Annotated in this window: 58 protein-coding genes (1 of these 58 running past the window's edge); 24 read left to right on the top strand and 34 right to left on the bottom strand. The window is 60.8% G+C overall.

Going from position 1 to position 55,328, the window contains the following annotated elements; translation table 11 throughout:
* Positions 1-68 carry the final stretch of a Grx4 family monothiol glutaredoxin gene (grxD, locus tag J3361_RS12855; protein WP_003204956.1) on the top strand. The gene continues 274 nt to the left of window position 1, outside the view, so 68 of the gene's 342 nt are visible here — the last part of the coding sequence; the start codon falls outside the window, past its left edge; the stop codon is at positions 66-68.
* Between the two features lie 226 nt (positions 69-294).
* On the opposite strand, the gene bfr is transcribed toward grxD, so the two are convergent.
* Together bfr and J3361_RS12845 are read right to left on the bottom strand one after the other, a co-directional pair.
* Positions 295-768 carry a bacterioferritin gene (gene bfr / locus J3361_RS12850; protein WP_207964909.1) on the bottom strand — a complete coding sequence of 158 codons (474 nt, stop codon included), beginning with the start codon at positions 766-768 and terminating at the stop codon, positions 295-297.
* Positions 769-966: 198 nt separating this feature from the next.
* On the bottom strand, positions 967-1,185 hold the full coding sequence (locus tag J3361_RS12845) for a bacterioferritin-associated ferredoxin (RefSeq protein WP_207964908.1): 219 nt from the start codon (positions 1,183-1,185) through the stop codon (positions 967-969).
* 315 nt (positions 1,186-1,500) lie between these two features.
* Here J3361_RS12845 and J3361_RS12840 point away from each other — a divergent pair, with 315 nt between their 5' ends.
* Positions 1,501-2,103, top strand: coding sequence for a peroxiredoxin (locus tag J3361_RS12840; RefSeq protein ID WP_207964907.1), 603 nt, complete (start codon positions 1,501-1,503; stop codon positions 2,101-2,103).
* Between the two features lie 247 nt (positions 2,104-2,350).
* Here J3361_RS12840 and rnt read toward each other — a convergent pair whose 3' ends face one another.
* Positions 2,351-3,028, bottom strand: coding sequence for a ribonuclease T (gene rnt, locus J3361_RS12835; protein ID WP_003204947.1), 678 nt, complete (start codon positions 3,026-3,028; stop codon positions 2,351-2,353).
* A complete protein-coding gene (gene pyrC, locus J3361_RS12830) occupies positions 3,025-4,071 on the bottom strand; it encodes a dihydroorotase (protein ID WP_207964906.1) in 1,047 nt (348 codons plus the stop codon). Before pyrC ends, rnt begins: the two co-directional genes overlap by 4 nt.
* Positions 4,072-4,263: 192 nt before the next feature.
* Here pyrC and J3361_RS12825 point away from each other — a divergent pair, with 192 nt between their 5' ends.
* Both J3361_RS12825 and J3361_RS12820 read left to right on the top strand, forming a co-directional pair.
* Positions 4,264-5,265, top strand: coding sequence for an OmpA family protein (locus tag J3361_RS12825; RefSeq protein WP_207964905.1), 1,002 nt, complete (start codon positions 4,264-4,266; stop codon positions 5,263-5,265).
* Positions 5,266-5,393: 128 nt separating this feature from the next.
* The gene (locus J3361_RS12820; protein WP_053124536.1) at positions 5,394-6,611 is read left to right on the top strand and encodes an argininosuccinate synthase; all 1,218 of its coding nucleotides are present in this window, start codon (positions 5,394-5,396) and stop codon (positions 6,609-6,611) included.
* Positions 6,612-6,700: 89 nt separating this feature from the next.
* Here the strand turns inward: J3361_RS12820 and J3361_RS29800 are convergent, their stop codons facing one another.
* Entirely contained in the window at positions 6,701-7,180 is a 480-nt protein-coding gene (locus tag J3361_RS29800; protein ID WP_347709628.1) for a hypothetical protein, read from the bottom strand.
* A gap of 464 nt (positions 7,181-7,644) precedes the next feature.
* Here J3361_RS29800 and J3361_RS12810 point away from each other — a divergent pair, with 464 nt between their 5' ends.
* Entirely contained in the window at positions 7,645-8,271 is a 627-nt protein-coding gene (locus tag J3361_RS12810) for a response regulator transcription factor (protein ID WP_109753848.1), read from the top strand.
* A 55-nt stretch (positions 8,272-8,326) separates the two neighbouring features.
* On the opposite strand, the gene J3361_RS12805 is transcribed toward J3361_RS12810, so the two are convergent.
* From J3361_RS12805 to metG, 8 genes are all read right to left on the bottom strand, one after another.
* Positions 8,327-8,512, bottom strand: a complete 186-nt coding sequence (locus tag J3361_RS12805) for a hypothetical protein (protein ID WP_207964904.1) — start codon at positions 8,510-8,512, stop codon at positions 8,327-8,329.
* 107 nt (positions 8,513-8,619) lie between these two features.
* Positions 8,620-9,258 carry an endonuclease III gene (nth, locus tag J3361_RS12800; protein ID WP_186706318.1) on the bottom strand — a complete coding sequence of 213 codons (639 nt, stop codon included), beginning with the start codon at positions 9,256-9,258 and terminating at the stop codon, positions 8,620-8,622.
* Entirely contained in the window at positions 9,255-9,788 is a 534-nt protein-coding gene (locus J3361_RS12795) for an Rnf-Nqr domain containing protein (RefSeq protein WP_207964903.1), read from the bottom strand. The genes nth and J3361_RS12795 overlap by 4 nt, the downstream gene beginning before the upstream one ends.
* The gene (locus tag J3361_RS12790) at positions 9,781-10,392 is read right to left on the bottom strand and encodes an RnfABCDGE type electron transport complex subunit G (RefSeq protein ID WP_207964902.1); all 612 of its coding nucleotides are present in this window, start codon (positions 10,390-10,392) and stop codon (positions 9,781-9,783) included. Before J3361_RS12790 ends, J3361_RS12795 begins: the two co-directional genes overlap by 8 nt.
* Positions 10,389-11,375: an RnfABCDGE type electron transport complex subunit D gene (locus tag J3361_RS12785; RefSeq protein ID WP_207964901.1), complete on the bottom strand. Its 987-nt coding sequence runs from the start codon at positions 11,373-11,375 to the stop codon at positions 10,389-10,391. The genes J3361_RS12790 and J3361_RS12785 overlap by 4 nt, the downstream gene beginning before the upstream one ends.
* Positions 11,362-12,375: an electron transport complex subunit RsxB gene (rsxB, locus tag J3361_RS12780; RefSeq protein ID WP_207964900.1), complete on the bottom strand. Its 1,014-nt coding sequence runs from the start codon at positions 12,373-12,375 to the stop codon at positions 11,362-11,364. Before rsxB ends, J3361_RS12785 begins: the two co-directional genes overlap by 14 nt.
* Positions 12,372-12,944, bottom strand: coding sequence for an Rnf-Nqr domain containing protein (locus tag J3361_RS12775; RefSeq protein ID WP_207964899.1), 573 nt, complete (start codon positions 12,942-12,944; stop codon positions 12,372-12,374). Before J3361_RS12775 ends, rsxB begins: the two co-directional genes overlap by 4 nt.
* A gap of 129 nt (positions 12,945-13,073) precedes the next feature.
* Positions 13,074-15,119: a methionine--tRNA ligase gene (gene metG / locus J3361_RS12770; protein ID WP_207964898.1), complete on the bottom strand. Its 2,046-nt coding sequence runs from the start codon at positions 15,117-15,119 to the stop codon at positions 13,074-13,076.
* A gap of 333 nt (positions 15,120-15,452) precedes the next feature.
* Between metG and apbC the strand changes: the two genes are divergently transcribed.
* Positions 15,453-16,547, top strand: coding sequence for an iron-sulfur cluster carrier protein ApbC (gene apbC / locus J3361_RS12765; RefSeq protein ID WP_207964897.1), 1,095 nt, complete (start codon positions 15,453-15,455; stop codon positions 16,545-16,547).
* Between the two features lie 143 nt (positions 16,548-16,690).
* On the opposite strand, the gene J3361_RS12760 is transcribed toward apbC, so the two are convergent.
* On the bottom strand, positions 16,691-17,449 hold the full coding sequence (locus J3361_RS12760) for an SDR family oxidoreductase (RefSeq protein WP_092201573.1): 759 nt from the start codon (positions 17,447-17,449) through the stop codon (positions 16,691-16,693).
* Positions 17,450-17,613: 164 nt separating this feature from the next.
* Between J3361_RS12760 and J3361_RS12755 the strand changes: the two genes are divergently transcribed.
* The 4 genes from J3361_RS12755 to groL all read left to right on the top strand — a co-directional run bounded on the left by J3361_RS12755 (position 17,614) and on the right by groL (position 21,121).
* Positions 17,614-18,345, top strand: coding sequence for a HugZ family protein (locus tag J3361_RS12755; protein WP_207964896.1), 732 nt, complete (start codon positions 17,614-17,616; stop codon positions 18,343-18,345).
* Between the two features lie 66 nt (positions 18,346-18,411).
* Positions 18,412-18,888 carry an FxsA family protein gene (locus J3361_RS12750; RefSeq protein WP_014339863.1) on the top strand — a complete coding sequence of 159 codons (477 nt, stop codon included), beginning with the start codon at positions 18,412-18,414 and terminating at the stop codon, positions 18,886-18,888.
* Positions 18,889-19,133: 245 nt separating this feature from the next.
* Positions 19,134-19,427 carry a co-chaperone GroES gene (locus tag J3361_RS12745; RefSeq protein ID WP_003204913.1) on the top strand — a complete coding sequence of 98 codons (294 nt, stop codon included), beginning with the start codon at positions 19,134-19,136 and terminating at the stop codon, positions 19,425-19,427.
* Between the two features lie 50 nt (positions 19,428-19,477).
* On the top strand, positions 19,478-21,121 hold the full coding sequence (gene groL, locus J3361_RS12740) for a chaperonin GroEL (RefSeq protein WP_053124505.1): 1,644 nt from the start codon (positions 19,478-19,480) through the stop codon (positions 21,119-21,121).
* 213 nt (positions 21,122-21,334) lie between these two features.
* Here the strand turns inward: groL and J3361_RS12735 are convergent, their stop codons facing one another.
* Positions 21,335-22,078: a phosphatase PAP2 family protein gene (locus tag J3361_RS12735; protein WP_207964895.1), complete on the bottom strand. Its 744-nt coding sequence runs from the start codon at positions 22,076-22,078 to the stop codon at positions 21,335-21,337.
* A 312-nt stretch (positions 22,079-22,390) separates the two neighbouring features.
* On the opposite strand from J3361_RS12735, the gene colR reads away from it, so the two are divergent.
* The 5 genes from colR to J3361_RS12710 all read left to right on the top strand — a co-directional run bounded on the left by colR (position 22,391) and on the right by J3361_RS12710 (position 26,069).
* Positions 22,391-23,074, top strand: a complete 684-nt coding sequence (colR, locus tag J3361_RS12730) for a two-component system response regulator ColR (RefSeq protein ID WP_024779529.1) — start codon at positions 22,391-22,393, stop codon at positions 23,072-23,074.
* On the top strand, positions 23,064-24,341 hold the full coding sequence (locus tag J3361_RS12725) for a HAMP domain-containing sensor histidine kinase (RefSeq protein ID WP_207964894.1): 1,278 nt from the start codon (positions 23,064-23,066) through the stop codon (positions 24,339-24,341). Before colR ends, J3361_RS12725 begins: the two co-directional genes overlap by 11 nt.
* A 114-nt stretch (positions 24,342-24,455) precedes the next feature.
* Entirely contained in the window at positions 24,456-25,124 is a 669-nt protein-coding gene (locus J3361_RS12720) for a class I SAM-dependent methyltransferase (protein ID WP_207964893.1), read from the top strand.
* Between the two features lie 4 nt (positions 25,125-25,128).
* Entirely contained in the window at positions 25,129-25,839 is a 711-nt protein-coding gene (locus J3361_RS12715; RefSeq protein ID WP_207964892.1) for a lipopolysaccharide kinase InaA family protein, read from the top strand.
* 2 nt (positions 25,840-25,841) lie between these two features.
* Positions 25,842-26,069, top strand: a complete 228-nt coding sequence (locus tag J3361_RS12710) for a hypothetical protein (protein WP_207964891.1) — start codon at positions 25,842-25,844, stop codon at positions 26,067-26,069.
* 86 nt (positions 26,070-26,155) lie between these two features.
* On the opposite strand, the gene J3361_RS12705 is transcribed toward J3361_RS12710, so the two are convergent.
* From J3361_RS12705 to J3361_RS12655, 11 genes are all read right to left on the bottom strand, one after another.
* Positions 26,156-29,182 (bottom strand): multidrug efflux RND transporter permease subunit, encoded by a 3,027-nt coding sequence (locus J3361_RS12705; RefSeq protein ID WP_207964890.1) that lies wholly within the window; start codon positions 29,180-29,182, stop codon positions 26,156-26,158.
* A 13-nt stretch (positions 29,183-29,195) separates the two neighbouring features.
* Positions 29,196-30,344, bottom strand: coding sequence for an efflux RND transporter periplasmic adaptor subunit (locus J3361_RS12700; RefSeq protein WP_207964889.1), 1,149 nt, complete (start codon positions 30,342-30,344; stop codon positions 29,196-29,198).
* 156 nt (positions 30,345-30,500) lie between these two features.
* Positions 30,501-31,598 carry a DUF1513 domain-containing protein gene (locus tag J3361_RS12695; protein WP_207964888.1) on the bottom strand — a complete coding sequence of 366 codons (1,098 nt, stop codon included), beginning with the start codon at positions 31,596-31,598 and terminating at the stop codon, positions 30,501-30,503.
* A 2-nt stretch (positions 31,599-31,600) separates the two neighbouring features.
* Positions 31,601-32,665, bottom strand: a complete 1,065-nt coding sequence (locus J3361_RS12690) for an imelysin family protein (RefSeq protein WP_207964887.1) — start codon at positions 32,663-32,665, stop codon at positions 31,601-31,603.
* Positions 32,666-32,693: 28 nt separating this feature from the next.
* Positions 32,694-34,121: a di-heme oxidoredictase family protein gene (locus J3361_RS12685; RefSeq protein WP_207964886.1), complete on the bottom strand. Its 1,428-nt coding sequence runs from the start codon at positions 34,119-34,121 to the stop codon at positions 32,694-32,696.
* 216 nt (positions 34,122-34,337) lie between these two features.
* Positions 34,338-35,678: a HAMP domain-containing sensor histidine kinase gene (locus tag J3361_RS12680; RefSeq protein WP_207964885.1), complete on the bottom strand. Its 1,341-nt coding sequence runs from the start codon at positions 35,676-35,678 to the stop codon at positions 34,338-34,340.
* A gap of 66 nt (positions 35,679-35,744) precedes the next feature.
* Entirely contained in the window at positions 35,745-36,182 is a 438-nt protein-coding gene (locus J3361_RS12675) for a Spy/CpxP family protein refolding chaperone (protein WP_207964884.1), read from the bottom strand.
* A gap of 267 nt (positions 36,183-36,449) precedes the next feature.
* Positions 36,450-37,127, bottom strand: coding sequence for a response regulator transcription factor (locus J3361_RS12670; RefSeq protein WP_207964883.1), 678 nt, complete (start codon positions 37,125-37,127; stop codon positions 36,450-36,452).
* Positions 37,128-37,134: 7 nt separating this feature from the next.
* Positions 37,135-37,545 carry a translation initiation factor 2 gene (locus tag J3361_RS12665; protein WP_186706295.1) on the bottom strand — a complete coding sequence of 137 codons (411 nt, stop codon included), beginning with the start codon at positions 37,543-37,545 and terminating at the stop codon, positions 37,135-37,137.
* A gap of 120 nt (positions 37,546-37,665) precedes the next feature.
* Positions 37,666-37,965: a YciI family protein gene (locus J3361_RS12660; RefSeq protein WP_207964882.1), complete on the bottom strand. Its 300-nt coding sequence runs from the start codon at positions 37,963-37,965 to the stop codon at positions 37,666-37,668.
* A gap of 1 nt (position 37,966) precedes the next feature.
* Positions 37,967-38,563, bottom strand: a complete 597-nt coding sequence (locus J3361_RS12655) for a septation protein A (RefSeq protein ID WP_207964881.1) — start codon at positions 38,561-38,563, stop codon at positions 37,967-37,969.
* A gap of 87 nt (positions 38,564-38,650) precedes the next feature.
* On the opposite strand from J3361_RS12655, the gene J3361_RS12650 reads away from it, so the two are divergent.
* From J3361_RS12650 to rluB, 5 genes are all read left to right on the top strand, one after another.
* Positions 38,651-39,514: a PHP domain-containing protein gene (locus tag J3361_RS12650; RefSeq protein ID WP_207964880.1), complete on the top strand. Its 864-nt coding sequence runs from the start codon at positions 38,651-38,653 to the stop codon at positions 39,512-39,514.
* A gap of 13 nt (positions 39,515-39,527) precedes the next feature.
* Positions 39,528-40,157 carry an L-threonylcarbamoyladenylate synthase gene (locus J3361_RS12645; RefSeq protein WP_186706291.1) on the top strand — a complete coding sequence of 210 codons (630 nt, stop codon included), beginning with the start codon at positions 39,528-39,530 and terminating at the stop codon, positions 40,155-40,157.
* A gap of 132 nt (positions 40,158-40,289) precedes the next feature.
* Positions 40,290-40,988 carry a ScpA family protein gene (locus J3361_RS12640; protein WP_207964979.1) on the top strand — a complete coding sequence of 233 codons (699 nt, stop codon included), beginning with the start codon at positions 40,290-40,292 and terminating at the stop codon, positions 40,986-40,988.
* Between the two features lie 11 nt (positions 40,989-40,999).
* The gene (gene scpB, locus J3361_RS12635; RefSeq protein ID WP_207964879.1) at positions 41,000-41,953 is read left to right on the top strand and encodes an SMC-Scp complex subunit ScpB; all 954 of its coding nucleotides are present in this window, start codon (positions 41,000-41,002) and stop codon (positions 41,951-41,953) included.
* 309 nt (positions 41,954-42,262) lie between these two features.
* Positions 42,263-43,498 carry a 23S rRNA pseudouridine(2605) synthase RluB gene (gene rluB / locus J3361_RS12630; RefSeq protein WP_072408639.1) on the top strand — a complete coding sequence of 412 codons (1,236 nt, stop codon included), beginning with the start codon at positions 42,263-42,265 and terminating at the stop codon, positions 43,496-43,498.
* A 276-nt stretch (positions 43,499-43,774) separates the two neighbouring features.
* On the opposite strand, the gene J3361_RS12625 is transcribed toward rluB, so the two are convergent.
* Entirely contained in the window at positions 43,775-44,740 is a 966-nt protein-coding gene (locus J3361_RS12625; protein ID WP_207964878.1) for a leucyl aminopeptidase, read from the bottom strand.
* Between the two features lie 94 nt (positions 44,741-44,834).
* Positions 44,835-44,972, bottom strand: coding sequence for a hypothetical protein (locus J3361_RS12620; RefSeq protein WP_207964877.1), 138 nt, complete (start codon positions 44,970-44,972; stop codon positions 44,835-44,837).
* 937 nt (positions 44,973-45,909) lie between these two features.
* Between J3361_RS12620 and J3361_RS12615 the strand changes: the two genes are divergently transcribed.
* Entirely contained in the window at positions 45,910-47,325 is a 1,416-nt protein-coding gene (locus J3361_RS12615) for an amino acid permease (RefSeq protein WP_207964876.1), read from the top strand.
* 284 nt (positions 47,326-47,609) lie between these two features.
* Positions 47,610-48,023 (top strand): alternative ribosome rescue aminoacyl-tRNA hydrolase ArfB, encoded by a 414-nt coding sequence (gene arfB / locus J3361_RS12610; protein WP_018604539.1) that lies wholly within the window; start codon positions 47,610-47,612, stop codon positions 48,021-48,023.
* Here arfB and J3361_RS12605 read toward each other — a convergent pair.
* The 3 genes from J3361_RS12605 to J3361_RS12595 form a co-directional block, all read right to left on the bottom strand.
* Positions 48,020-49,219: an MFS transporter gene (locus J3361_RS12605; protein ID WP_207964875.1), complete on the bottom strand. Its 1,200-nt coding sequence runs from the start codon at positions 49,217-49,219 to the stop codon at positions 48,020-48,022. The two genes, arfB and J3361_RS12605, sit on opposite strands and share 4 nt — an antisense overlap.
* A gap of 102 nt (positions 49,220-49,321) precedes the next feature.
* On the bottom strand, positions 49,322-49,516 hold the full coding sequence (locus tag J3361_RS12600) for a hypothetical protein (protein ID WP_207964874.1): 195 nt from the start codon (positions 49,514-49,516) through the stop codon (positions 49,322-49,324).
* A gap of 72 nt (positions 49,517-49,588) precedes the next feature.
* Positions 49,589-49,732, bottom strand: coding sequence for a hypothetical protein (locus J3361_RS12595; RefSeq protein ID WP_162893862.1), 144 nt, complete (start codon positions 49,730-49,732; stop codon positions 49,589-49,591).
* A gap of 288 nt (positions 49,733-50,020) precedes the next feature.
* Here J3361_RS12595 and J3361_RS12590 point away from each other — a divergent pair, with 288 nt between their 5' ends.
* Positions 50,021-51,646, top strand: coding sequence for a methyl-accepting chemotaxis protein (locus J3361_RS12590; protein ID WP_207964873.1), 1,626 nt, complete (start codon positions 50,021-50,023; stop codon positions 51,644-51,646).
* Positions 51,647-51,862: 216 nt separating this feature from the next.
* On the opposite strand, the gene J3361_RS12585 is transcribed toward J3361_RS12590, so the two are convergent.
* The 3 genes from J3361_RS12585 to J3361_RS12575 all read right to left on the bottom strand — a co-directional run bounded on the left by J3361_RS12585 (position 51,863) and on the right by J3361_RS12575 (position 54,631).
* Positions 51,863-52,885: a transporter gene (locus J3361_RS12585; protein WP_207964872.1), complete on the bottom strand. Its 1,023-nt coding sequence runs from the start codon at positions 52,883-52,885 to the stop codon at positions 51,863-51,865.
* 187 nt (positions 52,886-53,072) lie between these two features.
* A complete protein-coding gene (locus J3361_RS12580) occupies positions 53,073-53,378 on the bottom strand; it encodes a PepSY domain-containing protein (protein ID WP_207964871.1) in 306 nt (101 codons plus the stop codon).
* A gap of 125 nt (positions 53,379-53,503) precedes the next feature.
* A complete protein-coding gene (locus J3361_RS12575) occupies positions 53,504-54,631 on the bottom strand; it encodes a glycerophosphodiester phosphodiesterase (RefSeq protein ID WP_207964870.1) in 1,128 nt (375 codons plus the stop codon).
* Positions 54,632-54,873: 242 nt separating this feature from the next.
* Here J3361_RS12575 and J3361_RS12570 point away from each other — a divergent pair, with 242 nt between their 5' ends.
* Positions 54,874-55,200 (top strand): DUF2025 family protein, encoded by a 327-nt coding sequence (locus tag J3361_RS12570; protein ID WP_207964869.1) that lies wholly within the window; start codon positions 54,874-54,876, stop codon positions 55,198-55,200.
* The last annotated feature ends 128 nt before the right edge of the window (positions 55,201-55,328 follow it).

Raw genomic sequence — 55,328 nt, 5'->3', positions numbered from 1 at the left:
ACGGCTCTTTGCAGGCCACGATCAAGGAAGCGGTAGAAAAAGCGGCGGCGAACAAGACCGAAGCCTGATCCATGGAAATCTGTTCACCACACTGGTTGTGGTGAACATTAGACATTGTGGGAGCGAGCCTGCTCGCGAAAGCGGTGTGTCAGTCTCTGTTGATGTTTCTGATACAACGCTATCGCGAGCAGGCTCGCTCCCACAATGGATTTCAGTGGTTTGAAATCCAGGCAATAAAAAGCCCCGCCTCTCGAAAGAGGGCGGGGCTTTTTAGTGGCTTGCTGCTGGGAAAACTTACTCTTCACCCATCTGCGATTGCAGGTAGTTCTCCAGACCGATCTTGTCGATCAGGCCCAGTTGGGTTTCCAGCCAATCGATATGCTCTTCCTCGGATTCGAGGATGTCTTCCAGCAGTTCACGGCTACCGAAGTCGCCAACGCTTTCGCAATGGGCGATGGCGGCCTTCAGGTCGGCGTGGCCGGTTTTCTCGATACGCAGGTCGCACTCGAGCATTTCCCGGGTGTGTTCGCCGATGTGCAGCTTGCCCAGGTCCTGGACGTTCGGTAGGCCTTCAAGGAACAGGATGCGCTTGATCAGCTTGTCCGCGTGCTTCATCTCGTCGATGGACTCGTGGTACTCGTGCTTGCCCAGCTTGTTCAGGCCCCAATCCTCGTACATGCGCGCATGCAGGAAATATTGGTTGATCGCGACCAGCTCATTGGCAAGGATCTTGTTGAGATGCTGGATGACTGTAATGTCGCCTTTCATGATGAGGCCTGCCCTTTAATAGCTGTGTATAGGGCGGAGTTTGAGCCGCGTATTTATCAGTGTCAAACCTAAGTTATTGAATAATAAATGAAAATTAATCGGAATAAGAATGTTTGTGTTCCGCGTCTGGACGCTAACTATTTGATTTACAGGCATAAAAAAACCGGACATTAAGTCCGGTTCCTTGAAAAGCTGTGATTACGCGGCAGTAAATTCTACCGGGTAAGGGATCGAGGCCTGTGCCGTCTGCACCTGGGCGAGGGTTTCACGCACCACTTCCTTGGCCAGGCAGGCACATTTGCCGCATTGGCTGGCTACGCCGGTGGCCTGGCGGACTTCGCGATAGCTGCAGCAACCTTCATAGATCGCTTCGCGGATTTGCCCGTCGGTGACGCCAGTGCAGAGGCATACATACATAAGTGAGAACCGTCGCTGGTTGTGACTCAATTGAGACGGATCTTAATGTTAACGAGAATGATTGTCAAAGTGGTTTCTCAAGGTCTTTGCGTCATGGCGACGTCGGGCTGACGAACGGTTTTGTCCAGCGTGGCGAAAGCGGCACGCAGCGGGGCGGCGATTTTTCGATACCGCCGAAAAACCGTTGAAGACAGGCCAAATGCCCGGTGTATGATGGTCGGCCCTTGCAAGCGGGTTCGTGTCACAGGGCTGTCGCCTGAGGGTGGCAGGCTGGCCCGGACCTTGTTTTCACGCTATTACATCAGGAGATATCCAATGAGCGTACTCGTAGGCAAACAAGCCCCAGACTTTACCGTTCCAGCCGTCCTCGGCAACGGCGAAATCGTCGACAGCTTCACCCTGTCCTCGGCCATCAAAGGCAAATACGGCCTGGTGTTCTTCTATCCGCTGGACTTCACCTTCGTCTGCCCATCCGAGCTGATCGCACTGGATCACCGCATGGACGATTTCAAGGCGCGCAACGTTGAAGTGGTCGCGGTTTCGATCGACTCGCACTTCACCCACAACGCCTGGCGCAACACCCCGATCAACAATGGCGGTATCGGCGAGGTGAAATACACCATGGCTGCCGACATGAAGCACGAAATCGCCAAGGCCTACGACGTTGAGTCCGAAGGCGGCGTGGCTTTCCGTGGCGCGTTCCTGATCGACGATAAAGGCGTTGTCCGTTCGCAGATCATCAACGACCTGCCGCTGGGCCGTAACATGGAAGAGCTGATCCGTCTGGTCGACGCGCTGCAATTCCACGAAGAGCACGGCGAAGTCTGCCCGGCCAACTGGAAAAAAGGCGACAAGGGCATGACCGCATCGCCTGAAGGCGTTGCCGCTTACCTGGGCGAGCACGGCGAAAACCTGTAAGCGCACCCAGTCATAAAAAAACCGGCCCTCGATGGGCCGGTTTTTTTATGGGCAGTGCAAGCCGAATGATTGGCAGAGACGCAGAATCTTTGGCTCTGGACCCTGTGGCGAGGGAGCTTGCTCCCGCTGGGTGGCGTAGCCGCCCCAAATATTTTGTGAGCGCTTCGCGCTCAAGCGGGAGCAAGCTCCCTCGCCACAAGAGCCACAAGAGCCACAAGAGCCACAACAGTCGGATCTGGCGCCGATGTCAGTCGTCGAAATCCTGCCAGCCACCCATCTCTTTCCAGCGGTTGACGATGCCGCAGAACAGCTCGGCGGTCTTCTCGGTGTCGTAGCGGGCCGAGTGGGCCTCGCGGCCATCGAAGTCGATGTCGGCTGCCTGGCAGGCCTTGGCCAAGACAGTCTGGCCATACGCCAGCCCCGCCAAGGTCGCGGTGTCGAAGCTGGAGAACGGGTGGAACGGGTTGCGCTTCATGTCCAGGCGCGCGACGGCGGCGTTGAGGAAGCCCAGGTCGAAGCTGCTGTTGTGGCCGACCAGGATCGCTCGCTTGCAACCGTTGGCTTTCAGCGCCTTGCGCACGCCACGGAAAATGTCGGTCAGGGCCGTTTCTTCGCTGACCGCCATGCGCAACGGGTGATCGAGCTTGATCCCGGTGAATTCCAGGGCCGCCGCTTCGACGTTGGCGCCTTCGAACGGTTCGACACGGAAGAAGTAGGTGTGATCAGGGAACACAAAGCCTTTTTCGTCCATGCCGATGGTGGTCGCGGCGATTTCCAGCAGGGCGTCGGTGGCGGAATTGAAACCACCGGTTTCGACATCGACGACGACCGGCAGATAACCACGGAACCGCGCGGCCATGGGGTGACGGGCGCCGCCCGAACCACCGTTGCCGTCCAGTTCGTCGTCGAAATGATCTTCACTCACGCGTTTTCCTCCAGCAGGCGCCAGCGCAGTTTTTCACCGGCGCGCAGCGGGATGACGGTCTGCTCGCCGAAGGGCAGGCTGACAGGGGCGGTCCACTCGTCACGGACCAGGGTAATACGATCGGTGTTCACCGGCAGGCCATAGAAACGTGGGCCATGCAGGCTGGCGAAGCCTTCGAGCTTGTCCAGCGCGTTGCGCTGTTCGAACGCCTCGGCGTACATCTCGATGGCGGCATAGGCGGTGTAGCAGCCGGCGCAACCGCAGGCCGCTTCCTTGGCGTGCAGGGCGTGGGGGGCCGAGTCGGTGCCGAGGAAAAACTTGGCGCTGCCGCTGGTGGCGGCGTCCAGCAAGGCTTCCTGATGGGTATTGCGCTTGAGGATCGGCAGGCAATAGAAGTGCGGCCGGATCCCGCCCACCAGCATGTGGTTGCGGTTGTACAGCAGGTGATGGGCGGTAATGGTCGCGCCGACGTTGGCCGGGGCCTCGTTGACGAACTGCACGGCATCGCCGGTGGTGATGTGTTCGAACACCACCTTGAGGGTCGGGAAGCGCTCCACGACGCGGCGCATGTGCTCGTCGATGAAGATCTTCTCGCGGTCGAACACGTCGACGTCGCCCCGGGTGACTTCACCATGGATCAACAACGGCATGCCGACTTCGGCCATGGCCTCCAGCGCGGGGAAGATCTTGTCGATGCTGGTGACGCCGGAATCGGAGTTGGTGGTCGCGCCGGCGGGGTACAGCTTGGCGGCGTGGACAAAACCGCAGGCCTTGGCGTCGCGAATCTCTTCGGGCTGGGTGCGGTCGGTGAGGTAAAGCACCATCAGCGGTTCGAAGCGGCTGCCAGCCGGGCGCGCGGCGAGGATACGCTGGCGATAGCCATCGGCCTCGGCAGCGTTGCGCACGGGCGGAACCAGGTTAGGCATGATGATTGCGCGCCCGAAGGTGCGCGCGACATCGGCGACGGTATGGGTCAACACAGCACCATCGCGAAGATGAATATGCCAGTCGTCGGGACGCAGCAGGGTCAGGCGGTCGGACATTGGGGGGCTTCCAGGCGGGTCAAACTCTGGGGAATGCTACCGGAAAAGACCGATTCAGGCACCCGCTATCAAGTTCTGCCACAACTTACCGATAGCTCCTACAGGTGTGCCACGAATCCGTGCAGTGCCCCGGACAGGCGTCATGCCCTCAAGCGTGCGTCGATCTTTGTATAAAAGTCAGTGGAGCCTCCCGTGCGCCAGCGTTATCTAGCCTTGCTCAGTGTGTTTGCCAGCCTTCCCGCCATGGCGCTCACTTTCCAGACCCGTCTGGAGAGCATCGAGTGGACGGTCGAAGGCGACAAGTTCGAGTGTCGGCTGAGCCAGCCGATCACCGATTTCGGCAGTGGCGAATTCGTGCGCAAGGCGGGCGAGCAGGCCACGTTCCGCCTCAAGGCTTATAACCCGATGCTCGGTGGCGGCTCCGCAACCTTGCTCGCGGCCGCGGCGCCCTGGCAGCCAGGACGGGGCGATATCAACCTGGGCTCGGTCAGGATCGGCAGCGGCGATGTGCTGTTCGACAGTTCCCAGGTCCAGGCAGGCCGACTGATCAGCGGATTGATGGAAGGCCGCAGCCCCGTGGTTCGACGCAACACCGAGGATGGGCGTGTTTCTGAAGTTCGGCTGCTGCCCGTGCGCTTCAACAAGGCGTTCAACGATTACCAGGGCTGCGTGGCGAAACTGTTGCCGAAAAACTTCGAACAGATCAAGCAAACCCAGATCGGCTTCCCCGGCGAGGGGATTGAGCTGGATGCTCGGGCCAAGGCTCAGTTGCAGGTCATGCTCGACTTCATCAAGGCAGACCCGAGCGTCAATCATGTGCAACTTGATGGTCATTCCGACAACAGTGGCAACCGCCTGACCAACCGTGAGCTTTCGCGTCGCCGGGCCCTGGCGGTTCAGGACTTCTTCAAGGCCAACGGCTTCCAGGAGTCCCAGTTCACCGTGCGCTTCCACGGCGAGCGTTATCCGCTGGTCGCCAATACCAACGCCGCCAATCGGGCCAAGAATCGTCGTGTCGTGGTAAAACTGGAGCGGGTGGCGGCTGCCCAGGCCCCGGCGCCACAGCCGCCAACACCAGCGGCAACGCCTGCACCGCCGGCCGTGGCGCCTGCGGCTGCGCCGGGCAAGACAACGGCGCCAGTTGCTCCGGCCAAGACGGCTGCGCCTGCTGCTACGGCTGCGCGCACTTCCTGACCCCCTGCGGATCGTCGCGCAATCGACATAATCTGTCGCTTCGTCGTCATAAGCTGTCGCGCCTCTGTAAATTATCCGCGCTGGACGTTAGACTTCCCGGCTTTCCGTACAACCCGTGGAGTGATGGCATGGCGGACGTAAACAAGGTCGTTCTGGCGTATTCCGGCGGCCTGGACACTTCGGTGATCCTCAAGTGGCTGCAGGACACTTATAACTGCGAAGTGGTGACCTTCACCGCTGACCTGGGGCAGGGCGAAGAAGTCGAGCCTGCACGCGCCAAGGCCCAGGCCATGGGCGTCAAAGAGATCTACATCGATGACCTGCGCGAAGAGTTCGTCCGCGACTTCGTGTTCCCGATGTTCCGCGCCAACACCGTTTACGAAGGCGAGTACCTGCTGGGTACGTCCATCGCCCGTCCGTTGATCGCCAAGCGTCTGATCGAAATCGCCAACGAAACCGGCGCCGACGCCATTTCCCATGGCGCCACCGGCAAAGGCAACGACCAGGTGCGTTTCGAGCTGGGCGCCTATGCTCTCAAACCGGGTGTGAAGGTCATTGCCCCGTGGCGTGAATGGGACCTGCTGTCCCGCGAAAAACTGATGGACTACGCCGAGAAGCACGCGATCCCGATCGAGCGCCACGGTAAGAAGAAATCGCCGTACTCGATGGATGCCAACCTGCTGCACATCTCCTATGAAGGCGGCGTGCTGGAAGACACCTGGACCGAGCACGAAGAAGACATGTGGCGTTGGACCGTCTCCCCGGAGAAGGCCCCAGATACCCCGCAGTACCTGGAACTGACCTATCGCAACGGCGATATCGTCGCGCTGGACGGCGTGGAAATGAGCCCGGCCACCGTGCTGGCGACCCTGAACCGCATCGGCGGCGAACACGGCATCGGTCGCCTGGACATCGTCGAGAACCGTTATGTCGGCATGAAGTCCCGCGGCTGCTACGAAACCCCGGGCGGTACCATCATGCTGCGCGCCCACCGGGCGATCGAATCGATCACCCTGGACCGCGAAGTGGCTCACCTCAAGGACGAGTTGATGCCCAAGTACGCCAGCCTGATCTACACCGGCTACTGGTGGAGCCCTGAGCGTCTGATGCTGCAACAGATGATCGACGCTTCCCAGACCAACGTGAACGGCGTGGTACGCCTGAAGCTGTACAAGGGCAACGTGATCGTGACCGGGCGCAAGTCCGACGACTCGCTGTTCGATGCCAACATCGCAACCTTCGAAGAAGACGGCGGTGCCTACAACCAGGCCGACGCAGCCGGCTTCATCAAGCTCAACGCCTTGCGCATGCGTATCGCGGCGAACAAGGGTCGCAAGCTGTTCTGACCTTGGTTATCCAAAAAAACGGCCTGCCTTGAGCAGGCCGTTTTTTTTGTCCTCTTTTTGGCGCGTGCCGCAGGCTCGTACCTGATGGCTCATTTATCCTGCCCGTGGGCAGCAGTCTCGTTGTAGATGACGTACACGACGATGCCGGCGTGCTTTAAATGCTTCGATCGACAGGTCTCGATCAAGCGATGGGATTGGCCGCATAAGATACACAGGGTGTCCGGCGATTCATGGCTGTGTCGATGCAGGCCTATCAGCAGCAGTCGTTGCTCCTTGCCTGTCTGGCGCAGCATTCGTTTACGCCGACCGGTTGCGTCATCCATGGTCTTTATAAAATGTTTGCTCTTGCGGAAATCTGAAGGTGAATACAAGGAACGATAATTGAAGTTGAGCGTGATGAAAAAAAGCAGCAATAGATAAAACGGAAAACTGATCAGGAACCAGAGGTAATATTCACGATCCTGGTCATCCAGGAAAGGCAGCGAAATCGCCGCGGAAGTTTCGGATAAAGTTGCGAATATGGCGATAAGGGTCATGGGGTTGGTAATGGTTTTCAAAGGTTTGTTCATGGTTAATGCTCATGGAATATTCGTGCTCGGTGAGTAAAGTGAAAATAGTCTTTGTGGTAATTAAGTGTCGCGATAACGGTCAGGGTTGCCGGCACTTAATGTCAGGCGCCTGAGCATCTTTTATATATGAATTCCTATTGCTGAAGTGAGGCGTGGCAGTTTTAACAGCAAACAATTCAGTTACTCTTTATGAGTAAAAAGCTCTCCGACTGTCGGTTCGCGGCAGGCATGGCGGTGAAAGAACGCATTATTCATGGGGATACCGGGGTGTTGGTGAGGTCGATCTTTCTCTGAAAAAAAATTCAGGACACATTTTTCCCAGCGGAATTTGTAGGATTTTTCTGTATAGCTTGTAGGTTCTGTCTCTCGGTGCGAGCGGTCAGGGGGGGGCAGCATGCCAAGGTAGAAATGACTAGGCTATTGTGCGTGCTCTAAAAATTCGAACAGCGAAGTTGGATTTGCCCATGAATAAAGTGCTGATCGTGGATGATCATCCCGTCATTCGTCTTGCTGTACGTTTGCTGATGGAGCGTCATGGATATGAGGTCGTTGCCGAAACCGACAACGGCGTCGATGCGCTACAACTTGCTCGTGAACTTATGCCCGACATCGTCATTCTCGATATCGGCATTCCGAAACTGGACGGGCTGGAGGTGATTGCCCGTTTGGCGGCCATTCCTTCATCAATGAAAGTGCTGGTGCTGACGTCCCAGGCGCCTGGACATTTTTCGATGCGCTGCATGCAAACGGGTGCGGCCGGCTATGTCTGCAAGCAACAGGATCTTACTGAGTTATTAAGTGCAATAAAGGCAGTGCTGTCCGGTTACAGTTACTTTCCCAACCAGGCACTGCACACGGTGCGATCGAGCCTGGGTAATGCCAGTGAGTCCGATATGGTTGATCGGTTATCGGGGCGGGAAATGATGGTCTTGCAGCAACTGGCGCGCGGCAAGACCAACAAGGAAATCGCCGATGGCATGTTCTTGAGCAACAAGACCGTCAGTACTTACAAGACTCGCCTGTTATTGAAACTCAATGCCCGTTCGCTGGTCGACCTGATCGAACTGGCGCAGCGCAATGGGTTGGTGTGAGGCTTCAGGTCACGCGTACTCAGTAAAAAGCCTCCATCAGGGAGGCTTTTACGTGTCAGAGATCAAAGTCGTATTCGGCCAATTGCTTCTGTAAACGGCGCTCTTCCAACAGGTTATCGATGGTGCGACGCTTGCTCAGGTTGGTTTTCGCCACTTCCGGCACGGCCACAGGCTCGACGTCGTCGGCTTCAACGGCGGTGAATTCGTCTTCTACATCCAGTTGTTCTTTGCCAGCACTCATGGGTTCGACTCCAGGCTAAGACTGCCATTGGCGCTCCTTATATCGATAAACCACGAGCGGGTAAAAAAGATTTTTTCAATCGATGGATCGAGAAAAGCAATAGCGCCTCAATCGTCTGAAGTCTTGTGCTTGTATTCACATAGATCTTCGATCCGGCAGCTGCCGCAGCGGGGCTTGCGCGCCAGGCAGACGTAGCGACCGTGGAGGATGAGCCAGTGATGGGAGTCCAGCAGGTATTCCTTGGGAACAAACTTCATCAGCTTCTTCTCCACTTCCACCACGTTTTTGCCGGGGGCCAGCCCGGTACGGTTGCTGACGCGGAAAATGTGGGTGTCGACGGCCATGGTCAACTGCCGAAACGCGGTGTTGAGCACGACGTTGGCGGTTTTGCGGCCGACGCCTGGAAGGGCCTCCAGCGCTTCACGAGTCTGGGGGATTTCACTGCCGTGGCGCTCGATCAGCAGGCGGCAGGTTTCGATCACGTTTTTAGCCTTGCTGTTGAACAGGCCGATGGTCTTGATGTACTCGGACAACCCTTCGACGCCCAGGGCATGGATCGCCTCTGGGGTATTGGCGACCGGGAACAGTTTGGCCGTGGCCTTGTTGACGCCGACGTCGGTGGACTGCGCCGACAGGATGACTGCGATCAGCAACTCGAACGGAGAGGAATAGGCCAGTTCGGTTTTCGGCTCCGGGTTGTCTTCGTGAAAGCGACGGAATATTTCCAGGCGTTTTGCGGCGTTCATGGGCGCGGCGTTTCCTCGAGGATTGAAGGGGATTTGGCAGCCGTCCAGGCCCGTCGGGCCGCCAGCAGCAGCCCGAGCAGAATGAACCCGCCAGGAGCGAGCAAGGCCAGGGGCAGGCCGCTGCCGATCAGTTCACGGATGGCGCCCAGGCTGATCATCAAGAGACCGAACACCCCAACCAGCCGCAGGCGCACACGCAGGCGAGACTCAACGAAGAACCCCCCATGCTCCAGCGCCACGCAGCTCAGGGCGATCCAGCCCATGTACAGGCTCAGCGGTTGATACAGTTCCAGTGCCCAGGCCTGAATGACCAAACCTGTACAGGTGGTCAGGGTGGTGGCCAGCACAATCGCTGCGAGCAGCCTTTGCCCGGACGTCAGGCGCTGCCGGACAAGTCCCATTGCCAGGCCCAGGCAGGAGAGAATCAGCGCCCAGGCCAGCCATAGTGCCAGTGCGCCGACCAATGAATGGCTAGCGCCAACCAACGGGACGAGCAGCAGGCCCCGTGTCAGGCCCCATGGCTTATTCATCCGCAGACACTCCCGTTAACCGGGCCTTATGCTCGTCGAAGTAACGCAACGCGTCATGAACCGCCCGGAGCACCGCCCGGGACGTCACCGTTGCGCCGGCCAATTGATCGAACTGACCCTGGTCCTTTTTCAAGGCCCACCCGCTGTCATCAGGCGCCTGGCGGGATTTGCCGGTGAAGGTCTGCAACCAGGCGTTCGGCCAGCCGGCAATCGCCGCGCCCAACCCGGGCGTCTCGGCTTGGCGCAGGGTCTTGACACCCAGCAACCGGCCTTGTGGATCGATGGCGACCAGCAATTCGATACCGCCCTCATAGCCCAACGCCTGGCTACGCAACAGCACGGCGCTGGGTTGGCCATTGCGGGTCGCCAGGTAACCGCCCAACAGCGTGCTATGGGCCAAGGTGACCGAGGTTGTGAAAACGGGGTGTGCCAACGGCTGGTTGTCATAGCGGGCAGTGGGCAGTACGTCGAGCAAGGTCTTGTTCGCCAGCATCTGTCGCTGGGCCTCGATGCGCCCGGTCGTGCTGAGGTGCGTGAGGTAAGTGGCACCGCTACCGAGGCCAATCAACAGGATCAGGATTGCCATGCCGCCGGGATTCTTCATGTCAGCGGTCGCCGTTGTCGCGCCTCGGCGAATCGGTCCAGTGCCGGCACGCCGAGGTTCATCAGCAACACGGCGAACGCCACGCCATCCGGATAGCCGCCCCAGGTGCGGATCAGGTAGATCAGCAGTCCCATGCCCGCGCCAAACAGCAGGCGGGCAAGCGGGGTCTTGGCCCCCGAGACCGGTTCGGTCGCGATAAAAAAGGCGCCGAGCATGGTCGCGCCGCTGAACAGATGAAACAGCGGTGAACCATGGGAGTCGGAACCCGACCCGTTCCAACACAACAGGCTGATGATGAACAGGCTCGCCAGCAGGCCCACCGGTGCATGCCAACTGAACACCCGTTTCTGCAACAGGAACAGGCCGCCTGCCAGGAAGGCCAGATTGACCCATTCGGCACCTCGACCACCGAAACGCCCGAACGCCGGATCGTGGCCGAACAGCTCATCGATGGTCAGGCTCGTGTTGGTCCGCAGACTGTCCAGGGCGGTCGCGCCGGCCCAGGCATCGCTTGCCGGATGAGTGCCGAACACCTGCTGCAGACCTTCAAGTAGGCCCATGCCGTGGGGCTCTGGCCATTGACTCATCTGGGCGGGAAACGCCACCAGCACCAAGGCGTATCCGAGCATCGCCGGGTTGAACGGGTTGCTGCCGACGCCGCCCCACAGGTGCTTGCCGAACAGCAAGGCGCAGGCGGCCGCCGTGACGGTCAGCCACCAGGGGCAATACGCCGGCAAGGCCAGGGCCAGCAGCGTGGCACTGACCAGCGCGCTGCCATCGTTCAGTTCGGGTTTGAGCGGTCGCTGCCGCACACGCAACACGAACGCTTCGACCGCCAGCGCGGTGAGGCCGGACAACAGCAGGTTGAGCGCCACGCCCCAGCCTTGGAACCACAGCAGCGCCAGCACGCCGGGCAGCGTCGCCAGCAACACTTGCATCATCGCTGGTCGCAGCCGTTCGTCCACCGGCTCAGGAAGCGGCATGGGCGTCCACCTGGCGTTCGGCATCCTTCACCGCTTGCTCCAGCGCCTGCAACTGTTCATCCGACACCGCGGCCGTCCGGGCTTTGCTGAGTTCGGCGCGGCGCATCGCCAGTTGTATCTTGGCCCGCTTCAGCTCGGCGTTTTGCACCTGCGCCGGGGCTGGAGTGACCGCAGGTGCGGTGTTCTCCAGTTGACTCAGGGCCCGCTCGGCGGCCTCGAACTGGCGTTGCAGCACGATCAGTTGCGACTGCTGCTCGAAAGTCGGCGGATGGCCGAACGCTTTCAAGGATTTGTTCAATTGCGCCCGGCTCATGGCCAGGTCGATCTTGGCTTTTTTCAAGGCAGCATCGGCGCTGGCGGCTTTTTGTGCGCGTACGCGTTCCAATGCGGCTTGTACCGGGTCGAGCGGCTGCTCCTGTTCCTTGGCCTGCGCCGCCCTTTGAGTACGGGCCAAGCGCTCCGCCTGGCGCTGTTCTTCTTCGCGGCGCAGGCGCGCATTGCGTTGTTCGAAACGGCGCCGGGCGTGATTGCGCTTGGCGGTTCGTGCCTGCTGCTCTTCGGTGCTGAAGGCCAGGCCGCCGACAATCGGTAGCACAGTCGCCATTGGCAGGGGGCGCATCTCGATGCAATCGACCGGGCAGGGCGCCACGCAAAGGTCGCAGCCTGTGCATTCATCAATGAGGACGGTGTGCATCAGCTTGGCCGCGCCAACAATCGCGTCCACCGGACAGGCCTGGATGCACTTGGTACAGCCGATGCATTCGGCTTCGCGGATAAAGGCGATTTGCGCCGGGGCCGCGCCGCGGCTGGTGTCCAGTTCCAGCACCGGTATTTTCATCAGCTCGGCCAGGGCCGCGATGGTTTCGCGCCCACCGGGCGGGCATTTGTTGATCGGCTCGCCTTGGGCGATGCCTTCGGCGTAGGGCTTGCACCCGGGATGGCCGCACTTGCCGCATTGGGTCTGCGGCAGCAGGGCGTCGATACGTTGAATCAGGCTCATGTTTTGACCAGCCCGCGCAATCCGAGAAAGGCCACCGCCATCAGTCCGGCGCTGATCAACTGAATCGGCAGGCCCCGAAAGGGCAGGGCAATAGCGTTATTGGAGGTGCGCTGGCGCAGATCGTCGAACAGGCTCAGCACCAGCCAGAAACCCAGCCCGGCGCCCAGGCTCAATGCCATGGCGTGGCTCAGGCCTCGGTCATCCTGGCTGTTAAGCAGCGTCACGCCTAATACGCCGGCGTTGCCGAGCAACAGCGGCCACAGCCCATCGAATGGCAGGGTCGGCAGCCAGCGCGCCAGCAGGCGCAGCAAGGGGGCGATCAGCAAGATGCTCAAGGACAGCCAGACCAGCAGGCGCAGGGATGTCAGGTTTGTCGGTACGAGCAGCCCATGATCGATCAGGTAGCCCAGTGTGCCGACGATCAGCATCAGGCACGCTGTCGCGAGGCCCAAGGCGTGCACCTGTTTTCTACCGCTGGCCGCCAGCAGTGGATCGACGCCCAGCGGCCAGTGCAACACCAGGTTGTTGATCAGGACAGCGCTAAGCAGCGTGAGGAGAATTTCGGTCATGGGTGTGTTGGCGACGAGGGGCCTGTTACAAGATTAGGCATTATCCGGCACGCCGGGCGCGTGAGCCAGATATGAAAATCCCACAGCCACCTGCGAGGCGACTGTGGGATCGGTGCAGCGGGAATCGTATTACTTGATCCGCTGGCCCGGCTTGGCGCCGCTGTCAGGGCTCAGCAGGTAGATTTCCTCGCCGCCGGGGCCCGCCGCCATCACCATGCCTTCGGAGATACCGAAGCGCATTTTGCGCGGCTTGAGGTTGGCGATCATCATCGTCAACCGACCTTCAAGCTTGGCCGGGTCCGGGTAGGCGCTCTTGATGCCGGAGAACACGTTGCGTTGCTCGTCGCCGATGTCCAGGGTCAGGCGCAACAGCTTGTCGGCCCCTTCGACGGCTTCGGCCTTGACGATCAGTGCTACGCGCAGGTCAACGGCGGCGAAGGCATCGAAATCGATTTCCGGCGACAGCGGGTCCTTGGCCAGCTCGCCGTTGCCGGCAGGGGCGCCGGTGTCGGTCTGGCTGGCGGCCAGGTCTTCCTTGGAGGCGTCGATCATGGCTTGGACCTTGACGGAATCGATGCGGGTCATCAACGGCTTGAACTCGTTCAACTGGTGGTTGCTCAGCAGCGTCTGGTGGTCGTTCCAGGTCAGCGGCGCAACGTTCAGGAACGCTTCGGCATCGGCGGCCAGCAACGGCAGCACCGGCTTGAGGAAGATCACCAACTGGCGGAACAGGTTGATGCCCAGGGCGCAGATGGCCTGGACTTCGTCCTGCTTGCCTTCCTGCTTGGCCAGCGACCACGGGGCCTTGTCGGCGATCCAGGCGTTGGCGCGGTCGGCCAGGGCCATGATTTCGCGCATGGCGCGGGCAAAATCGCGGCTCTCGTAGGCTTCGGCGATGCTCGGCGCGGCCGCCAGGAAGGCGTCGGTCAGTTCCGGCGCGGCGTTACCGGCGACCAGGACGCCGGCGTTGCCCTTGTGAATGAAGCCGGCGCAACGGCTGGCAATGTTGACGACCTTGCCCACCAGGTCGGAGTTGACCTTCTGCACGAAGTCTTCGAGGTTCAAGTCCAGGTCATCGACACCACGGCCGAGCTTGGCGGCGTAGTAGTAGCGCAGGTATTCCGGCGACAGGTGGTCCAGGTAGGTCCGGGCCTTGATGAAGGTGCCGCGGGACTTGGACATTTTCTGGCCATTGACGGTCAGGTAGCCGTGGACGTTGATGGCGGTCGGCTTGCGGAAACCGGCACCTTCGAGCATCGCTGGCCAGAACAGCGCATGGAAATTGACGATGTCCTTGCCGATGAAGTGATACACCTCGGCAGTGGAGTCCTTGCCCCAGAACGCGTCGAAGTCCAGCTCCGGCGTACGGTCGCACAGGTTCTTGAAACTCGCCATGTAGCCGATGGGCGCGTCCAGCCACACGTAGAAATATTTGCCAGGCTCGCCGGGGATTTCAAAGCCGAAGTACGGCGCATCGCGGGAAATGTCCCACTCTTGCAGGCCGGAGTCGAGCCATTCGGCAAGCTTGTTGGCCACCGCGTCGTGCAACGTGCCACTGCGGGTCCAGGTTTGCAGCATCGCCTGGAAATCCGGCAGCTTGAAGAAGAAGTGCTGGGAGTCCCTGAGCACCGGGGTGGCACCGGAAATCGCCGATTTCGGGTCTTTCAGGTCCGTCGGTGCGTAGGTCGCGCCGCATTTCTCGCAGTTGTCGCCGTACTGGTCTTCGGTGCCGCATTTCGGGCAGGTGCCCTTGATGAAGCGGTCGGCCAGGAACATGTTCTTTTCCGGGTCGAAATATTGGGTGACAGAACGGGTGGCGATGTGCCCGGCGTCCCGCAGTTTCAGGTAGATCTGGCTCGACAGCTCACGGTTTTCTTCGGAGTGAGTGGAGTGGAAATTATCGAAGTCCACCAGGAACTCGGCAAAGTCGGCGCTGTGTTCAGCCTGGACGTTGGCGATCAGTTGTTCCGGGGTGATGCCTTCCTTTTCCGCACGCAGCATGATGGCCGAACCGTGGGCGTCGTCGGCGCAGACATAGATGCACTGGTTGCCGCGATGTTTCTGGAAGCGCGTCCACATATCGGTCTGGATGTATTCCAGCATATGGCCGAGGTGAATCGAACCATTGGCATAGGGCAGGGCGCTGGTGACGAGGATCTTGCGTGGCTCGGACATGGGGCTCGGCTACTTGATGAAACGGAGGTCGGCCACTATAAAGCGCCGGGAAATATATTTCACCCCACTGGCCTGTTTCTGGATGCATTGCTGAGGCCCCACAGGCACAACCTGTGGCAAGTGGATTGTGGGAGCAAAGCTTGCTCGCGAAACAGGCACCTCGATTTCTGAAAAATCCCATCGCCTGCATCGCGGGCAAGCCTTGCTCCCACACAGCGGGAGCAAGCTCCCTCGCCACAATAGGTGTTCGCCTTGCTGTAATCGGGTCGCCACAAAAGCACGCGCGGCGTAGGATAGCGGCCTGTTTTTCAAGTCTTGCTATCGGAGTTGCCCATGAGCGCCGTCAACCGTGCAGCGGTGGAAACCGTCCTTCGCCAGTACACCGACCCCTACCTGAACCAGGACCCGGTCAGCGCCGGATGCGTGCGCGCCATCGACATCCAGGGCGATCGCGTCAGCGTCCAGCTGGAAATCGGCTACGCCGCCGACCTGTTCAAGAGCGGCTGGGCGCAGATGCTGCAAATGGCGATCGAAGGCCTGGACGGTGTGATGGCCGCAACCGTCCAGGTCACCAGCGTGATCGCCGCCCACAAGGCCCAGGCCCAGGTGCCGGGGTTGGCGAACGTCAAGAACGTGATCGCCGTGGCCTCGGGCAAGGGCGGCGTGGGCAAATCCACCACCGCCGCCAACCTGGCCCTGGCTTTGGCCCGCGAGGGGGCGAAGGTCGGCATTCTCGACGCGGACATCTACGGTCCGAGCCAGGGCATCATGTTCGGGATCGCCGAGGGCACCCGGCCCCAGGTCAAGGACCAGAAGTGGTTCGTGCCGCTGCAATCCCACGGCGTGGAAGTCATGTCCATGGCCTTCCTCACCGACGACAACACGCCGATGGTCTGGCGCGGGCCGATGGTGTCCGGTGCCTTGCTGCAACTGGTCACGCAAACCGCGTGGGGCGACCTGGATTACCTGGTAATCGACATGCCGCCGGGCACGGGGGATATCCAACTGACCCTGGCGCAGAAAGTCCCGGTGGCCGGTGCCGTGATCGTCACCACCCCCCAGGACCTGGCCCTGCTGGACGCGCGCAAGGGCGTGGAGATGTTCCGCAAGGTGAACATCCCGGTGCTGGGCGTGGTGGAAAACATGGCCGTGCACATCTGCTCCAATTGCGGCCATGCCGAGCACCTGTTCGGCGAAGGTGGCGGGGAAAAGCTGGCGACCCAGTACGGCGTCGAATTGCTGGCTTCGCTGCCACTGTCGATGGTGATCCGCGAACAGGCCGACGGCGGCAAGCCAACCGTCATCGCCGAGCCGGACAGCCAGATCGCCATGGTCTATCAGGAACTGGCCCGCCACGTGGGCGCGCGGATCGTGTTGCAGGAAGCGGCCATGCCGGCGATGCCGAACATCACTGTCAGCGACGATTGATAGATTGATAGATTGATAGATTGAAACCCTATCCACTGTGGGAGCGAGCCTGCTCGCGATGGCGGAGTATCAGTCACATCCAGGCTGACTGACCCGACGCCATCGCGAGCAGGCTCGCTCCCACATTGACTATGTGCAGGGCATTAAATCCGCAACCCACCATCCATCTCCAGGATCCGGCCGGTGTAGTAGTCGTTCTCGAAGATATACGCCGCCGAATGGGCGATCTCCTCGGGCTTGCCCATGCGCTTGAGCGGAATCCCCGAAGTCATTTTTTCCAGGGCTTCGGGCTTCATGCCCAAGGTCATCTCGGTTTCGATGAAACCCGGTGCAATGCCCGCCACACGGATGCCATAGCGCGCCAGCTCTTTAGCCCAGGTCACGGTGGCAGCCGCTACACCGGCCTTGGCGGCCGAGTAGTTGGTCTGGCCGACATTGCCGGCACGGGAAATCGAGGAGATATTGATGATGGCGCCGCTGTTCTTCAGCTCGACCATTTTCGCCGCCACTTCACGGGTGCACAGGAACACACCGGTGAGGTTGACGTCGATCACGGCCTGCCACTGGGCCAGGCTCATCTTGGTCATTTCGCCGTCCTTGACCTTGAGCAGCAGGCCGTCGCGCAGGATCCCGGCGTTGTTGATCAAGCCGTGGATCGCGCCGAAGTCCTCGGCCACCCGGGCGACCATGTCGATCACCTGATCTTCATTGGCGACGTTGCACAGGTAGGCACGGGCCTCGACGCCCTTGGCTGCGCAGGCGGCTACCGCCTGGTCGAGTTTTTCTTGGTTGAGGTCCACCAGCGCCAGCTTTGCGCCTTTGCCGGCGAAATACTCGGCCATGGAACGGCCCAGGCCCTGGCAACCGCCGGTGATAATGATTACTTTGTCAGTGAGTTGCATTCTCATGTCCAGATGGCACAGCGGTGGAGGAGGACCCTTTGGGCGGACTCTCGATTTGCGGCGGTGTAGCCGGCTGCACACGAGCATTGTCCCCTAGGTGTATCGGAACATTACTCCAGTCGCCTGACCGCTTTCTAGACGGATTTAATAAAAGGAGTCATAAATTGAGCGTTGAAGCTGCCAAGCATGCCCGGGAACTGCTGCTCAAGGAGTACCGCGGAATGCTTTCCACGCATTCCAAATCCATGTCCGGTTTTCCGTTCGGCTCCGTCGTGCCGTATTGCCTGGACGCAGAAGGCCGGCCGCTGATCTTGATCAGTCGCATCGCCCAGCACACGCATAATCTGCAAAAAGACCCCAAGTGTTCGATGCTGGTGGGTGAGCGGGGCGCCGAAGATGTGCAGGCCGTCGGGCGCCTGACTTACCTGGCCGAGGCCCGGAAGCTCGAAGACAGCGCCGCCATCGAGGCTGCCGCCGAGCGTTATTACCGCTATTTCCCTGACTCGCAGAACTACCACAAGGCGCATGATTTCGATTTCTGGGTACTCGACCCGGTGCGCCATCGCTACATCGGCGGCTTCGGCGCCATTCACTGGATCGACCAACTCACCCTGGGCAACCCCTTCGCCGGCAAGGCCGAAGCCAGCATGATCGAGCACATGAACGCCGATCACGCCAAGGCCATCGCTCATTACGTTGAGCTGGCCGGCCTGCCGAAAAGCGAACCGGCACAACTGGTGGGCATCGACAGCGAAGGCATGCACCTGCGTATCGGGCAGGGCTTGCACTGGCTGGCGTTTCCAACGCCTTGCAACACGCCGACACAAGTGCGCGAAGCCTTGGTTTATCTGGCTCACGCCGAGCAATGGCCAAAAAATGCCGAGGTCGACGCTTGAATTCACGAAAGGTCGACGTCATTTAGGTTTTCATAGCAAGGCATTCTTGCGTAGAGGAACCCTTTGATGCGCCCTTTTTTGTTGCTCTTTCTGCTGTTCCCGGTGTTGGAGCTGTTCGTATTCGTCAAGGTCAGCGGTGCGATCGGGTTTTTCCCGGCGCTGCTGCTGGTCATTCTCGGCTCGATGCTCGGCGTGTTCGTGCTGCGCATCGCTGGCCTGGCCACAGCGTTGCGGGCCCGTGAAAGCCTGAACCGTGGCGAGCTGCCCGCCCAGACCATGCTCGAAGGCCTGATGCTGGCCCTGGGTGGCGGCCTGTTGATCCTGCCAGGCTTTATCAGCGACGTGCTGGGCCTGGTCATGCTGTTGCCGTTCACCCGTCGGTTGCTGGCCAATAAAATGCGCCAGCGTGCCGAGGAGCAGGCGATGCGCCAACGGGCTTTCGCCGATGACCTCCAGCCCCGCGGCGGGCCGGCTCCGCGCGAGCCCGTGGGGCGCGAGCCCAACGTGATCGAAGGCGAGTTCGAACACCGGGATTCCAAGTAAAGCTTTCTTCACGGCGCCTTCGGGCGCCGTGTTCGTTTTGGGCGGCGTGAAGTAAAAAATTTTCTGCTTGCGCCCTTGTAATCCACTTGTACGCCCTTATGTAACGGTCACCGCAAGGTTTCCGGTGGCGACACCGGACAGACTTCCGCGGTTCGACTGACGAACCGCACCCGGCTCTGCCGGCTTTGTTAAACCCGCCGGGACTACACCGGCCGATGAAAACCAAAAATTAGGAGAGATCGACAATGAAGCTTCGTCCTCTGCATGACCGCGTCGTCATCCGTCGCAGCGAAGAAGAGAAGAAAACCGCTGGCGGTATCGTCCTGCCAGGTTCGGCTGCTGAAAAAGCCAACCACGGTGAAGTTCTCGCTGTAGGCCCAGGCAAGGCACTGGAAAACGGTGAAGTACGTGCGCTGGCCGTGAAAGTGGGTGACAAGGTTGTGTTCGGCCCTTACTCCGGCAGCAACACAGTGAAAGTCGACGGCGAAGACCTGCTGGTAATGAGCGAGAACGAAATCCTCGCTGTTCTCGAAGGCTGATTCCCCCGCCCATTTTCCCGTTACTACAAAGTATTTAAGGAATATCGATCATGGCTGCTAAAGAAGTTAAATTCGGCGATTCCGCCCGCAAGAAAATGCTCGCCGGTGTCAACGTCCTGGCTGATGCAGTAAAAGCGACCCTGGGCCCGAAAGGCCGTAACGTGATCATCGAGAAGAGCTTCGGCGCTCCGACCATCACCAAGGACGGCGTTTCCGTAGCCAAAGAAATCGAACTGAAAGACCGTTTCGAAAACATGGGCGCGCAACTGGTCAAAGACGTTGCCTCCCGTGCCAACGACGACGCCGGTGACGGCACCACAACCGCGACCGTACTGGCTCAGTCGATCGTCAACGAAGGCCTGAAAGCCGTCGCTGCCGGCATGAACCCGATGGACCTCAAGCGCGGCATCGACAAGGCGACCATCGCCATTGTCAAAGAGCTCAAAGCCCTGTCCAAGCCATGCGCTGACACCAAGGCGATCGCTCAGGTCGGCACCATCTCCGCCAACTCCGACAACTCCATCGGCGACATCATTGCCGAAGCCATGGAAAAAGTCGGCAAGGAAGGCGTGATCACCGTTGAAGAAGGCTCGGGCCTGGAAAACGAACTGTCGGTCGTAGAAGGCATGCAGTTCGACCGTGGCTACCTGTCCCCGTACTTCGTCAACAAGCCGGACACCATGACCGCCGAGCTCGACGGCCCGCTGATCCTGCTGGTGGACAAGAAGATCTCCAACATCCGCGAAATGCTGCCTGTGCTGGAAGCCGTTGCCAAAGCCGGCCGCCCACTGCTGATCGTGGCTGAAGACGTTGAAGGCGAAGCCCTGGCGACCCTGGTCGTGAACAACATGCGCGGTATCGTCAAGGTCGCTGCCGTCAAGGCACCAGGCTTCGGCGATCGTCGCAAGGCCATGCTGCAGGACATCGCCGTACTGACCGGCGGTACCGTTATCTCCGAAGAGATCGGCCTGAGCCTGGAAAGCACCACCCTGGAGCACCTGGGTAACGCCAAGCGCGTGATCCTGTCCAAGGAAAACACCACCGTGATCGACGGTGCCGGCGTCGAGGCTGACATCCAGGCTCGCGTGACCCAGATCCGCGCACAAGTGGCCGAGACTTCGTCCGACTACGACCGTGAAAAACTGCAAGAGCGTCTGGCCAAGCTGTCCGGCGGCGTTGCGGTGATCAAGGTTGGCGCTGGTTCCGAAGTTGAAATGAAAGAGAAGAAAGCCCGCGTTGAAGACGCCCTGCACGCTACCCGCGCAGCCGTCGAAGAAGGCGTGGTACCTGGCGGTGGCGTGGCACTGGTTCGCGCTCTGCAGGCTATCTCCGAGCTCAAAGGCGACAACGATGACCAGAACGTGGGCATCCAGTTGCTGCGTCGTGCTGTAGAAGCACCGCTGCGCCAGATCGTTGCCAACTCCGGCGACGAGCCAAGCGTTGTGGTCGACAAGGTCAAGCAGGGTTCGGGTAACTACGGTTACAACGCTGCTACCGGCGAATACGGCGACATGATCGAAATGGGTATCCTGGACCCGGCCAAAGTGACTCGTTCGGCTCTGCAAGCGGCTTCGTCGATTGCCAGCCTGATGATCACCACCGAGGCGATGATCGCTGAAATCAAGGAAGACGCTCCAGCTGGCGGCGGTATGCCAGACATGGGCGGCATGGGTGGCATGGGCGGCATGATGTAAGCCAGCCTTACCCCTGTAGCGAAAAACCCCGCCTGCGAAAGCAGGCGGGGTTTTTTATTGGCTTGGATTTGTCTCAGGCTTGAAGTTGTACCCATCTGTCTCTGTGGGAGCAAAGCTTGCTCGCGATTGCGGTGGGTCAGCTTGCCAGGATGCTGAAGCTGCCATTGCAATCGCGAGCAAGCTTTGCTCCCACAGGGTTTGTCCGGGACGTTTTCAGGCGTTGGCAGGTTGGTTCAGCGCTACGCGATCAGCCACGGCCGCCGGTCGGTACAGGATGTAGTAGTAACACCCCAGGCAAATCAACCAACAGAACACTGCTGTCCACACATTGTGGGAAAAGAAATGCGCCCCTTGCATCATCCGCCCCAAGGAGAACACTGTCCCCAACGTGAAGGCGAAAATCAGGGCCTGGCGGGCCAGGCGCGGGCGGCGGTCGCGCAGGACGAAGAACAGTGCAAACAAGGTAAAGCCGGTGGCTGCGTGACCGCCGGGCCAGCATCGACCGGGTTTGTCCGTGGCCGGGCGGGGGCTGAGCAGCTCACTGTAGGTTTCCTTGCCACCGAACGCCTTCAGGCTCCAGGGGCATTGCACCGCCGTCACCGCTTTCATCGGCGTGACGAAGGACGTCGCCAGGGCCAGGGACAGCACCAGGCAGCCCAGTTCCCGCTTGAACGGCTTGAGCCGGGTGATGAAGAACGTACCGACGAATCCCAGGACCGCCAGCAAGGAGAACGCGATCACTGCCTCCTTGGCTCGATCGTGCAGGATGTCCTCCAGGAAAAAACTGTGTCGACCGATAAACCCACCCGCCATTGGGTCGTAAAACAGCTTGGCCAGGTCCATGTCCAGGGTGGTCAGTTCCAGCAATACCAGGATGGCTGCGACGACGGCAGGCAGGCCCAGGGCGACCCATAAATTCAGCGGCCTGGAAGCGGGGCGGATGGCGGTGGAGACCATTGGCGATACCTTTGGTGGGTGTTTTCGTAAGACGGTGTCGCGCAGTCTGGTCTGTGCTGCGTTGGGGCGGCGTGAATGCAGGGTGAAAAACTCGTCAATGACTGTCGGCGCAGCCCCTGTGGGAGCGGGCTTGCTCGCGAATGCGGTGGGTCAGCCTCCTTCAATGTTGGATGTGCCTACGCATTCGCGAGCAAGCCCGCTCCCACAGGGGGGCATGCGCTGCTATGGCGGACACAACCCTAGCCGTAACCCAAACTTGGCCGTAAGCTGCGCGGGCCAAGCCAGCCGTTAACCGTGCACGCAGAGGTGCCCATGCGAATTCTATTGGTTGAAGACAACCGCGACATCCTGGCCAACCTGGCCGATTACCTGGGGCTCAAGGGCTACACCGTCGATTGTGCCCAGGACGGTTTGTCGGGCTTGCATTTGGCGGCGACCGAACATTACGACCTGATCGTGCTCGACATCATGCTGCCGGGCATCGACGGCTACACCTTGTGCAAGCGCCTGCGCGAAGACGCCCGGCGCGATACGCCGGTGATCATGCTCACCGCCCGGGATCAGTTGGACGATCGCCTGCAGGGCTTCAAGTCCGGGGCCGATGACTATCTGATCAAACCGTTTGCCTTGTCGGAATTGGCGGCACGGATCGAAGCCGTCATGCGTCGAGCCCAGGGCGGTGGTCGGCGGGCCTTGCAAGTCGGCGACCTGAGCTACGACCTCGATACCCTGGAAGTGACCCGTGAAGGCAAGCTGCTCAAGCTCAACCCCGTGGGCCTGAAGTTGCTGGCGGTACTGATGCAGAAAAGTCCTCACGTGTTGCGCCGCGAGATCCTCGAAGAAGCGTTGTGGGGCGACGATTGCCCGGACAGCGACAGCTTGCGCAGCCACGTTCATCAACTGCGCCAGGTGATCGACAAGCCGTTCGAAAAACCGCTGTTGCACACCGTGCATGGCGTCGGCTATCGCCTGGCCGAGGGCCGCGATGGAGTTTAAGCAGAGCCTTGCCCAACGGATCATCATCGCGTTTGCGCTGATGAGCGCATTGGTGGCCGGCGCGTTCGCCATGGGCATCGTGGCGACGGTTCATTTGGTTGAAGAAAAACTGATCTCGGCCGGGCTTGGCGGTGATTTGCAACGCCTGCTGCTGATGGACAGCGTCTCGGACTGGAACCATCGGCCGGAACCCGACCAGTTGTTTTATTTCAGCGGCGGCCCGGGGGACTTCGAGTTGCCCAAGGATTTGCGTCATCTGGAGCGCGGTTTCCACGAGGTGTTTCGCGAGCAATTGTCGTATCACGCCATGGTCGAGATCGTTGACGGTCGGCACTACGTGTTGCTGCAAGACCAGAGCGACTTCGAAGAGCGCGAACGGGTGCTGTTCGCTGTGGTGCTGGTGGGGTTCGTGCTCAGTCTGGCGCTGGCGGTATTCTTGGGCTGGGTCCTGGCACGCCGGGTGATGGCGCCGGTGGTCCGACTGGCCCGGCAAGTGCGCCATCGCGACCAGTTGCTCGGCCTTGCGCCGCCGCTGGCCCCCGACTATGCCGCCGATGAAGTGGGTGAACTGGCCGTGGCGTTCGACGCCACACTGGGACGCTTGCGCCAGGCCCTGACCCGCGAGCGCTTGTTTACCAGTGACGTGAGCCACGAATTGCGTACGCCGCTGATGGTTTTGGCGACTTCCTGTGAACTGCTGCTGGAAAACCCGGCGCTGGACCCGCGCGGTCGTAACCAGGTCGAGCGCATCAGTCGGGCCAGCGAAGAGATGCGCGAACTGGTGCAAACCTTCCTGATGCTCGCCAGGTCCGAACACGCTGACAACGGCATGTCGCCTCGTCTGCCCCTGGGGCAAGTGGCGGAGAACCTCCTCGGCGTATGGCGCGCGCCCATCGAATCCAAGGGCCTGACGCTGATCTTCGAACCCGGGCAAACCGCCGACACCCTGTATAACGCCACGTTCCTGACGGCCGTGATGGGCAATCTGCTGCGTAACGCCCTGCACTATACCGATCAGGGATTCATCCGCCTTTCGCTGACCTCCACCGGATTTGTGGTGGAGGACAGCGGTGTCGGTATTCCCGAGGAGAAGCGCGAGGCGATGTTCGAGCCGTTCGTGCGCGGTAACGAAAAGCGCGGCGAGGGTTTGGGATTGGGGTTATCCCTGGTGCAACGCATTTGCGAGAACCAGGGCTGGACGGTGAGCCTCAGTACGATGGAGCCCAACGGTTGCCATTTCGAAGTGGAATTGAATCCAAAGGGCTGAGCATCTGTGCCGAAAAGTCTTGTAAACATTGGAGCGTTTACCTGACTTTATTTTCACAAAGGCATGACATCCCGATTCATAAGGTGGGGCCGATCAGTCATCGAGGCCCCGCCAATGTCCAAACCCATCAAGCTGGATTTTTCCGAGAAATACAACGAACAGCATGCCAAGGAATATTTTCACAAGCACCGCAGTGGCTTGAGTCGTCGTCTTTCCAACCGACGGGACCAACAACTGGCCCGGCGCGCATTGGCGCTCGTCGGAGACCCCGGCCTGGTCCTGGACTTGCCCTGCGGTGCCGGGCGCTTCTGGCCCTTGTTGGCGGAAAAACCGAACCGGGTCATCGTTGGCGCCGACAACTCCGAGGCGATGCTTAACACCGCGTTGGAGGCTCAGCCGACCGATGTCGTAAAACGGGTACGGCCCTTGCACACTTCTGCGTTCGACATCGCCTTGCCTGATAACGCCGTCGACAGCATTTTTTGCATGCGCTTGTTGCATCACATCGGTGAACCCGCGCATCGACTGGCGATCCTGAAGGAATTCGAGCGTGTCAGCCGCGACAGCGTAATCGTTTCGTTGTGGGTCGATGGCAATTTCAAGGCCTGGAAACGCAAGCGTCTGGAGCGCACTCGTGGGCAGAAGGACTACCAGAATCGATTTGTGTTACCAACGGATACAGTAGAACAGGAGTTTCGACAGGCTGGGTTTCGCATTCAGGAACGGCTGGACTTCCTACCGCTCTATGCCATGTGGCGAGTTTATGTATTACGCAAGAGGTAACAGCATGGTTGTGCAGGCAGTAGAGACTACTGGCATTCCCCGCAACGGCTTTGAACATTTTTGGAACCAGCAAGGTGAGTGGGTGGAAGAGCCCAACGTGCGACGTGGTGGTGAAAGCGGCGTGCAGCGGATCAACAGCAACGACGGCGAGTTGCTGTATGCCAAGCGGCAAACCGGGCATATTTATCGCAGTTGGTTGCATCCACTCGGTCGACCGACCGTGCTGCGTGAGCAAGACGCACTGCTGGCATTGACTCGACTGGATGTCCGTGTGCCTGAGCTGATCTTCTGTGGTGCCCAGCGCGACCCCGTTCACAAGTGGCGTGCGCTGTTGGTGACCCATGCGCTGGAGGGCTTCGAGGAAATCGAGCACTGGTATGCCGCCGGCGGACGTGAGCGCCATGGCGAAGCGGTGCATGATCGAGTTCTCCAGGCATTGGCTGAGAACCTGGCCCGCATGCACAAAGGCCGCTGGCAGCATGGCTGCCTCTACATCAAGCACGTTTTTGTGCGGGTCATAGGCGAGGGCGAAGCGGCCGAGGTCGAGGTGGCCCTGCTGGATCTTGAAAAGTGTCGCCAGCGCCTGACGGCCCGGCGTGCGGCTTCCCATGACCTGAGACAATTGCGGCGCCACTCGTCGTTCAACGATGCTGACTGGAAAAAACTCGTCTACTTTTATGAGGCGGCGTTTGGCAGCGCTATCAAAGGTTTATAGCAATGAAGCTCGAAATTGCTAGAGGTGTGTTTTTAGTCGGAGCCTTGGGAATTGCATCGATGGCGGTGGCGGTATGGGAACAGCCCCGCTCGCAGGTTCTCAGTGCGTCCAATGCGGGCGCATATTGCCCTTTGCCGCGTGTGGCAAAGGCCAGCGAGGCGATCCAACCGGATAATGACCTGCTGCTGTTCATGTTCAGCCTGTCCCAAGGGATGAGGCCGCAGAGTTGAAAGCCCCGGAACCAAGATAAAGGCCTCCCTTGTGTGAGGCCTTTATTTTGGGCTGTCAGATCAACCCCTCGCCACAGATGTCCACTTCAGGCCTTGTCCGGCTTCGCCAGCAGCGTGTAGACGCAAGGCAGCACGAACAGCGTGAACAAGGTTCCAATCGACATGCCCGTGGCGATCACCATGCCGATGTCGAAGCGGCTCACTGCCCCGGCGCCTGTGGCGAAGATCAGCGGTACCATGCCGAACACCATCGCCGCAGTGGTCATCAGCACCGGCCGCAGGCGAATCGACGCGGCTTGTTCTATGGCTTCTCGCGGGCTCAGGTTCTGCTCCCTGCGCAATTGATTGGCGAACTCGACGATCAGGATCCCGTGCTTGCTGATCAGGCCGATCAGCGTCACCAGGCCCACCTGGGTATAGATGTTCATGCTCGACCAGCCGAGGAATAGTGGAATCAGGGCACCGCAAATGGACAACGGCACCGTTACCAGGATCACCAACGGGTCGCGGAAGCTTTCGAATTGCGCGGCCAATACCAGGAAGATAATTGCCAGGGCCAGGGCAAAGGTTACCCACAACGCGCTGCCTTCCTGCACGAATTGGCGCGAAGCCCCGGCGTAATCGAAGGCGAACCCCACCGGCGCTTCCTCACGGGCAATCTGGCGGACGGTCTCGATGGCCTCGCCCATGCTCACGATAGGGAAGCCTGAAATCGTCACCGCATTGAGCTGCTGGAACTGGTTCAGTTGTCGCGGTCGCGCCCGATCGCTGACTTTGATCAGGGTCGACAGCGGTAGCGACTCACCCTTGGCATTTTTCACGTAATAGTTGTTCAACCAGCCCGGGTTGTCCCGGAACGGCCGTTCAACCTGGGCAATGACTTTGTAGCTGCGGCCCTCGAGGGTGAAGCGGTTGATCTCCGATTCGCCCAGCAGTGTGGCCAGGGTGCCGCCCAAGTCCTCCATGGACACGCCCATCTGGGCGGCCTTGGCGCGATCGATATCCACCACGACTTCTGGCTTGTCGAACGCAAGGTCGATGTCCATGAAGGCGAATTTGCCGGATTCCAATGCGCGCTTTTTGACCCGGTCGGCAACCTCCAGCAACGTTGCGTAGTCTTTCGGGGAGTTGATGACGAAGGCGAATGGCAAGCCTTCGCCAGTGCCCGGCAGCGAGGGCAGGTTGAAACCGAAAATCTGTAGGCCAGGCACGCTTTCCAGCTTGGCCTGGACCTCGGGCAGGATCTCCATCTGGGTGCGGCTGCGTTCGTCCCAGGGCTTGAGGAGGAAGCCGCCGATGCCCGATTGCACGCCGTTGTAGCCATTGATCTGGAACGAGGAGTAGTACTCCGGGAATTCCTTGAAGATGGTAATGAAGTGATCGGTATAGGTGTTCAGGTAGTCGAGGTTGGTGGTCTGCGGGGCGTTGGCCATCATGAAGATGATGCCCTGGTCCTCGTCGGGGGCCAGTTCGGACTTGCTGAACATGACCAGCACCGGGATCAGCAGCAGTACGATCACCGCGAACACCAGCACCACCGGCCGGGTGTTGAGCGTGCCATGGAGCATGCGTTGGTAACGGCTCTTCAAGCGTTCGAAAATCATGTCCAGCCGATGAGCCAGCCCGGAGGGGTTCTCATCGTGGCGCAGGAGCAGGGCACACATCATCGGCGACAGGGTCAAGGCGACGATCCCGGAGATCACCACTGCCCCGGCCAAGGTCAAGGCGAACTCCTTGAACAAGGCGCCCGTCAGGCCCTCGAGCAGGCCGATTGGCGCATACACCGCCGCCAGGGTGATGGTCATCGAGACCACCGGCATGGCGATTTCCCGGGCACCTTCTATCGCGGCGTCGAACGGGGTCTTGCCTTCCTCGATGTGCCGGTGGATGTTCTCCACCACCACGATGGCGTCGTCCACCACCAGGCCGATGGCGAGCACCATGGCCAGCAGTGTCAGGAGGTTCATGGAATAACCCATCAACTGCATGAAGAACATCACGCCGATCATCGACAGCGGGATGGTCACCACCGGGATGACCACCGAACGCAGGGCGCCGAGGAACAGGAACACCACGACGATGACGATCAGGACCGCCTCGAACAGGGTTTTCACCACCTCGTCGATGGACGCCTGGATGAACAGGGTGGCGTCGTAGGCGATCTCGGCCTTGAGGTTGGTCGGGAGCTGGGCCTCCATCTCCGGCATGATCTTGCGCACTTCCTTGATCACATCCAGCGGGTTCGCGCCCGGCGTGGCCTTGATACCGATGTACACCGAGGGCGTGCCGCCAAAGGAACTGATGGTGTCGTAGTTCTCGGCGCCCATTTCCACGCGGGCGACGTCCCGCAACAATACGCGGCTGTCGCCCTCGGTCTTGAGCGGGATCGCGGCGAAGGCCTCGGCGGACTTGAGTTCGGTGTTGGCGTTGATGCTGGTGACGACGTATTCGCCTTTCACTTCACCGGCGGCGGAGAGGAAGTTGTTCTGGCGCACCGCATTGGTGACGTCGGCGGCGGTCAGGCCGAAGCCGGCGAGCTTGACCGGGTCCAGCCACAGGCGCATGGCGAAGACCTGGTTGCCGAGGATCTCTGCCTCGGCCATGCCGGGCAGTGTCGCCAGCTTGGGCTGGATTACCCGGGACAGGTAATCGGTGATCTGCGGATTGTTCAGTTCCTTGCTGAAGAAGCTGATGTACATCAGTGCCGAGGCATCGGCGGCCTCACGGCTGAGGACCGGGTCCTCGGCGTCCTGGGGCAGTTGGTTCTTGACCTCGTTGGCCTTGGCCAGCAGTTCGGTAAAGAGCCGGTCGCTGTTGGAACCGATGCGGGCATAGACCGAGATCACCGAGAAGTTCTGGCGACTGACCGAGGTCATGTAGTCGATGCCCTCGGCGCTGGCCAGGCTCTGTTGCATCGGTTGGGTGATGTAGCCCTGGATGGTTTCGGCATTGGCTCCGGGGTAGGCGGTGGTCACCGTGATCAGGGCGTTTTCCATTTGTGGATATTGACGCAGGGGCAGCTTGCTCCAGGCCTGGAAGCCCAGCAGCACGATCAACAGGCTGACCACGGTGGCAAGCACCGGGCGGCGGATGAACGGATCGGTAAAAGCCATGGGGGTTCCTTGATCAGTCCGCGCGCGGCGGGCTGTTCTGTTCGGTCAGGGTCTTGTCGTCGCTGATGGCGATCGGCGTACCGTTATCGAGCTTGATCTGGCCGGCGATCACGACTTGTTCGCCGTTCTGCACGCCTTTGGACACCAGCACCAGCCCATCGCGTCGCTCACCGGTTTCAACGAAACGCCGTTCGGCGATCAGGAGCGGCTGGCCCTTGTCGTCTTTCTCGACGGTGCCGTCGGCGGTTTTCTTTTGTGTCACCACGTACATGGAGTTGCCGTAGAGGGTGTAGGTCACGGCGCTTTCAGGGACGACGATTCCGTCTGCGACGTCCGGCAGGATCACCTGCAGGTTGGCGAACATCCCGGGCAGCAATTTGCCGTCGGGGTTGGCCAGGGTGGCGCGCACCAGGACGTTGCGGGTGCTGTCCTCGACCTTGGGGTTGATCGCGCTGATGGTGCCGACGAAGGTCTGCCCGGGGTAGGCCGAGACGCTGACATTGACCGGCTGTGCCACGGCGAGCCGGGGCACGGTTTGCTCCGGGACGTAGAAGTCCACATACAGGCTGCTGAGGTCCTGCAGGGTCGCGATCACCGTGCCGCTGGCCAGGTAGTCGCCGACATCCACCTGGCGAATGCCGATGGTGCCGCTGAACGGCGCCAGGATGTGTTTCTTGGCCAGCGAAGCCTTGAGCTGGTTGACTGTCGCCTGGTTCTTCTTCAACTGCGCCGAGAGCCGGTCGAATTCGCCCTTGGAGATCGCCTGGCTGCCCACCAGTTGTCGACCACGACCAAAATCCAGTTGCGACAGGCCAAGGTCGGCCTCGGCGGTTTCCAGCAGGGCGCTTTCGACTTCGCTGTCCAGTTGCAGGAGCGGCTGGCCGGCCTTGACCTTCTGCCCGGACTGGAATTGCACCTTCTGCACGGTCCCGGCGATTTCCAGGCTCAGGTCCACGCCTTGCAGCGCCTTGAGGCTGCCGACGGTGGGCAGGCGGGCCTGCCAGGGTTGCTGGGCCGCTGTGGCCACGGCGACGCTGACCGGTGGTTTGGGGGCAGAAAACGTTTGGATCTGCTGGTAAACGGAGAAGGCCTTGTAGCCGGCGAGCAACAGCACCACCAGCAGGACAACACCCAACATGATCAGCATGCGGCGTCGCAGCATGTTCCACTTCCTTGGAAAAGAACCGAGAGAAAATACAGATAGGCCGGCACCTTACCCTGAGTGTGCGGGCTATTCCAGATGCTGGCGGGACGCTGGTGCGTGGGACTTTTCCGAAAAACAGGGGAGCTCGGCGCCGATGGGCTTCGCTCCCCGGTGTCAGACCAGATGCAGATGGTTGTCCCAGAGCCCTGCCGGCAGATCCAGTGGTTTTGCAACCAGTTGTGTCTGCCGACAATCGTAATAGCGACAACGGCCTTGGCCCGAGGTCACGACAAACCCGTCGGCCACCGCGCCCACGCCGGCACAGTCTGGCAGGGGGGCATCCAGGCGAACGTCGCCACTGTCCAGGTCCCAGATGAAAAAGCGGTTGCCGCGTGGGGCGGTCAGGGCCACCAGGCGCAGGTCGCTGTGTACGGCGACGCTGGCGGTGTAGTGCCCCATGGCCTGTAATTGTTCTGCGGGCACCGGGAATGCCTGGAACGGCTGGCCCGGTCGCTTGATCGACAGCAGTTCCGCCGATTCGTGGGCTGCGCCCATGAACTGCTGGCCGGAGACGATCGTGCCGTCGTTGGCGATGCCCAGGTGGCGCACGCTGTTCATCGATTGGGCGAGGGTTTCCTTGCTCAGCAGGGTGCCATCGCGCTGCATCAGCACCAGGCTCGGCTCCATGGCGTCGAGGTTCATTTCGACCCGGCTTTCGGCCTCGGTGCGAATGCCGCCGTTGGCGACCACCAGCGTCTCGCCATCGGGCATCCAGGACACCTGGTGAGGACCGATGCCATGGGTAGGAATCTCGCCGCTGTGCACCAGCCGCTCACCTTCGAAACGGTACACGCCCAACAAGCCGCGTCCCGGATCGGTGGTGTCGTTCTCGGTGGTATACAGCCATTCGCCGCTTTTATGGATGACCGCGTGGCCGTAGAAGTGCCGGTTCGGCAACGAGGCGATGGTTTGCAGCAGCGTCCCGTCGCGCAGGTCGATCAGGTAGCTTTCGGTGCCCGGGCGACGGGCGACGAACAGCGCAATCGGCTGCGTCGGATGGTTGATGATGTCATGGCAGCGCTGGCCGACCTGGGTGGCGAACACCCGCGTGCCGTCCAGTCGATAGCCGACGGCGTAGTGCTTGCCGTCGCCATCGTCCCGTGCCGAAAGCAGTAGCGGACTCTTGTCCTTTTGCTTGAACAGCGTCCAGCCGCCCAGGGTAACGGCGCCGAGCAGCAAGCTGCCCAGTGCCAGGACCTGACGTCGAAACATGATCAGTCACCGTCGTTGGCGTTGAAGCCCAATTGAATGCCCAGCGCCTTGGCCAGTTCGCCTTCGTGCAGGCGATGGACGACGTTGAGGCTGTCGTACAGATCGTTGAGTTGCTGGCGCCCGGCATCGTCGTTGAGCATTTCGGTCAACGAGCGCTGGCTGCTGGCGAACAGTTTCAACGAGGCATCGTAGGCGGCATCGATCTTGTCGGCCAGTGGCTTCTGGTCGCTTGGCAACAGGCCGCGCAGGCCCTTGTTGTCGACACCTGCCCAGACGGTCCTGGCCGCGCTCAGGCTGGCTTCCAGCCCTTGCAACGACGACTGGCTGCGCCAGGCATCGGCCTGGAATGGCTGAGGTACGCCCTTGCTCTGGCGGCCCATCGGCGTGCCGAGTTTTTTCTTCAAAGTATCCAGGGCCGTGACCTGCACGCGGAGCAGGTCGGCGATGGCCTCGTGAGAATCGGCGTAGCGCTGGTTGGGAAACTTGCTCATCTGGGCGAGCATGCCGTCGTTGCTGTTCCAGCCCGAGAGAATCTCTTCAGCGAGCTGCTTCTGGCGTTCGCCAATGGCAATGAGCAGCGGGCAATACTTGGCCTTCTGCGTGCTGTCGGCCATGTCGATTTTCGCGTCGAACAGCAGGTATTCGTAGGCCGACAACCCCTGCACGACCACGCTGGACTTGGCCAGGCCGGCGGCGTCGATCTGTGGTTGGCTGTTGACCAACTGTTCGACCTGACGGCCCACCAGGTTTTTCTTGTCCGGCCAGAACTGCACCTGCCAGGCGCGGTTGCCCTCGGCCAGCGGCCCGATCAGCAGTGGTTGCAGCTCGGCCCAGGCTTTTTGCGCCTTGAGGAAGTCGGCGCGGGCGGTCTCCAGGTTTTCCTGGCCTTGGCAGAACGCCAGGGCGCTGGTCGCCAGTTGCCGGTCGGCCTCGACCCAGCGGCTGTAGGTCGGCAGGATCACTTGCTTGGCGATGGCGGCCGAAGTGACGGCTTGCGGATCCTGGGGCGAGCAGGCACCGAGGGCGAGGGCGGCGAGGCTGGTGAACAGCAGTTTGGGACGGAACATGTCAGGCTCCCATTTCTGGAAAAGGCATTTAAAGGGAATTCAGAAAGGCCAGCAACGCAGCGCGCTGCTCGGCATTGAACGCTAAAACCTGGCGCTGCGCCGCTTGTGCTTCGCCGCCATGCCACAGCACGGCTTCGAGCAGGTTGCGGGCACGACCGTCATGCAGGAACTGGGTGTGGCTGTTGACGGCTTCGGTCAAGCCGATGCCCCACAGCGGCGGGGTTCGCCAGTCACGGCCGCTGGCCTTGAATTCGCTGCGGTTGTCGGCCAGGCCTTCGCCCATGTCGTGCAGCAGCAGGTCGGTGTAGGGGCGGATGACCTGGTTCGCCAGCTCCGGTTCGGCGGCGTTGGCGGCGGTGGTGTATTTCGGTGTGTGGCAGGACTGGCAACCGGCCTGGAAAAACAGATTCTTGCCCGCCAGCACTTGGGGCGAACTCACGTCGCGACGGGCCGGTACCGCGAGGTTGCGGCTGTAGAACAGCACCAGGCGCAGGATGTTGTCGCTGACTTCCGGTTCGCCGTCCGGGCCATTGCCGCTGGGCGCACGCTTGCAGTCGACTTGGGCCTCGGTGCAGTCGTCGAAGGGCCGCAGGCTGGTCGTCAGGCCCATGTCGCCGGAAAACGCATGGACGTTCTGTTGGTTGAGGTTGGGCTGTCCGGCTTTCCAGCCGAAACGCCCTAGCACGGTTTTCTGCTGCACATCGTCCCAGACCTGGTTGGGACGACCGGCGATGCCGTCGTTCTCCCGCGCCTGGGCTTCGGCGTTCGCCAGCAGCGCCTCGTCGGGGATGGCTTCCAGCAGGCCCAGGCCGATCATCGGCGGTGCCACGCGGGCTGAAAAGCGCGTGTCGGGGTGCATCGGGCCGTACCCCAACTGGGTGATCTGCAGGATTGGCTTGCGCAATTCGACGACGGTGCCGTCCTTGAAACGCACCGGGACCGGGGTGTAATCGACCCGCACCTTGCCTTCAGGGGCGACGCCGGGCACCGACATGTCCTGCAACTGCCCACCATAGACTGGCTCCGGCACTACGCCCAGTTGCTCGATGACCTTGGCGTAGGCGGGGGCGTCGGGAATCGACAGGCGCACCAGCATCGACACTGCACTGGTCGCATCCGGCGCGGGCGGATGGCCACGACCGTCCTTGACGTGACAGTTCTGGCAGGCGTTGGTGTTGAACAGGGGCCCGAGGCCGTCCCGGGCGGTGGTGGTCGAGGGGGCGATTACCCAGGGGCTGCGGAAGAAACTGTTGCCGACACTGAAATCCACGCGCCGCGAGGGTGGCAGGTTGGCCGAGGGCAGGGAAAAGGCGTTCTGATCACGCTTGCGGACCGTCGCGGCGCCACCGGAACGGGCCTCATCCGGTTCGGCCTGGGTAAAACGCGGGGCATCATCGCAGGCACTCAGGCCCAGGGCCATGAACAGTGCGCATAAACGAAGAGGCAACGGCGGCATCGGGCGTCCCGGGGATAGGTGAAAAGAGGGCGCAAAGTCTAACAGGGCGGGGCAGTTTGAATAAGAGGAATTATCGTTTGGTTGATAGGACCGCGCTTGATTCACTGTGGCGAGGGAGCTTGCTCTCGCTGGGCTACGAAGTAGCCCCAGGATTTTGCGGTTGCTGCGCAACCGAGCGGGAGCAAGCTCCCTCGCCACAGGGGGTATTTGCAATGCTTACGGCTGGACAACAGCCCCCGGCACCAACGGCAGCTCCAGTGTCGCAATGAAACCACCCTCGGGATGATTGCCCAACACCAGCGCACCGCCATGGCGTTCGGCGGCACGGCGTGCGATGGCCAGGCCCAGTCCGTGACCGGCGGCGGTCTGGCCGGGGGCGCGGTAGAACGGCTCGGCCAATTGCCCGAGGTGTTCGGCCTCAACACCGGGCCCGTGGTCACGTACGCTGACCAGGATCCGTTCGCCTTGGCGCCGCGCGTGCATCTCGATCGATTGCCCGGCCGGATTGAAGCGTTGGGCGTTGCGCAGCAGGTTGTCCACTGCTCGCTCGATCATGGTCGGCCAACCCTTGAGGGTCAGGTTCGCCTCGGTTTCAAGCTGCACGGTTTGCTCCGGTGAAGCCAGTTGCGCATCTTTTTGCAGGGTGACCAGCAGCGCGTTGAGGTCGATTTCTTCGGCGCTGGCGTTGTCGGCATCGACCCGGGCCAGGACCAGGATTTCGCTGATCAGCGCTTCCAGCCGATCACATTCACGGGTCAGGCGCGGCCAGAGCTTTTCACGCTCCTCGGGGCTGGCCCGTTCCGCCAAAGCCAGGGCAATGCGCAGTCGGGCCAGGGGTGAGCGCAATTCGTGGGACACGTCCCGCAGCAGTTGTCGCTGGCTGGCGATCAGGCTTTGCAAACGCGCGCCCATGCGGTTGAAGTCGGTGGCCAGTACGCCGAACTCATCCCGGCGGTTGGCCAGCTTGGCGAGGCTGTTCTGCTGGTAGGTGGCTTGGCCCAGGTCATGCACCGCACCGCGCAGTCGACTCAGCGGACGAGTGATGGAGAGCGTCACCAACAGGCTGAACAAGGTCAGCACCACCAACGCGATCCCCAGGGCACTGAGGGGCCAGAGCAGGCTGCCGCGGTGCCAGGCGTCCAGTTCGGGATGGGGGATGCGGTAGATGAACAGGTAGGTGTCGCCGCTTTTGGCGCTGGTGAACTCGTCGGTCAGCCGGCGCCAGGGCAGGCGGCGGTCGTCGTTTTTCTGTCGGGCCTCGAAGGCGGCGGCACGATGGGGGAAAGTGCCACGTACCACCGGGTCGCCGCTTTCGTTGAACACCTGGACGTCAATGTGATACTGGCGCTTGCGCTGTTTCAGAATTTCCTGGGCGGCGTCCTCGCCTTGGGTTTCGTAGGTCTGCGTCCACTCTTCGGGCAGGGTATTGAGCCCCGGGTGACGGCTGAGGATCCAGTTGTCCTGGTTCAGCATGTGGCCCATCAGGATCGAAAGCCCTGCAACCAGAGTGATGGCCAGCCAGAAACTGGCCAGGATGCGCCAGAACAATGAACGCACGATAAATCCTCGAAAACAAAGAAAGCCCAACGGCGGTTGACCGTTGGGCTGGGGGGCTTCAGTGCATTATTGCGCTTTTTGCGGCTGTTGCGCTTTCCAGGCCTTGAATTCGGCCCATTCGGCGCGACGCTCGGCCTGCTTCTTCTGGATCGCGTCGAATTCTTTTTGCTGCTCAGGCTTCAACAATCCGCGGATCTGGGCATCGACCTTCTGGTGCCGGGCTTGCATTTCATCCTGCATGGCTTTTTGGTCGGCTGGCGACAGCTTGGCCAGGTATTTGTCGACCAGTGCCCGCTGTTCGTGGCGCTGTTCGCCCATGATCTGGCGAATCTGCTGGCGTTGTTCGCGGCTCAGGTCCAGTTGGCTGTACGGGCCTTTGTCGTGCATCTGGCCGCCGTGACGCGGGCCGTCCATCGGCCCCATCGGGCCGGGGCCTTCGGGCATGGCCATGGCCACGGTCGGCAGGGCGGCAGCGAACATCAGAGCGATAAGGGTCTTGCGCATGGTGTGTCTCCTTGTCTCATTCCCGGTCAGTTCCGGATGTGTGCAGATTACGGAGATCAAGGTCAGCGGCGGTCAGGGGGGCGTAAAGCTTGGGTAAAGACGGTTGGGTGCAGGCCTGACAAATCTGCAGGACGAACACAGAAATTGTGGGAGCAAGGCTTGCCCGCGATGAAGATAATGCGGTCTATGGGGTAGCCGAGGTGTCTGCATCGCGGGCAAGCCTTGCTCCCACAAAATCCCCTCGCCACAGGAGATCGGCGCAGTGCCTTAAAGACTGTAGTAATAACCCCGGCTACGCAGCGCCACGATGCGCGGGCGGCCGTCGGGGTGGGGGCCGATTTTCTTGCGCAGGTTGCTCACGTGCATATCGAGGCTGCGGTCGTACAGGGTCAGTTTGCGGCCCAGGGCGATCTGCGCCAGTTCCTGCTTGTCCAGCGGCTCGCCCGGCTGCTTGAGCAGTGCTTCGAGCAGGCGGCTTTCGGACACGGTGAGGGTCTGTTCCTGTTCGTCGATGCTGACCACGCCACGCACCGGGCTGAAGGTCAGGTCACCCAGTTCGATCTGGCTGGACACGGCCGTCGGATGGCTGCGGCGCAGTACGGCGCGCAGGCGGGCGGTCAGTTCCCGTGGGTCGCAGGGCTTGGCCAGATAGTCGTCGGCCCCCAGTTCCAGGCCCAGGATGCGGTCCAGCGGTTCACCCCGGGCCGACAGCATCAGCACTGGCAGCTCCGCGTGATCGCTGCGCAATTGCTTGAGCAGTTCCAGGCCACTGCCGTCGGGCAGCATCACGTCCAGGACCACGGCAGCCGGTGCGGTTTCGGCCAAGGCCTTGCGGGCACTCTGGCCATCGTGACAGGCGCGGACCTGAAACCCTTCCTGGCTCAACCAACTTACGAGGAGCTCACACAGCTCCTGGTCATCATCTATCAGTAACAGCTCGCTCATGACTCACTCAATTTAGCCATTGCCGACGTTGTCTACGTCCACCGCTGGCAAAGATACCGCAGAGCAAGGCCAATAGCGCTACCCCGGCGCCAATGACGAACCATTGTTGTTGATCGGTCAGCAGGCGCGGCAGGGGGCTGGCCTGGGCTTCCTTGAGTTGCAGCTTCAGGCGCTGGTTCTCCTGGCGCAACCGGCCCACCAGCGCGCTTTCGCGTTCGCCGTTGGTGTTTTGGAGTTGCTGGGTGAGTGCTTCACGCATGCGCTCGCTGTCTTTCAAGCGTTGCTGCAACTCGGCGATCTGGCCGCCGGCGCTCAGGGACAAGGGCGCCGAATGACTGCCCTCGGTGCTTTCCTCGCCATGGGCGGGCGCCCCGATCGCCAACGAGACCAACAACAGGCACAACGGACCTTTGCGCATTGCAACTCCTGAATTCCAATCGAGATTAGACAGGTTGTCGGCCGGCAAATGAGAAAGATGAGCAACTGGCGTAATGAGCCTTGGAGGCTCATTGCGCCAGTGGATTTACGGCGGGAGGATTTACGGCAGGACTTGCTTGAACGGCTTGACCACGACCTCGGCATAGACGCCAGCCGCCACGAACGGATCGGCCTTGGCCCAGGCTTGCGCGTCGGCCAGGGAAGCGAATTCGGCGACGATCAGGCTGCCGGTGAAACCAGCGGCGCCTGGGTCATTGCTATCCACCGCCGGGTGCGGGCCGGCCAGCATGATGCGACCTTCGGCCTTGAGCTGTTGCAGGCGCTCCAGGTGGGCCGGGCGCACGGCCAGGCGTTTTTCCAGGGAGTCGGCGACGTCGGTGGCAATGATTGCGTAGAGCATGTCAGTCCTCGGTTTTGGGCGTGGTGGGGTCGGCTTCGTGCAGGTGACGGGACAGGTAGATGCCCTGGCCAATCAGGAACAGCAGCGTCATGCCCAGGCTGCCGAAGACCTTGAAGTCGACCCAGTACTCTTGGAATGTGAACGCAACGAACAGGTTGGCGGCGCCGCAGAACAGGAAAAACGCGATCCAGGCGATGTTCAACCGGGTCCAGATCAGGTCCGGCAGGTTGATGGCATGGCCCATGATGCGCTTGATCAGCAGGCGGTCGCCGATGAAGTGGCTGCCAATGAACGCGAGGGCGAACAGCCAGTTGACCACCGGGGCCTTCCATTTGAGGAAGGTTTCGCTGTGGAACGCCAGGGTCAGGCTACCGAATACCAGGCAGGCGATCAGGGTCAGCCACTGGCTCTTCTCCAGCTTGCGCTGGGACACGAACAGCGCGCCGTAGACCACCAGGGAGCTGATGATCAGCACCGCGGTGGCGCTGTAAATACCGCCTACAGTCAAGGAGTGGCCGGCGAAGTCGACGGCCCGGGGATCAAGTTTGTAGACGATGAAAAACAGCAGGAGCGGGATGAAGTCGATGAATTGTTTCACAGTGGCAGCCAGAAGCAGGATGTGGCGGCATAATAACAAACATCCTTGGCCGCGATAGGGCCAGCTGATTTGAGGTAACAAACTCTCGTGAATGTTGATTTGCACTGCCATAGCACGGCCTCCGATGGTGCCCTGGCGCCTGCGGTTCTGGTGGCGCGGGCGTTCGAGCACGGCGTGCGAGTCCTGGCCCTGACCGATCACGACACCCTCGAAGGCCTCGACGAGGCCCGCAGTGCCGCCACGGCGCTGGGCATGCAGCTGGTCAATGGCGTCGAGCTGTCCTGCACCTGGGGCGGGGCGACCATCCATGTGCTGGGCTATGGTTTTGATGTGAATGCGCCTGCGTTGGTCGAGGCCATCGCACAGCTGCGCGACGGGCGCTGGCTGCGTTCCGAAGAGATCAGCCGCAAGCTGGCCCTCAAGGGCATGCCCGGTGCGCTGGACGGCGCCCGGCAGATCCAGCAGGAACTGGGCGACAGCGGCAACGCACCGGCCCGGCCACACTTTGCCGACTGGATGGTGCGCGAAGGGTTCGTCAAGGACCGCGCCGAAGCGTTCCGCAAATGGTTGGGGGCCGGCAAGCTGGGGGACGTCAAGCAGCATTGGCCGACCCTGGAAGACACCGTCCAGACCCTGCGGGCCGCGGGTGCCTGGGTCAGCCTGGCGCATCCATGGCACTATGATTTCACCCGCAGCAAGCGCCGACGCCTGGTCACCGACTATATTCAAGCGGGGGGCCACGCCATCGAGGTGGTCAATGGCCATCAGCCTGCCGAGCAGGTCGGCAGCCTGGCGATCCTGGCTCGTGAGTTCGGCCTGCTGGTCACCGCCGGCAGTGATTTCCATGGCCCTGGGGGCTGGTCCGAGATTGGCGAATACCGCCCGTTGCCGGAAGATCTGCCACCACTCTGGTGTAGATTCAAACATGATCCCGTTACCGCCGCCGTCTGAACAGGTAGAACACGTGAGTCAATTTTTCCAGATTCATCCGGAAAACCCGCAAGCGCGCCTGATCAAGCAGGCCGTGGAAATCATTCGTGGCGGTGGCGTGGTGGTCTATCCCACCGACTCGTCCTACGCCATCGGTTGCCAGATCGGCGACAAGAACGCAGTGGAGCGGGTCAGGCGCCTGCGCCAACTGGACGACAAGCACAACTTCGCGCTCATCTGCAGCGACCTGTCGCAGTTGGGCCTGTTCGCCAAGATCGACACCGGCACCTTCCGCTTGCTCAAGGCGCATTTGCCGGGGCCATACACCTTCATCCTCAATGCCACGCGGGAAGTCCCGCGGCTGTTGCTGCATCCGAAAAAGCGCACCATCGGCCTGCGGGTGCCGAGCCATCCCATCGCCCTGGCGCTGCTGGCGGAACTGGGTGAGCCGCTGATGAGCGTGACGCTGATCATGCCCGGCGAGACCGAGCCGTTGAACGATCCCTATGAGATGCGCCAGATACTCGAACATCAGGTGGACCTGATCATCGACGGTGGTTTCGGCGGCATGTCGGCGTCCACGGTGATCAACCTGGCCGACGGCGAGCCCCAGGTGGTGCGTGTCGGTTGCGGCGATCCGACGCCGTTCATGGTCGAGGCCTGAATGTCCGTCGTGGAAATCGCCGTGGACAGTGTCGACAGCCAGGCCGGCGCGCAACAGGAGTTGCCGTTCGCCATGGTCTATGGCCAGGCGGTCATGGAAATGCCCCTGGACCTGTACATTCCGCCGGATGCGCTGGAAGTGTTCCTCGAAGCCTTCGAGGGCCCGCTCGACCTGCTGCTGTACCTGATCCGCAAACAGAACATCAACATCCTCGACATTCCCGTGGCGGAAATCACCCGCCAGTACATGGGCTACGTCGAGTTGATGCAGTCGGTGCGCCTGGAACTGGCAGCCGAATACCTGGTGATGGCGGCCATGCTCGCGGAGATCAAGTCGCGGATGCTGCTGCCGCGCTCGGCGGAGGTCGAAGAGGAAGAGGACGACCCGCGGGCCGAGTTGATCCGCCGCTTGCAGGAATACGAACGCTTCAAGGCCGCCGCTGAAGGCATCGACGGCTTGAGCCGGGTGGGGCGCGATGTGGTGGTGCCCAAGCTCGACGCGCCCGAAGCGCGGGCGCGCAAGTTGCTGCCGGACGTGAGCCTGGAAGAGTTGCTGATATCCATGGCCGAGGTCCTGCGCCGGGGCGATATGTTTGAAAGTCACCAGGTCAGCCGCGAAGCGCTGTCCACCCGCGAGCGCATGAGTGATGTGCTGGAGCGGCTCAAGGGCGGCGGTTTCGTGCCGTTCGTCGAGCTGTTCACCGCCGAGGAGGGGCGTTTGGGGGTCGTCGTGACGTTTATGGCGGTCCTGGAATTGGTCAAGGAATCCTTGGTCGAGCTGGTGCAGAATGAGCCGTTCGCAGCGATCCACGTGCGGGCACGAGCCGAATAACGAGCAAATCAATGAATCTGACTGAACCCCGCGAGCTGGCCCCCTTGCTTGAAGCTTTCCTGTTGGCCTCGGGAAAGCCGCAATCGATGGAACGCCTGTTCGAACTCTTCGAAGAGGGCGAGCGGCCCGAGCCGGCCGTGTTCAAGAAAGCCCTGACACTGTTGGGCAAGTCCTGCGAGGGGCGGGCTTTCGAACTCAAGGAAGTGGCGTCGGGGTACCGCCTGCAAATCCGCGAGAAGTTCGCGCCGTGGGTGGGGCGCTTGTGGGAGGAACGGCCGCAGCGCTATTCCCGGGCGCTGCTCGAAACCATGGCGCTCATCGCCTATCGCCAGCCGATCACCCGGGGCGAGATCGAAGATGTGCGGGGCGTGGTGGTCAATAGCAACATCGTCAAGACGCTGCTGGAGCGCGAGTGGATCCGCGTTGTCGGCTATCGCGATGTGCCGGGCAAACCGGCGATGTTCGCCACCACCAAGGCCTTTCTCGATCACTTCAACCTGAAGAACCTGGATGACCTGCCGCCGCTGGCCGAATTGCGGGAACTGGAACCCGAACCGATGCTGGAGTTCGACGACGCCCCGGTACCCCAGGGCTTGCAGGAACTGGCCGACGCCAGTGCCGAGCCAGAGGAGCCGAAGGAAGAGACCAGTTTCCACTCGTTGTTGCTGGAGCTGGACACCATGGAGGAGGGCTTGAAGACCGATTTCGACGACCTGCTGCGGGAAGGTCCTGGTCCTGAGGGCGACTCGGATGAGCTGGCGGAGCCCGATAGCGCGGTGGAACCGGCACCAGAGCCAGAAGCGGAGCCGGAAGAAGATATCCTCGGCGTTGCCCAAGCCCGGGAAAAACTCCTGGCCGCCGTCGCCGCCCTCCAGCCGCCGGAACCCGAACTGAGCGACGAAGAAGCCGAAGCCCGGGCGTTGGCCGAAGCGATCGAAAACGAACGGCGCCAGTTCGACGATTGATCCAGCTGACACCACAACACCCCTGTGGGAGCGAGCCTGCTCGCGATAGCGGTCTGTCAACTGACATTGTTGTGGATGTGAAATCGCTATCGCGAGCAGGCTCGCTCCCACACTAGATAATGAATTCCACCCCGTTACGCGCCACCGGTCGGCGGAAAAAGCGCCGGGCGCTGGTTGATCAGCTAGTCTCTGATGCGCAATCGCCTCAACGCGCGTATGATTCGCGACCCCTTGGCGATCCCTTCGCCAAAGACCTATTTTCAAAGCGTCAGGCCAAGCCTGACCCGACCACACCGGGAGGTGCCCAGAATGAAAGACCAAGACCAGAACGACAGCCAGGAAATCGGCCCAGCAGGCGAGAAGCTGCAAAAAGTCCTTGCCCGTATCGGCGTCGGTTCGCGCCGTGACGTGGAAGCCTGGATCACCCAGGGCCGGATCAAGGTCAACGGCAAAGATGCCACCTTGGGCCTGCGGGTTGATATGCACGACGCCATCACCATCGATGGCAAGGTGATCAAACGCGAAGAGGCCGCCGAAACGGTGCGCCGCGTGATCATGTACAACAAGCCCGACGGCGAAATCTGCACCCGTGACGACCCGGAAGGCCGTCCGACCGTGTTCGACAAAATGCCGCGTCCGAAAGAAGGCCGCTGGATCAACATCGGTCGCCTGGACATCAACACCACCGGTCTGCTGATGTTTACCACCGATGGTGAACTGGCCAACCGCTTGATGCACCCGTCCTACGAGATGGACCGCGAATACGCCGTGCGTGTGCGTGGTGAAGTCGACGACGAGATGATCGAGCGCCTCAAGGCCGGCGTTGTGCTGGAAGACGGCCCGGCGCGTTTCACTGACATCAAGCAAGCGCCCGGCGGTGAAGGCTTCAACCATTGGTACCACTGCGTGGTGATGGAAGGCCGTAACCGTGAAGTGCGACGTTTGTGGGAATCCCAGGGGTTGGTGGTCAGCCGCCTGAAGCGCGTGCGTTTCGGTCCGGTGTTCCTCAATTCCGACCTGCCGATGGGCCGCTGGCGCGAAATGAGCCAGTACGAAGTCGACATCCTGGCCGCCGAAGTGGGTCTCAAGCCGGTGGCAATGCCGCAGATGACCGCCAAGAGCAAGGACAAGCTGGAGCGGATGCAGCGTAAATCCTCGCGTCCGATGGGCAAGACCGAGCGCGTGCGTACGCTGCGCCCGGCTGCTGATGGTGTGGCGACCGGCCCGCGTCCTTCGCGTGAGCCGCAGATCGAAGGCGAACGCCCGGCCCGCAAGCCTGCACCGCGTCAGGACGGCGAGCGTGGCCCACGCACGCCGCGTCCGGCCAATGGTCGCACTGAGCGCGGCGAAGGTCGCGGTGCCCCGGCGGGTCGCGGTACGCCGGTCGCCGATCGCCCGGCCGACACCAAGCGTCCGGCCAAGCCTGCGCCGAAAAAGCGCCCGGGTATCGTCCTGGCCGATCGCGATGCGCCATCGGGCAAGCGCCGTGGTGCCCCGGCAGGTTCGGGGCAGCGTCCGGGGTTTGGGCGTCGTAAGCCGGAGTGAGGCAGCGGTGAGTTTCTAGCTGCAAGCTGCAAGAAAAAACGCCGACCGTTGGGTTGGCGTTTTTTTTGGGGCTTGACTTCAATGATTGGGCGCCTTTGAGCCCGTCTTCGCGAGCAGGCTCGCTCCCACAGTGGAATTGTGTTGAACGTAGATCTTCCATTCACTAAAGATCAATTGTGGGAGCGAGCCTGCTCGCGAAGAGGCCAGTAATACCAGCGCTATCTGAAGGTTATGCGCTCCGTCTTGCCGCTTGAAGCTCACAACTTGAAGCTGCCCCTAAAGCACAAACCGCCCATCAAACATCGGCTCATTATCCAGCGCCAACATCCCCTTCTCGAAAATCAGGTCCAGGTGATGGCTGCCCTTGGCCCCGCCACCCAATCCCAGGTGCAGGCCGCAGTGGCGCTCCTCGAAACCGGCGTTGCGCGCGTACAGGCTCTTGACCCCTTCGTTGGTGCCGATTCCCAGTTCTTCGATGCGGCGGTTGGACGGGTTGGCGTCCAGGTATTTGTTGAAGTCGTGCTCCAGGCCCGGCACGTCGGTGGCGATTTTCTGGATGGTGGAATCTTCGATCCACAGCTCCAGAGGCGATTGCAGCACGCCGTACTTGCGTGCGAACGGAATGGTGCTCAAGAACGTGCCGACGAACTTCACATGGCCGTTGATGGTGTCGCTGTGAGTGGCGATTTCACCGGGGGCCAGGTCGTAGTTGCCGAGGCCGTTGATGTCGGTCCACTTCTTCACGCCGCCCAGGGCGGTGTCGAAATACGAACCGTGGTCATCCTGGAAGCTCAGGGTTGTCGCCTGGGACATGCGCTGGATCAGGTGACTGTTGAGCCCGGCGATACGTTGGGGAATCACGCTGAACGTGTCGTAGAAATAATCGCCATAATCCTTGAAGAGCAGCGATTTTTTCCAGTTGTCGGCCATTACGCCTTGCAGCGCGCGGACAAAGTCCGGGCCGTCGGGACGTGGATTGGGCAGGGTGGAAGAGTCGTAGAAGAAAATATACAGATCGCTGTCGGCAATGGCCTTGGACAGGCGCTCCGTGGATTCGAGGTCCAGGCGCATGGCGCTGAACCGGAACGGCGAGCCGCTGCCTGCCTGTTCGGCAATGGCGCCGGTCAGCGCTTCGTAGTCAGCGGTGTGGCCGAGCAACACCTTGGCGGGCTGAATGCCGGCCAGGGCGGGATGGTGTTCGAGGTAGTAAAGGAAATGTAAGATGGCTCGTTGTGTGTCCATGCTTATTCTTCCCTGACAAGTGCATTAAATGTCCCTGACAACCGGCAAAAAGTGGCGGAGTCGACCGGCCGGATCGCCTCCGCCGGGGCCGTGCCTACAGAGGCCACATCGCCGTGCCGAACGGAACGACGGCGTCGGCTTGCATCATTTCAACGGCGGCATCATGGGTCGGGGCTTCGAACCATTCGTCCAGTTGCAGTTCGGTTTCCAAGTCTTTGTCCAGTGCTTGCATAGTGAATCTCCTAGATGACTTTTACGGAAAGTAGCGGCCCGATTCGGCGAGTGAAAACAGGCCGGCAACGGCACCGCAGAACTTGTCGGCACGATGCCTTGGCAAGTCGCTGAAAACCTAGTCGAGGGTTTTTTGGATTGCAAAAAATAATTTTATTTTTTTCTTTTGAACTTTTTGTTCCATTTTCAGCGATTGCATTACTTATTCAAAAACAGCCGCCTGGGTGTTTTTTTAAATAGGTAGCTACCTACCGTCAATTTGCAGTCAGCTTACGGAAATTTCCCAACCGGAAAGTTTGCGTGACGGGTCGTAAAGAAGTGCTGACGAAAAACCCACGTTGAGAAGGCTCAAAACGTTGTTCTGCCGCAGCGTAAGAAAAAGCTTCCGCATGCCTTGCTCTCGTACGTTTTCCAAGGCTCTGGCCCGCTTGTTTCCAAGCGATGGGCAGGGTGAGATGCGCCCCATGCCTGTCGTGCAGGCGAATAACAAAAAGGAGGCGCAATGAACGCCGTAGCTTCGTTTCCACTCTCCCGTGGTGGCGTTTTTTGCGTCGCTCACGCCGTCGGCTCGCAAGGGCCTGGACACTTTTTTGCAGTCGCCCGGCAGGTTCGAGGCGGACCCACGCAATCCCGGCAAACGACACGCTGATCCGGTGGTGTCTGGCAGCAGGGGGTCAGCGGTGTACAATGCGCCGCGTTTTACTGTGACCCTTCGCGTACCCACGCACTTTCAAGGTTATCCGCCTTGTTCACTCCGCCACGCCACAAGCGTGTCGGGTTCGATTTCGTCACAGATAAAAACAAACAGGTGACGCATGACCGTTGTAAAAACGCTGAATTCCTGGTGCCTGCGCTGGGGTTTGATCGGCGCTGCTTGAGATCCGATTCGAGCGGCAACGTCTAACGAACATCATCAAACCTTGCGTGAGACCCTTTTCATGAGTGGACAAAACTCGCATTCGGGCGAGCTGAAACGCGGCCTGAAAAATCGCCACATTCAATTGATCGCCCTCGGTGGCGCAATCGGCACCGGCCTGTTCCTTGGCTCGGCGGGGGTGCTGAAATCAGCCGGTCCGTCGATGATCCTCGGCTACGCCATCTGCGGCTTCATCGCCTTCATGATCATGCGCCAGTTGGGCGAAATGATCGTAGAAGAGCCGGTGGCCGGGTCCTTCAGTCACTTTGCCCACAAGTACTGGGGCGGTTTCGCCGGGTTCCTGTCGGGGTGGAACTGCTGGATCCTCTACATCCTGGTGGGCATGTCCGAGCTGACCGCGGTCGGCAAGTACATCCATTACTGGGCGCCCGAGATTCCGACCTGGGTGTCGGCGGCGGCGTTTTTCGTCCTGATCAATGCGATCAATCTGGCCAACGTCAAAGTTTTCGGCGAGGCGGAGTTCTGGTTCGCGATCATCAAGGTCGTGGCGATCGTCGGCATGATTGCCCTGGGCAGCTATCTGCTGGTCAGCGGCCATGGCGGCCCGCAGGCGTCGGTGACCAACTTGTGGTCCCACGGTGGTTTTTTCCCTAACGGCGTCAGCGGGCTGGTGATGGCCATGGCGATTATCATGTTCTCCTTCGGTGGCCTGGAAATGCTCGGTTTCACCGCCGCTGAGGCCGACAAACCGAAAACCGTGATCCCCAAGGCCATCAACCAGGTGATCTACCGGATCCTGATTTTCTACATCGGCGCGCTCGTGGTGCTGTTGTCCCTGACCCCTTGGGACAGCCTGCTGAGCACCCTCAACGCGTCCGGCGATGCCTACAGCGGCAGCCCGTTCGTGCAGGTGTTCTCGATGCTGGGTAGCAACACCGCTGCGCATATCCTCAACTTCGTCGTGTTGACCGCCGCGCTGTCGGTGTACAACAGCGGCACCTATTGCAACAGTCGCATGTTGCTAGGCATGGCCGAGCAGGGCGATGCGCCCAAGGCCTTGTCGAAGATCGACAAGCGTGGCGTGCCGGTACGTTCGATCCTCGCGTCGGCGGCGGTCACCCTGGTGGCGGTGCTGTTGAACTACCTGGTCCCGCAGCATGCACTGGAGTTGCTGATGTCGTTGGTGGTCGCGACCCTGGTGATCAACTGGGCGATGATCAGCTACTCGCATTTCAAGTTCCGCCAGCATATGAACCAGACCCGCCAGACGCCGTTGTTCAAGGCGCTTTGGTACCCGTACGGCAACTACATCTGCCTGGCGTTCGTGGTGTTCATCCTGGGCGTGATGTTGCTGATCCCTGGCATCCAGATCTCGGTCTATGCGATTCCGGTGTGGCTGGTGTTCATGGCCGGGTGCTATTGGATCAAGAACAAGCGCAGTGCCCGGCATGAACTGGCGGTGGCGGCTGCCAAGTAAGCACGAAACCCTGTGGGAGCGAGCCTGCTCGCGATGGTGGTCTGGCAGGTGAAACCTATGCCGGATGTACCGGCTTTTCGCGAGCAAGCCCGCTCCCACAAGGTCCGGCGGTGAACACACATTCTGCGAGCACTGTAGATCCAATGTGGGAGCGGGCTTGCTCGCGAAGAGGCCATCAAAGGCGAGATCTGTATCGACTGTGCCTGCGCTATCGCGAGCAGGCTCGCTCCCACAGGTCTGTGGGATTCGCGGTATCCTGTGGGGCCTGACACCGGACACTTTCCATGCTGGTCATTTCCAACACCGTGCACATCCCGGACGCCGAGATCGAGCTGACGGCCATCCGCGCCCAAGGGGCCGGGGGGCAGAACGTCAACAAGGTTTCCAGCGCCGTGCATTTGCGCTTCGACATTCCGGCCTCGTCCTTGCCCGAGTTCTACAAGGAGCGATTGCTGGCCCTGCGCGACAGTCGCATTACCAGCGACGGTGTGCTGATCATCAAGGCCCAGCAATACCGCACGCAGGAACAGAACCGGGCCGACGCGCTGGAGCGCCTGACCGAGCTGATCCTCAGCGCCACCAAGGTCGAAAAGAAGCGCCGTCCGACCAAGCCGACCCTGGGGTCGAAAAAGCGTCGCCTGGAATCCAAGACCAAGCGCGGCTCGATCAAGGCCGGGCGCGGCAAGGTGGACTTCTAGTTCTTTTCCCGCGCTTCACGGTACCGAGGCGCCTGCCGGTACAGGTAGACGCTCAATGCCAACCCACCCAGGGCCGCCAGGGCAGCGAACAGAAAGATCGAGGCAAAGCCGAAGCCAGCGGCAATCGCACCAGCCAGCGGCCCGGTGATCCCCAGCGACAGATCAATGAACAGTGAATAAGCGCCCACCGCCGCCCCGCGACTGGAGGCCGGCACCAGGTTGACCGCTTCCACGCCCAGCGCTGGAAACACCAGGGAGAAGCCGAAACCGCTCAACGCCGCGCCCGCCAGGGCCCAGTGGGCATCCGGTGCGAGCCATAGCAGTAACAGGCCGAGGGTTTCCACCGACAGGCAGGCAATCGCCACGCGAAAGCCACCCAGACGGTTGATCAGGTTGCCGAACAGCAGGCGCGCGCCGATGAAGCTGGCGCCAAACAGGCTCAGGCACAGCACGGCGTTATCCCAGTGCTGCGTGGCGTAGTACAGGGTGATGAAGGTCGCGATGGTGCCAAACCCGATGGAGCCCAAGGCCAAGCCGCAGCCGTGTGGCAGCACACGCCCCAGCACGTGCATGAACGGCAGGCGTTCGCCAGAGACAATGGGCGCGGCGGTCTTGCGCCAGGCCAATGCCTGCCCGAGCAGGCCCAGCAAGATGATGCTGACGCCCATGCTCCACAGCCCCAACGCGTTGACCAGCCACACCCCCAACGGCGCACCGATCGCCAGCGCGCCGTAACTGGCGATACCGTTCCAGGAAATTACCTTGGCGGTATTCGCCGCACCGACCCGGCCGATGCCCCAGCCAATCGAACCCGAACCCACTAGGCTTTCCGCGCTGCCCAGTACCAGGCGACCGATCAGCAGGCTGATCAGGCTGAACGTTGGCAGGTGGGACGTCCAGGCCGACACCAGCATGAACACGCCGCTCAGCCCGCAGCCGGCGAGGCCGAACATCACCGCGCGCTTGCTTCCCAGGTTATCGATGATTCGCCCTGCGTAAGGACGGCTGAGCAGGGTGGCCAGGTATTGCACGCTGATCACCAGCCCGGCGATCACCGCGCCGAAACCCAGTTCGCCGTGGACGAACCCGGGCAGCACGGCCAGGGGAATGCCGATATTCAGGTAGCCAATGAAGGTGAACAGGACGATGGAAACGACTTGCAGCGTGACCGCCAGGGGGCGCTGGGAATCTGACATGGGAAAGAGGTCCACGGAGCAGCTGGATAGATAGGCTGCTTATGATAACGGCGACCGTGGCGTCCGGGCGGGGAAAAGTAAAACTATTTGCCCAGTGGTGGCTCAGCGGTCGTGCTGTTCGCTGATCAGGCGCGTGGTCACCAGCGCGGCGATGGCGTTTTCTTCGCTGCCAAACCGGGCCAGCAGGGCCGCTTGTTTCTCGGTGGGAAGGCGGGTCCAGATCTCGACCATTTTCTCGGCGGTGCCGATCAGGACGCTGGCCTGGGCTTCGCTGAAGGGAGGGGTGTCATCGGTCATGGGGCGCTCGGATTCAGGCAGTGTGGAAAGCGCATCTTAGCGCTTTCCACACGGTCTGGTGGTACGGGTCAATCAGTCTTCGCTGTCGGCCTGGCGGCGTTCAGTGGCTTCCTTGGGCTCGGGTTGCTGGGCGTCAGGTTGCCCTCCGGCTTGTAGCGTGGTCGTCTGCTCAGTGTCGTGCAGGCTTGGGAAGGGGAGATTAGGGATCTCGTGCATTTCGCGCTCCTCGCAAAGTCTGTGGATAGATCTGGTAGATCCGCGCTTTTACAAAGCCTGGGCAGGATACAGCAGGAGAAATGACAAAAAGACTTTTAAATCCCATCGCGCCGACAAAAGGGATTGTCTGGACAGGTCATGTCCAGTCAGCAAAAACGATCCCGCTACCGGTGGTCGCCACCGCTCAAGAACGCCCCGTACAGGCCGATGCCTTGCACATATCCTCCACATTCCGTTGTAACAGTGGACCCTGGACATGGAGGTTCTTTATTTGAAGAGATCGACGCCATGTTTCTACAAAAATCCCTGAGAGCACAGATTCTCGCCCTGCTCAGCGGCAGCCTGCTGGCCATGTTGCTGATCGCCCTGGCGTCCTTTCACTTCCTTTCCGATGGCATCCAGAATTATCGTCAACTGCTCGACGGTCCGTTGCGTGCGTCGCAATTGATCGACGAGGCCAACCTGCAATTCAAGGTCCAGGTCCAGGAGTGGAAAAACGTCCTGTTGCGCGGCAAGCAGCCAGCGGACCTGGAGAAATACTGGAAGCAATTCGAGGCACGCCAGAGCGATGTCCAGGGCATCCTTGGCCAGTTGACGACCCACGAAGGTGTCCCGGCGCAAATCAAGTCGCGCATCGAACGCCTGCGGGGCGAGCATGCGCAATTGGGCGCGGCCTATCAGAAGGGCCGTGATGCATTTGTGGCTGCAGGTGGCGACGCTGTGGCGGGTGATGCAGCGGTCAAGGGCGTGGACCGCGCGGCCAGTGAGCAGATGAGCGAGTTGGTGGTTGAGCTGCATAAGCTGGGCGATGAGCAATCGGCAATGATCAGTGCCGGTGCCGACCGCACGATCATGCTGGGTACGGTGATCATGCTCGTTTCGGGGTTGCTGGTCGGGTTGTTGAGTGTGTGGCTGGTCAACCGCAACCTGGTGCAGCCGATCCGTCACTTGATCGCGTACGTGACTCAACTGAGCCGCGGGCGTTTCGCCGAGCGTGTCACGAGCACGCGCCAGGATGAATTGGGCGACCTGGCCCTGGCGGCCAATACGCTGCGCGATTTCCTTGCTGAAACCTTCACACGCTTGCAACGCAGTGCCTCGGAACTGGACAGCGCCAGCGGTGAGCTCAATGCGATTGCCAGCCTGATGAGCCAAGGCACCAGCGAGCAATTCGAACGCACCGATCAAGTGGCGACGGCGATGAACGAAATGTCCGCCACCGCCCAGGAAGTTGCTCGTCATGCCGCCGATGCGGCGCGGGCTGCCGATGATGCCGATCATTCGGCGCAGCAGGGCGAGACAGTGATGCAGGGCACTATCCACACCATCACCCAGATGCGTGGCGAAATTGCCAACACCGCCACGGTGATCCGGCGCCTGGAAGCCGACAGCGGGCGCATCGGCAAGGTGCTGGAAGTGATTCGCGGGATCGCCGAGCAGACCAACCTGCTGGCCCTCAACGCTGCCATCGAAGCGGCCCGGGCGGGTGAGGCCGGGCGTGGTTTTGCAGTGGTTGCCGATGAGGTTCGCAACCTGGCCCAGCGCACGGCGTCATCGATCATCGAGATCAACCAGATCATCCAGACGGTTCAAACTGGCGCGGTGGATGCGGCCCAGGCCATCGAAAGCGGCCAGTCGCGCAGTGAGGAAAGTGTCGAGCAGGTGACTCAGGCCGGCGCGATGCTGGAACGCATCACCCAGGCGGTGGAAGCGATCCGCGACATGAACCGTCAGATCGCCACCGCTGCGGAAGAGCAGACCTCGGTGGCCGAGGATATTTCGCGCAACCTGACTGAAATCACCTGCATTGCCAGCACCAACCTCGACAACGTACAGCGCACCGAAGCGGCCAGTCGGGATTTGCATGGGTTGTCAGGGCAATTGAACGAGGTGACGGCGCGGTTGAGTGCCTGATGGCATTGACCTGTTTGCAATAGGGCCTGATTGACACCTGTGGCGAGGGAGCTTGCTCCCGCTGGGCTGCGTAGCAGCCCCTAAGCCATTCAGCGCGGTGCATCAGGCATAAGATGGTTGGCAGATTTTACGACTGCTGCGCAGCCGAGCGGGAGCAAGCTCCCTCGCCACAAAAGCTCATGAAAACCTGGAGTAGCAGCCAGCAGGGCATCACCATCAATAATCGCGACGCTTGCGAAAGGCCCATCGGCCTGCAATCACGGTGAAGGTCGCCACCAGCGCCACCAGGATCCAGAAACCCTCGGGATCTTCGGCCAGTGGCACGCCGCCCACGTTCATGCCGAAGAAACCGGCAATGATGTTGATGGGCAACGCCAGCACCGTGACCACCGTCAAGGTGAACAGCGTACGGTTGCTTTGTTCGTTGAGGTTGGCGGCGATTTCTTCTTGCAACAGCTTGATCCGTTCGCCCAGGGCGGTGAGGTCGTTGATGATCAGGGCGAACTCCTCGGTCGACTTGCGCAGCTCCTTGACGTCTTCCTTCTGCAACCATTGCGGCGGGCGGTTGAGCAGGCGCAGTAATGAGCCCGGCTCCAGGGCCAGCAGGCGTTGCAGACGTACGAGCACGCGGCGTTGGCTGCCCAGCTCGGCGCGGTTGTTGGACACGCGTGAAGACAGCAATTGGTCTTCGATCTGGTCGACGCTGAGGCTGGTCTTGCGCACGATCTGGGTCAGTACCTCGCCTTGGTCGCGCAGCAGATGCACCAGCAACTCCAGCGGCGAGCGAAAGCTCTCGCCGGCCTTGACCGATGAGCGCAGCTTGTCGACCGAGTGCAAGGGTTGCAGGCGCGCACTGATGATCAGTCGACTGTGTACGCACACCCACAAGGTGGAGACATCCGAGGACACCAGGTTGCTGAGGTTGAACACCACATCGTTCACCACCGCCAGCAGTGCCGAGTCCACGTGTTCGATACGGGTCGATCGCGAGCCTTCGTGCAGGGCCTCGAAGAACTCCTCGGGCAAGGCCAGGTGGCTTTTCATCCAGCGCTCGCAAGCGGCGTGGGCCAGGTTCAGGTGCAGCCAGAGGAACTCGTCGGCATCCTGCGGTTGTTGCAGGCATTGCAGGGCCTGGGCCGAATCGATTTCCCGGCCACGCTCGCCGGGGCGGAAGCGAAACCCGTAAAGCAGGCCGAACAGATCCGGATCGCGATGGCTTTGGTCGATGCTGTGGTTCATGAGGGCTCGCTGGCGGGAAGTGCCTGTCGCAGCGGCCACAGGTTCACTTGAGCGGCATCATTGCAGGGTTTTTTGATGGTTTTGTGACAGTTGCGCGGCGTCGTCGAATCGGCTGCGGTTCACAGACGGCGTCCATAAAAAAGCCGCGCAACTCGAAAGTTGCACGGCTCTTATTTATACCGATGGATCAAGTGTCTTGCTTGTCGGACAGGACTTTGCCGGTAGTTGCGTCGAAATCTACGTCAAATTCTTTGCCGTCTTTAGTCCTCAGTTCCACTTCATATTCATAGCCGTTGAAGTGGTTATCCAGGTCGGTGTCGGTGATGGTCGCGCCTGGGTGCAACTTCAAGGCTTCTTCGTTCATTGATTCCAGAGACTTGATCTTGCCTTCCTTGACCAATTGAGGAATCTGGTCGACTCGTACATCCGCCTGGGCCAGGCCAGCGGTGAGGGTCAGGGCAGCAGCGGTAAACAGGGCAGTCAACGTTTTCATGAGTGCTTTCCTTGGTGTCGTTATTAAGGGTGAGTCGTTTAAGTGGGTTCAGATTATCTGTGGCAACTTAATTCACCCTTAATTCGAAAAATCTTGAAGCAAGTTTCCTGGAAAGCTCTTTCGACTCAGTAGCCGTTCTTTTCCAATAGCTGCGCCACGCTGCCGGTCTCGGGACGCTTGAAGTACTTGAGCAGTTCACTGGCCCGGTTGGTGAAGATGCCATCGACGCCGGCCTCCATTACCTTCTTGAAGTCCACCGGCTCATCCACGGTGTAGACGTGCACCAGCAAACCCTGGTTGTGGGTGTACTGGTTCATCCACGGCTGCACCAGGTCCGAATAGCTCTGGCTGCCGCCATGGGTCAATGCCGCCGAAGGACCGGTGCCAATGGCGCCATGGGCCTTGGCGTACTGGACCCATTGCTCGAACTCGGCCTTGTCCTTGGGTTCCTGCTTGGCGTAGTAGACGGCCTTGTCCGTTTCGCCGGACTCGGCAAACGTCACCTTGGACTTGGGTTCGATGTTGCCTTCGCCCACCCACAGCAGCAGGATCTTCGGCACCTTCGGCATCTCTTTGTGCAGCAGTTCGAGACTGTTCTTTTCAAAGGTCTGCAGCACCACTTTGCCTTTGCCCTGGCCGACGCCGGTGGCGCTTTTGGCCAATTTCGACCCAGCGGGGCTCAGCCAGCCACGGTCCTGCAGTTTGTCCTTCAGGTCGCGCTCGATGCCGGGGAACAGCTTCGGCTCCTTGGTTTCGATGTACAGCCCCGGCTTATGCAGCGGGTTGCCCTCGGCAATGTTGATCACTTCGTCGAGGGTGAGGATTTTCTGGCCGACGAACGAAGGGCGGGCGCGCTCCGGGTAGGCGGTGTTGAACCAACTGCCGGCATCGAGGGTTTTGAGTTCCGCCATGGTGAATTCATTGGCGGTGCTGTCCTTGCGTTCGGGAAACCTGGCCGCGACATCCGTGGTGCGCAGCAGGGTGTCGTCATGCAGGACGAACAGCACGCCGTCCTTGCTGCGCTGCAAGTCCAGTTCCAGGTAGTCGGCGCCCAGGTCACGGGCCAGCTTGTAGGCGGCGGCGGTGGATTCCGGTGCGTCGAACGAGGCACCACGGTGGGCGATGACCGCCGGGTGTGGAATGCCTTGAAGGGTTGCCAGGGCCTTGGGGCTCGGGGCCTCGGAGGCTTGTGTCTGGCTGAAACCGAGCAACAGGCTCAGCATCAACGCGCTGCGGGTGAAGGTGACAGGCATGCTCGAGATCCTTTCGTTGAGGAGGCGAAACTTATCTTTTAACAACTGAATGCTATCGGCGCTATCGCCATACCGACATAAACCTGTGTGAAGCAGATTTCTCCACCCATTTTTCGGCCGCTTTGCAGTACCCTTGGCGCACCAGTTTCCCCGGCAGAGGGAAACCTTAAAACCTGTATCCGCTTGCCCTGCGTGTAAACCATCGATCAGACGTCCCGAGGGACGCATCCATGAGGTTTACCATGCGCACCACTTCGACACTCATCTGCCAGGCCGCCGACCAGCTCAAGGGTTTTGTCGGCCTGAACCGCAAGACCGACCACTACATCGTGCGGTTCAGCGAAGACGCCTTCGGCATGGACGTGGCTGATGACGGCATCATCCCCACCAGCGAATTTGTCTGGGCCCCCGCAGCGGATGGCACCATGACCCTCAGTCGCGAGCGAATCCGACTGTTGCTGGACCAGAACATCGACGACCGGATCAACCTCACCGAACCTTTGCGGGTATACATGGCCCGCGGCGACCTGCCGGAAATCAAGGCGGTGCGGCAGTTGGTGGAAGGCTGAGCCCCCGATCCTGAAGTGAACGGAAACCCTGTGGGTTTTTTTTGGAACGGCATGGTCCTGTGGCGAGGGAGCTTGCTCCCGCTGGGGCGCGCAGCGGCCCCAAAAAAGCGATGAGCGCTGCGCACTCA

This window comes from Pseudomonas sp. OA65 (assembly GCF_017498305.1).
GTDB classification, from domain to species: domain Bacteria; phylum Pseudomonadota; class Gammaproteobacteria; order Pseudomonadales; family Pseudomonadaceae; genus Aquipseudomonas; species Aquipseudomonas zanjanensis.
This window is presented reverse-complemented; position numbering and strand designations above follow the sequence as displayed.

What these genes read in the sequence shown, in the direction of transcription:
- J3361_RS12700 (WP_207964889.1), bottom strand. Translation starts at nt 30,344, where the DNA reads ATGCTGCGACGCCGCATGCTGATCATGTTGGGTGTTGTCCTGCTGGTG.
- J3361_RS12665 (WP_186706295.1), bottom strand. Translation starts at nt 37,545, where the DNA reads ATGCGCAAAGGTCCGTTGTGCCTGTTGTTGGTCTCGTTGGCGATCGGG.
- apbC (WP_207964897.1), top strand. Translation starts at nt 15,453, where the DNA reads ATGAGCGCCGTCAACCGTGCAGCGGTGGAAACCGTCCTTCGCCAGTAC.
- J3361_RS12725 (WP_207964894.1), top strand. Translation starts at nt 23,064, where the DNA reads ATGGAGTTTAAGCAGAGCCTTGCCCAACGGATCATCATCGCGTTTGCG.
- J3361_RS12710 (WP_207964891.1), top strand. Translation starts at nt 25,842, where the DNA reads ATGAAGCTCGAAATTGCTAGAGGTGTGTTTTTAGTCGGAGCCTTGGGA.
- J3361_RS12785 (WP_207964901.1), bottom strand. Translation starts at nt 11,375, where the DNA reads ATGCCGCTTCCTGAGCCGGTGGACGAACGGCTGCGACCAGCGATGATG.
- J3361_RS12695 (WP_207964888.1), bottom strand. Translation starts at nt 31,598, where the DNA reads ATGTTTCGACGTCAGGTCCTGGCACTGGGCAGCTTGCTGCTCGGCGCC.
- J3361_RS12580 (WP_207964871.1), bottom strand. Translation starts at nt 53,378, where the DNA reads ATGAAAACGTTGACTGCCCTGTTTACCGCTGCTGCCCTGACCCTCACC.
- J3361_RS12620 (WP_207964877.1), bottom strand. Translation starts at nt 44,972, where the DNA reads ATGCAAGCACTGGACAAAGACTTGGAAACCGAACTGCAACTGGACGAA.
- J3361_RS12690 (WP_207964887.1), bottom strand. Translation starts at nt 32,665, where the DNA reads ATGTTCCGTCCCAAACTGCTGTTCACCAGCCTCGCCGCCCTCGCCCTC.
- pyrC (WP_207964906.1), bottom strand. Translation starts at nt 4,071, where the DNA reads ATGTCCGACCGCCTGACCCTGCTGCGTCCCGACGACTGGCATATTCAT.
- J3361_RS12660 (WP_207964882.1), bottom strand. Translation starts at nt 37,965, where the DNA reads ATGCTCTACGCAATCATTGCCACCGACGTCGCCGACTCCCTGGAAAAA.
- J3361_RS12845 (WP_207964908.1), bottom strand. Translation starts at nt 1,185, where the DNA reads ATGTATGTATGCCTCTGCACTGGCGTCACCGACGGGCAAATCCGCGAA.
- J3361_RS12615 (WP_207964876.1), top strand. Translation starts at nt 45,910, where the DNA reads ATGAGTGGACAAAACTCGCATTCGGGCGAGCTGAAACGCGGCCTGAAA.
- J3361_RS12840 (WP_207964907.1), top strand. Translation starts at nt 1,501, where the DNA reads ATGAGCGTACTCGTAGGCAAACAAGCCCCAGACTTTACCGTTCCAGCC.
- J3361_RS12735 (WP_207964895.1), bottom strand. Translation starts at nt 22,078, where the DNA reads ATGGTCTCCACCGCCATCCGCCCCGCTTCCAGGCCGCTGAATTTATGG.
- J3361_RS12585 (WP_207964872.1), bottom strand. Translation starts at nt 52,885, where the DNA reads ATGAACCACAGCATCGACCAAAGCCATCGCGATCCGGATCTGTTCGGC.
- J3361_RS12820 (WP_053124536.1), top strand. Translation starts at nt 5,394, where the DNA reads ATGGCGGACGTAAACAAGGTCGTTCTGGCGTATTCCGGCGGCCTGGAC.
- nth (WP_186706318.1), bottom strand. Translation starts at nt 9,258, where the DNA reads ATGAACGCCGCAAAACGCCTGGAAATATTCCGTCGCTTTCACGAAGAC.
- J3361_RS12715 (WP_207964892.1), top strand. Translation starts at nt 25,129, where the DNA reads ATGGTTGTGCAGGCAGTAGAGACTACTGGCATTCCCCGCAACGGCTTT.
- J3361_RS12795 (WP_207964903.1), bottom strand. Translation starts at nt 9,788, where the DNA reads ATGAATAAGCCATGGGGCCTGACACGGGGCCTGCTGCTCGTCCCGTTG.
- groL (WP_053124505.1), top strand. Translation starts at nt 19,478, where the DNA reads ATGGCTGCTAAAGAAGTTAAATTCGGCGATTCCGCCCGCAAGAAAATG.
- rsxB (WP_207964900.1), bottom strand. Translation starts at nt 12,375, where the DNA reads ATGAGCCTGATTCAACGTATCGACGCCCTGCTGCCGCAGACCCAATGC.
- J3361_RS12760 (WP_092201573.1), bottom strand. Translation starts at nt 17,449, where the DNA reads ATGCAACTCACTGACAAAGTAATCATTATCACCGGCGGTTGCCAGGGC.
- J3361_RS29800 (WP_347709628.1), bottom strand. Translation starts at nt 7,180, where the DNA reads ATGAACAAACCTTTGAAAACCATTACCAACCCCATGACCCTTATCGCC.
- J3361_RS12590 (WP_207964873.1), top strand. Translation starts at nt 50,021, where the DNA reads ATGTTTCTACAAAAATCCCTGAGAGCACAGATTCTCGCCCTGCTCAGC.
- bfr (WP_207964909.1), bottom strand. Translation starts at nt 768, where the DNA reads ATGAAAGGCGACATTACAGTCATCCAGCATCTCAACAAGATCCTTGCC.
- J3361_RS12750 (WP_014339863.1), top strand. Translation starts at nt 18,412, where the DNA reads ATGCGCCCTTTTTTGTTGCTCTTTCTGCTGTTCCCGGTGTTGGAGCTG.
- J3361_RS12575 (WP_207964870.1), bottom strand. Translation starts at nt 54,631, where the DNA reads ATGCCTGTCACCTTCACCCGCAGCGCGTTGATGCTGAGCCTGTTGCTC.
- rluB (WP_072408639.1), top strand. Translation starts at nt 42,263, where the DNA reads ATGAAAGACCAAGACCAGAACGACAGCCAGGAAATCGGCCCAGCAGGC.
- metG (WP_207964898.1), bottom strand. Translation starts at nt 15,119, where the DNA reads ATGTCCGAGCCACGCAAGATCCTCGTCACCAGCGCCCTGCCCTATGCC.
- J3361_RS12745 (WP_003204913.1), top strand. Translation starts at nt 19,134, where the DNA reads ATGAAGCTTCGTCCTCTGCATGACCGCGTCGTCATCCGTCGCAGCGAA.
- J3361_RS12705 (WP_207964890.1), bottom strand. Translation starts at nt 29,182, where the DNA reads ATGGCTTTTACCGATCCGTTCATCCGCCGCCCGGTGCTTGCCACCGTG.
- J3361_RS12600 (WP_207964874.1), bottom strand. Translation starts at nt 49,516, where the DNA reads ATGACCGATGACACCCCTCCCTTCAGCGAAGCCCAGGCCAGCGTCCTG.
- J3361_RS12675 (WP_207964884.1), bottom strand. Translation starts at nt 36,182, where the DNA reads ATGCGCAAGACCCTTATCGCTCTGATGTTCGCTGCCGCCCTGCCGACC.
- J3361_RS12720 (WP_207964893.1), top strand. Translation starts at nt 24,456, where the DNA reads ATGTCCAAACCCATCAAGCTGGATTTTTCCGAGAAATACAACGAACAG.
- colR (WP_024779529.1), top strand. Translation starts at nt 22,391, where the DNA reads ATGCGAATTCTATTGGTTGAAGACAACCGCGACATCCTGGCCAACCTG.
- J3361_RS12570 (WP_207964869.1), top strand. Translation starts at nt 54,874, where the DNA reads ATGCGCACCACTTCGACACTCATCTGCCAGGCCGCCGACCAGCTCAAG.
- J3361_RS12685 (WP_207964886.1), bottom strand. Translation starts at nt 34,121, where the DNA reads ATGCCGCCGTTGCCTCTTCGTTTATGCGCACTGTTCATGGCCCTGGGC.
- arfB (WP_018604539.1), top strand. Translation starts at nt 47,610, where the DNA reads ATGCTGGTCATTTCCAACACCGTGCACATCCCGGACGCCGAGATCGAG.
- J3361_RS12670 (WP_207964883.1), bottom strand. Translation starts at nt 37,127, where the DNA reads ATGAGCGAGCTGTTACTGATAGATGATGACCAGGAGCTGTGTGAGCTC.
- J3361_RS12810 (WP_109753848.1), top strand. Translation starts at nt 7,645, where the DNA reads ATGAATAAAGTGCTGATCGTGGATGATCATCCCGTCATTCGTCTTGCT.
- J3361_RS12605 (WP_207964875.1), bottom strand. Translation starts at nt 49,219, where the DNA reads ATGTCAGATTCCCAGCGCCCCCTGGCGGTCACGCTGCAAGTCGTTTCC.
- J3361_RS12805 (WP_207964904.1), bottom strand. Translation starts at nt 8,512, where the DNA reads ATGAGTGCTGGCAAAGAACAACTGGATGTAGAAGACGAATTCACCGCC.
- J3361_RS12775 (WP_207964899.1), bottom strand. Translation starts at nt 12,944, where the DNA reads ATGACCGAAATTCTCCTCACGCTGCTTAGCGCTGTCCTGATCAACAAC.
- J3361_RS12595 (WP_162893862.1), bottom strand. Translation starts at nt 49,732, where the DNA reads ATGCACGAGATCCCTAATCTCCCCTTCCCAAGCCTGCACGACACTGAG.
- J3361_RS12790 (WP_207964902.1), bottom strand. Translation starts at nt 10,392, where the DNA reads ATGAAGAATCCCGGCGGCATGGCAATCCTGATCCTGTTGATTGGCCTC.
- J3361_RS12625 (WP_207964878.1), bottom strand. Translation starts at nt 44,740, where the DNA reads ATGGACACACAACGAGCCATCTTACATTTCCTTTACTACCTCGAACAC.
- scpB (WP_207964879.1), top strand. Translation starts at nt 41,000, where the DNA reads ATGAATCTGACTGAACCCCGCGAGCTGGCCCCCTTGCTTGAAGCTTTC.